Source organism: Microbispora sp. NPDC049125 (assembly GCF_040802045.1).
GTDB lineage: Bacteria > Actinomycetota > Actinomycetes > Streptosporangiales > Streptosporangiaceae > Microbispora.
In genome coordinates, this window is the sequence record NZ_JBEZDW010000034.1 from 54054 (window position 1) to 99788 (window position 45735).

The following is a 45735-nucleotide window of genomic DNA, read 5'->3' on the forward strand; positions in this document are numbered from 1 at the left end:
GACGTGGCGTGGCGCGTCTATCCGACCGGGCTCGACTCGCTCGGCCTGCGGGAGGCGCTCGCCGCCGTGACCGAGCGCGCCGGTGTCCCCGTCACCATGCGATACGGCCTGAGCCGGCGCCCGCCGACGGAGGCCGAGACGGCGGCGTACTTCGTCGTACGCGAGGCCGTGGCCAACGCGGCCAAGCACGCGGGGGCCGAGCGGGTCGCCGTCGACGTCCTGGAGGAGGAGGCGACGATCGTGGTGCGCGTCAGCGACGACGGACGCGGAGGGGCCGACCCGGCGGGAGGCGGGCTGTCCGGGCTCGCCCGCCGGGTCGCCGCCCTGGACGGCCGGTTCCGGGTCGACAGCCCGCAGGGCGGCCCCACCACCGTCAGCGCGGAGCTGCCATGCGAGTGATCATGGCCGACGACTCGATCCTGCTGCGCGAGGGCCTGATCCGGCTGCTCGTCGAGGAGGGCCACGAGGTCCCCGCGGCGGTGGGCGACGGCGTCGCATTGCTGGAGGCCGTGGCCGCCCACCGGCCCGACCTCGTGGTCGTCGACGTGCGCATGCCGCCGACCCACACCGACGAGGGGTTGCGGGCGGCCCTGGAGATCCGGCGCCGGTGGCCCGGCATTGGGGTCCTCGTGCTGTCGCAGTACGTCGAGAAGCGGTACGCGACCGAGCTGCTCACGGGGGACGTGGGAGGTGTGGGCTATCTGCTCAAGGACAGAGTGGCTCAAATCGGGGAGTTCCTCGACGCGCTCGACCGGGTCGGGGCGGGCGGCGCGGCGTTCGATCCGGAGGTGGTCCGCCAGCTCCTCGCGCGGACCACCCACACCGACCCGCTGAGCCTCCTCACTCCCCGCGAGGCGGAGGTCCTCGCCCACATGGCCCAGGGGCTCACGAACGCGTCGATCGCCGAGGCGCTGTACGTCTCCCAGAGCGCGGTGGAGAAGCACATCAACGCCATCTTCGACAAGCTGGAGCTGTCCCAGAGCGCGGGCTACAGCCGCCGGGTGCTCGCCGTCCTGCGCTATCTCGGCGGCTGATGCGTCGACGGCAGTACGGCGCTCCCCGGCTGTCGCTCCCCCGACCGACTCCTCCGACCGGCGCTCCCCCGGTCGGCGCCCTAAGGCGAACCGCCGATCCATCGGCCCCGGCGTGGCGAGGCGGTGTCAGCGAGGGCGGATACCGGGGGTGCTCTCCCGCAGGACCACCTCGCCCCGTACGCGCTGGGAGCGCGGGCCGTCCCCGGGCTCGGAAAGGACCATCTCCAGCGCCGCCTCTCCGATCTCGACCAGCGGCAGGCGGACGGTCGTCAGCGCCGGGGTCACGTCCCGCAGGGTGACGATGTCGTCGAAGCCCGCGACACCCACCGAGCGGTCGAGCCCCGCCGCCCGCAGAGCCGCCATCGCCCCGACCGCCATCACGTCGTTGACCGCGAACACGCACTCCAGGTCGCGGCCCCGGCCGAGGAGCTCCATCATGGCGGCGTGCCCTCCGTCCCGGGTGAACTCGCCGTGCACCACCGCGTCCGGCGACAGGGGTACGGCCTCACCGGCCAGCCCCTCCATGAACCCGCTGAGGCGGTCGGCCGCGGTGAGAAGGCCGCGCGGTCCCGCCAGCACGCCGAACGAGCGGTAACCCAGCCCGATGAGGTGCGCGGCCAGGTCGCGGGCGCCGGCGCGGTTGGCCACGACGACGGTGTCGACCGGGAGCCGCCGTTGGCTGACGAGCGCGACCCGCCCGCCCGACCGCTCGAACGCCGTCAGCTCGGCACCGAGCCGGTCCAGCGCCGCCCTTTCGTCCGTACGGGATCCCACGATGACGATGGCCGCGGCCCGCATGCCGCGCAGCGCGGCGACGTACTCGGCTTCCTTGTCCGGCCGCCGCTGGGTGCTCGCGATGCTGACGATCATCCGGTTGGCCTCGGCCACGCGCATGACCCCGGCCGCTATCGACGAGAAGTAGGGGTCCTCGATGTCCTGGACGATGAGGCCCACCAGGGTGGTCCGGCCCCGGGCCATCGCCTGGGCCTGCGCGTTCGGGGCGTACCGCAGCTCTCTGGCCGCCCGCTCCACGCGCTCGCGGATCTCCGGGCGTACTTTGCGGGTGCTGCCGTTGACAGCGCGCGACGCCGTGGCGAGGGACACTCCCGCCTCCCTGGCCACATCCTCCAGCGTGACCGCGTCGTTCGGCCGTCTCGTCATCGCCACCTCATCGCCCTGTCGCCTGCGCCGCACCCATGGTCCTCATCATGGCGTGGCCCACGGTCAGGGGGCTACAGCCGGTTGACGCCCCCGGCGGCGCGGCCGTACGGTCCCCAGGGTATGGAAAGCGCTTTCCAGCTGAGGGGGAGGCCGATGGAGGCACTCGGCGTCGTCATGAACGGAGTGACCGGGCGGATGGGCTACCGCCAGCACCTCGTCCGCTCGATCCTCGCGATCAACGAGGAGGGCGGGGTGGCGCTGTCCGGCGGCCGCCGGGTCCCTCTGAGGCCGGTGCTGGTGGGACGCGACGCCGCCAAGCTGAAGGGCATCGCGGGCCGGCACTCGATCGCCGACTGGACCACCGACCTCGACTCCGCGCTCGCCGACGACCGCGCCGCGATCTATTTCGACGCGCAGACCACCAACGCCAGGGTCGCGGCCGTCACCCTGGCGATCGACGCGGGCAAGCACGTCTACACCGAGAAGCCGACGGCGGAGACCGTGGACGAGGCCGTCGCCCTCGCGCGGGCGGCGCGCCGCGCCGGGGTGAAGAACGGCGTCGTCCAGGACAAGCTGTTCCTGCCGGGGCTGCTCAAGCTCGCGCGGCTGATCGAGGGCGGCTTCTTCGGCCGGATCCTCTCGGTGCGCGGCGAGTTCGGCTACTGGGTGTTCGAGGGCGACTGGCAGCCGGCCCAGCGGCCGTCGTGGAACTACCGGGCCGAGGACGGCGGCGGGATAGTCCTCGACATGTTCCCCCACTGGACGTACGTGCTGGAGAGCCTGTTCGGCCAGGTGGAGGCCGTGACCGCCCGCGCCGTCACCCACGTCGGCGAGCGGGTGGACGAGCAGGGCCGGGCCTACAAGGTCACGGCCGACGACGCCGCGTACGCCATCTTCGAGCTGGCCGGGGGGATCGTCGCGCAGATCAACTCCTCCTGGGCCACGCGGGTGCACCGGGACGAGCTGGTGGAGTTCCAGGTGGACGGCACCCACGGCAGCGCCGTGGCCGGGCTGCGCCGCTGCCGGGTGCAGCACCGGGGCATGACGCCGATGCCCGTGTGGAACCCCGACCTGCCCGCCACCGAGCCCTTCCGCGACCAGTGGCAGGAGGTTCCGGACAACGCGGACTTCGGCAACGGCTTCAAGGTCCAGTGGGAGCGGTTCGTCCGCCACGTCGTGGAGGACGCGCCCTTCCCCCACGATTTCACGGCGGGAGCGCGCGGAGTCCAGATCGCCGAGCTGGGGCTGCGCTCCTCCAGCGAGGGCGTGCGTGTCGAGGTGCCGGAGCTCGCGTCGTGACCGTGATCACGCTGCCCGGCCCGGACCGCCGCCTGGAGTCCCACCGGCTCGGCGAGCCCGCCGTCTGGACGCAGCCTCCAGGGCCGCCGAAGAGCAGGGTCGCCTACGCCGCCGCCCATGTGGTGGCCGACCCGCTCGCCGCCAACACGCCGGGCGCCCCCGCCGCCGTCGACTGGGACGCGACGCTGCGCTTCCGCCGGCACCTGTGGTCGTACGGCCTGCGCGTGGCGGACGCGATGGACACGGCCCAGCGCGGCGCCGGCCTCGACTGGGCGGCGACACGGGAGCTGATCCGCCGCAGCGCCGACGCGGCCCGCGACTTCGGCGACCCGGCCGACCTGGTCGCCTGCGGAGCAGGGACCGACCACGTCTCGCCGTCGGCCACGCTTGAGGAGGTGGTCACGGCCTATCTGGAGCAGATCGAGGTCGTCCAGGACGCGGGGGCCCGCGTCGTCGTGATGGCCAGCAGGCAGCTCGCCCACCTGGCACGCGGCCCGGAGGACTACCACGCCGTGTACGGCAGGCTGCTGCGCGAGGCCGGAGGGCCGGTGATCCTGCACTGGCTGGGCGAGATGTTCGATCCCCGGCTCGCGGGCTACTGGGGCTCGCGCGACGTCGCCGCCGCCACCGACGCGTTCCTCGCGCTGGTCCACGAGCACGCCGCCCGTGTGGACGGGGTGAAGGTCTCACTGCTCGACGCCGGTCACGAGGTGCGCCTGCGGGAGCGGCTGCCGGAGAACGTCCGCCTCTACACGGGCGACGACTTCAACTACCCCGGCCTCATCGGGAGCGGCAGCCACGCGCTGCTCGGGATCTTCGACCCGATCGCGCCCGCGGCGGCGGCCGCGCTGCGGGCGCTCGACGACGGGGACACCGAGCGCTTCGAGGACGTCCTCGCCCCGACGGTGCCGCTGGCCCGCAAGATCTTCGAGGCGCCGACGTACCACTACAAGACCGGGATCGTGCTGCTCGCCTGGCTCGCCGGGCACCAGGACGCGTTCGTGATGGTGAACGGGGCGCACAGCGCGCGGTCGATCGTCCACCTGGCGGAGGTGTTCCGCCTCGCCGACCGGGCCGGACTGCTGCCCGACCCCGAGCTCGCCGCCGCCCGCATGCGCTCCCTGCTGGCCACCGCGGGGGTGACCTCGTGAGCGCCGGCGACCCGCGCCTCGACCGGCTCTCGCTCAACCAATGGACGACCCGGCGCTGGACGGTGGCCCAGGCGGTGGACGGCTGCGTACGGCACGGCATCCCCGCGATCGGCCTGTGGCGGGAGGCCGTGGCCGAGCAGGGGCCGGCCGAGACGGCCGCCCTGGTGAAGGACGCGGGCCTGCGGGTCTCGTCGCTGTGCCGGGGCGGCTTCCTGACCGGCGCGGACCCACGCCTCGACGACAACCGGGCGGCGATCGACGAGGCCGCCGCGCTGGGCGCCGCCTGCCTTGTCCTGGTGGTCGGCGGCCTGCCGGGGGTCGTCCCGGGCGGCTCGCCGGGCCCCGGCTTCAGCCGGGACCTGCCCGGGGCCCGGGAGCGGGTGGCCGAGGCGCTGACCGTGCTCGCCCCTTACGCCGCCGGCCACGGCGTACGGCTCGCGCTTGAGCCGCTGCATCCGATGTACTGCGCCGACCGGGCCGTGCTGTCCACCCTCGGCCAGGCACTCGACCTCGCCGAGCCGTACGCGGCCGAGCACGTGGGCGTGGTCGTCGACGCCTTCCACATCTGGTGGGACCCCGAGCTGACGGCGCTGGTCGCGCGGGCCGGGGACCGGATCGCGAGCTATCAGGTGAGCGACTTCCTGGCGCCGCTGCCCGCGGACGTGCTGCTGGGCCGAGGCATGATGGGTGACGGCGTGATCGACTTCCGGCCGCTGACGGCCGCCGTGGAGGCCGCCGGCTACCGGGGTGACATCGAAGTCGAGATCTTCAACGCCGACGTCTGGGCCGCCGACCCGGACGAGGTGCTGGCCACCGTGAAGCGCCGCTTCGTCACCGAGGTCCTTCCCCCCGGATGACCGGGCCCGGGGTCCCGGCCCGGATCAGGGGCGGCGCCGGGGCCCTGTGCCCGGTCACGGGCTCCGGCCGGTCGCCGTCGAAGAGCGCCGGAGCGTCTGGAGGCTGACGGAAGCCCGGCCGGGTCAGGCTCCGGCCGCCCGCGCCTCCGACGCGAGGACCTCGACGAGGCGGGCGGCCGGCAGATCCCGGGAGCGCAGGTGGCCCCAGCCCGCCCACAACGCCATCGCCTCCGGGTCGCCCTGCTCCGCCGCCGCCCGGCGGAGCCCTGCGGTGAGGTGATGCACCTGGGGATAGCAGGCCGGCGCGGACGCCTCGTGCTCGGCCATGAACCGGTTGGCCAGCCCGCGTGCCGTACGGCCGGAGAACGCCTTCGTGAAGGAGGTCCGCGTGAACCGCGGGCCGGCCAGCGCCGCCTTGTGCAAGGGATGCGCCCCGCTCTCCGGCGTCCGCAGGAAGGCGGTGCCCAGCTGCGCGGCGGCGGCGCCCGCGGCGAGCACGGCGGCGATGTCCGCCCCGTCCATGATGCCGCCCGCCGCCAGGATCGGGAGGTCGACCGCCGCCGCCACCATCGCGACCAGCTCGGGCAGATCGTCCGGAGGCTCCCAGGAGACGGGCAGGAATCCCGCCTGGTGGCCGCCGGCCCCCGGCCCCTGGACGGACACCGCGTCAGCCCCGGCCTCCGCGGCCGCGACGGCCTCCTCAGGCGTGTTCACCGTGAGCACGATGGCGCTCCCCGCCTCGTGCAGGCGGTCGACGACGTCCCTCGGGGGGCAGCCGAAGGTGAACCCGGCCACCGGGACCCGCTCCGCCACCAGCACGTCGACCTTGGCGTCCCACTCGTCGTCGTCCCAGCGGGGCGACTCCGGGAGGGCGACGCCGTATCGCTCCGCCTCGGGCAGCAGCTCCTCACGGTAGCGCGCGACGGCCGCCTCGTCGGCATGTTCATGGCGTGGGACGAAGACGTTCACTCCGAAGGGCCGGTTGGTGATCTTGCGCGTCTCCTCGATCTCGTCGCGCAGCGCCGCCGCGGTGCGGTATCCGGCCGCGAGGAAGCCCAGGCCGCCCGCTTCGGACACGGCCGCGGCCAGGGCCGGGGTCGAGCCGCCGCCCGCCATCGGCGCCTGGACGATGGGACGGGGCACCTGTGGAAGATCGCGTCCGGACACGGGACCTCCTGCGTGGTCGGCTTCTGTCACCAGCGTAAAACCGTGGCCGGTGAGCCACGGTCCGGCCCTGGCGCGCGAACGCCGCGGCCCTCGCCCGCTCCCATGGCGAGAACCGCGGCGTACGGCTGCCGCGGGAAACGGCGGTGTCAGCTGAAGTCGAGCTCGCCCGTGCGGGTGCGCTTCAGCTCGAAGAAGTACGGGTAGCTGGCCAGCGCCAGAGCTCCGTCGAAGATCCGTACCGCCTCCTCGCCCCGAGGGATGCGGGTGAGCACCGGCCCGAAGAACGCCACGCCTTCGACGTGGATCGTGGGCGTGCCGACCTCCTCGCCGACCGGGTCCATCCCCTCGTGGTGGCTCTTGCGCAGCGCCTCGTCGTAGTCGGTGCTCGTGGCGGCATCGGCCAGCTCGGGAGGCAGGCCCAGCTCGTCCAGCGCCTCCTTGATAACGATGGCGAAGTCCTTGTTGCCCTGGTTGTGGATCCTGGTGCCGAGGGCGGTGTAGAGGTCACGCAGGACGTCCTCACCATGCTGCTGAGCCGCGGCGATGCAGACGCGCACCGGCTCCCACGCCTTCACCAGGCCGGCACGGTAGCTCTCGGAGAGCCCCTCTTTGTTCTCGTTGAGCACGGCCAGGCTCATCACCCGGAAGCGCAGATCGATCTCGCGATGCTTCTCCACTTCGAGGATCCAGCGAGAAGTGATCCACGCGAAGGGGCAGAGGGGGTCGAAGTAGAAATCGACGGTGGGACGGTGGCCTGTCCCGGCCTGCTCGACGTCGGTCATCGAATGTGTCTCCTCACTGTTCGCGGGGGAAGCTCGGGCCGATCGGCACCCGCGTGCAGCCATGTGCACGCCGGAAGGCGTACCCGACCGAATAACCTCCCGGCATTCCCGGTAATTCCCCTGATCACATCTCAATCCGAAGAAGTGTGAGCGGCCTTTCGCAGGGGGGAGCGCAACGGCTCTGGTGGGGCGTCTTTCTCCGGCATCGGCCAGACGGGCGTGCCACTTGGAGCCCCTGTCGGTGGTTGTCCACAGGAGAGGCGCGATGTTACGTCCGCCATAGCCGGGCGCCATTACGCTCACCGCATGCTGCGGGGGATCACATGGCGAGCGCGCCGGCCCCGCCCGGCCGCGGGCATGTCGTGGCCGGGCACCACGGGCACGGACACCACAGACATGGCCTCCATGGGCAGGAGCATCAGAGGCAGAGGTACCGAAGGCGCGGGCAGCGCGTACGCGCGTACCATGCGCGGTTCCCGTGGCCCGCTGCTCGGGCTGGCGGCGGTGGCGCTCGCGTACACCGCGATCCAGCTGGCCGTCACGGCCAGGATCGGGCTCGGCTGGGACGAGAGCATCTACGCCTCCCAGGTGGCCCACGGCGTCCCGGCCGCCGATTTCAGCGCGCCGCGCGCCCGGGGAGTTCCGCTGCTGCTGGCACCCGTGGCGCTTTTCACGCCGTCCGTGACGGCTCTGCGCGTCTACCTGAGCCTGCTGTCCGGCACCGGCCTGTTCATGGCGTACCTTCCCTGGCTGCGGCTGCGCCGCGGCTTCGCGGTGCCGCTGGCGGCGGCGATGTTCGCCGGGCTGTGGCTGTCCCTGCTCTACGGCAACCAGGCCATGCCCAACCTGTGGGTGGCCTTCTCGGCGGTGGCCGGGACGGGCCTGTTCTGTCTCGCCCGGGAGCGCCGTGGAGGGCCGCCCGTCCCAGCTCGCCGCGTCCCAGCTCGCCGCGTCCCAGCCGGCCTCGTGACGGCCGGCCTCGTGACGGCGTTCGCCGTGGCGTCGCTCCTGCGCCCGACCGACGCCTCCTGGCTGGCGCTCCCGCTGGTCGCCTACGGCCTGACCCGGCGAAAGCCACGCGCCGCGCCGGCCGTCGTCGCCGGTCTGGCCATCGGCTGGGCGGAGTGGTGCGCCGAGGCGTTCCAGCGGTACGGCGGACCCGTCGCCCGGCTCCGCGCCGCCGGAGCCGACAACGAGACGGGCCTCCACTTCACGCTCGGCGACCACCTGCGGGCGCTCGACGGCCCCCTGCTGTGCCGGTACGGCAGCCCATGCGGCGACTACCCCGCAGGGCACATCACGTGGTTCGCCGCGCTGCTCGTGCTGGCCGCGCTCGGCGTGTGGGCCGCCCGCCACCGGCCACCCGGCGGGCGGACGCCGTACAGGCGGGCCCTGGGTCTGGCCCTCGCCACCGGCCTGTGCCTGCTGGCCTCTTACGTGTTCACCGTGGGGTACTCGGCTCCCCGGTTCCTGCTGCCGGCCTACGCGCTGCTGACGCTGCCCGCCGTCGAGCCCCTGTGCCGCCTGGGCGGCCGCCGGGTGTGGATCCCCGTCATCACCCTCGCCCTGGCCGGTTACGCCACGCTCCAGGGGGTGACCCTGAACGGCTGGGCCACGTACGAGCGGACGGCCCGCGAGCGCGACGTCACCGCCGCCGGCGCCCTGCGGGATCTCGGCGTGCGCTCACCCTGTCTCATCTACGGTCACCACGGCGTCCAGGTCGGCTACCTCATGCGGTGCGCGTCGGTGGGGGTGGTCAGCCGGTACGGCGGTACCACGCCCCCGGTCGCGGTCAGCGACGCCCTGAACAGGCACCTGCGTGTGGCCGTGATCAGTTCCCACCGCAGGCCCCCGGCCGCCTACCTCGACAAATGGAAGCGGGTCCGCATCGCGGTCGGCGCGAGCTCGACGTGGTACGCCTTCCTGCCACACGGCCGCTGACCGTGGGAGGGCTCCGCACCGGCCGTCATCTCGCCATTTCCGGGCCGGGCGAGGAGAGCGCGCCCAACGAGACCGGAGCCGCGGGCTCACGGAGTGTGGCTCGCGGAGCCGAAGGGCGCAGGTCGGCTCGCAGGCAGGCGCCTTTGGCCGTGCCGTCCGGCTCGGCCACGATCAGCGTGCCGCCGTGGGCGTGCGCGATGTCCCTGGCGATGGCCAGGCCGAGGCCTGAGCCGCCCTCGTCCCGTGCCCGCCCCTCGTCGAGCCTGGTGAACCGGCCGAACACCGACTCCCGGCAGTCGGCCGGGATGCCGGGGCCGTCGTCGGACACCTCGACCGTCGCCGGCGCCGTCACCCGTACGGTCACGGTGGACTCGGCGTGCCGCACGGCGTTGTCGACGAGATTGGCGATCATCCGGCTGAGGTGGGGGCGGGAGCCGGACACGACCACGTCGGCGGCGACGTCCATGCGGATCTTGACGTCCTCGCGACGGGTGCGCAGCGCCTCCTCCGACGCCACCTGCCCCAGGTCCACCTCCTGCGTGCGCAGCGGCTCGCCGGCGTCGAGCCGTGCCAGCAGGAGCAGATCGGCGGAGAGCGCCTGGATCCGCCCGACGTCGGTCAGCGACTCCCGGACCAGCGCGGGGGCCTCCCGCGATCCGAGTTCGAGCCGCGTGCGCAGAATCGCCAGCGGGCTGCGCAGCTCGTGCGCCGCGTCGGCGACGAACCGCCGGTGCCGCTCGACGGCTCCCTCAAGCCGGTCGAGGGTCACGTTCATGGTCCGCGCCAGCAGGGCGACCTCGTCCCCGGTGGCCGGGACGGGCACCCGGCGGTGGAGATCGCTGGCGGTGATGTCGGAGAACTCCGCCCTGATGTCCGCCACGGGCGCCAGCGCCCGTCCAGCCAGCAACCAGGTCAGACCGGCGACCAGCGCGAGCAGCACGGGAACTCCCACGAGCAATATCGTCCGGATCGTGGTGAGAGCGTTGCGCGCCGGCAGCAGCGAGGTCCGCGCCTGCACGGTGACCGGCGTGCCCCCGACCTTCACCGTGCGCTCCGCCGTCGCGTACCCCTGGCCCCAGCCGAGCTCAGCCCGGCCCTTGATCTGCACGTCGGGATCGGCGGCGACCCCCGGCCCCGGCCCGGCGAAGCCGGTCAGGGGGCCCGCCTCACCGCTGGAGTCGCCGTCCTGGGTGAACGTCTTCACGACCTCGTCAGCCCGCCGCGAGGCCTCCTCGCCGGCGCTCGACAGCAGGCTGCTGTTCAGCGTCACGAGCAGCACGGCCGCGACCCCACCGAGGGCCAGCGCGACCGTCACGGTGGCGACGACCGTCGCGCGGAGCCGGACCGACCAGCGCATCACGACCCTCCGTCCAGCCGGTATCCGGCCCCGCGCACGGTGACCAGCGACGACCGTCCGAACGGCGCGTCGATCTTGCGGCGCAGGGCGCTGATGTAGACCTCCACGATGCTCGGATCGCCGTCGTAGGCGAAGTCCCACGCCTGCTGAAGCAGTTCGGCCTTGGACACCACCTCACCTGACCTCCGTACGAGTGCGTGCAGCACGGCGAACTCCTTCGGGGTGAGCGCGATCTCGGTGTCTCCGCGGCGGCAGCGCAGCCCGGCAGGGTCGACCACGAGGTCGCCCGCGCTCAGCGCCACCGGCCGTTCGCGCCCGCCGCGCCGTACGAGAGCGCGGATGCGGGCCAGGAGCACCACGTACGAGAACGGTTTGGACAGGAAGTCGTCGGCTCCCGTGTCCAGGGCCTCCGCCTCGTCATACTCGCCGTCCTTCGCGGTGAGCATCATGATGGGGGTCCAGTCGCCGGCGTCCCGGAGGCGGCGGCAGACGGTGTAGCCGTTGAGCATGGGCAGCATGACGTCGAGCACGATGGCGTCGTACTGGTTCTCGGTCGCCATCCACAGGCCCTCCCGCCCGTTGCGGGCGACGTCGACGGCGAAACCCTCCTCCCCCAGCCCGCTCCGAAGGAGCTCGGCCAGCCTTTCCTCGTCCTCGACGAGCAGCACACGCATGGCGTACAGCGTGCACGCAGCGACCTAAAGGGAACCTGAAGATCACTTCGGGCGTCTTCAGCTCCGCTTCAGGCGCCGCGCGGGAGTGTGCTCACGCACGCATCGACCGACGAAGGAGTTGTCTCATGCGAATGTCCAGTGTTCTCCTGATCGGCGGTCTCGCCCTCGGGCTGACCGGCTCCGTCACGACGGCCGCCGACGCGAGCGGCCCGCTCCCGAAGGACCGCGGGCCGTCCACGGTGGTGGCGTGCCAGGCGCCCGGCCCCGGCACCCCCGCCCACCGCTTCAAGACCTCGATCAAGGTCAAGGGCCGCAAGGTGTTCAAGAACGGCAAGCTGGTCGCGACGATCCCGCCGGGGGAGAAGGTGATCGTGGTCGACAAGAACGGCAAGATTTACGTGGGCAAGAAGGCCGAGGGCATGATGGGGGGATCGAAGCCGGGCGTCAAGGGCCGGCTCATAGGGGCGCACAAGTGCGGCGCCTCCAAGTGCGAGGACGACAAGCGCACCTTCGGCCCCAAGGGCATCGAGGACCCCAGCGCCCGTGACGCCAGGCCTGTCCACCCCGAAGTGACGCACTCCAAGGGCAGGGACGGCAGGGGCGAGGGCGCAGGGATGCCGGGGTGCGGTGACCCTGAGTGCGAGGACTTCAAGGTCACCGATGGCCCCAAGCCTGTCCCTCCCAAAGTCACGGACTCCAAGGGCGGGGGCTCCGCGGCCAAGGGCGAGAAGGGCTTGAAGTGCACAGGGGAAGCCGGAGTCGACGTCAAGCTCGACTAGGGCTACGGGACTGACCTGAAGCCCGCCGGCCGGGGTCAGTCCGCCGCGTTTTCCTCGTCCACCGTGCCCGGCGCGGCGTCGTCGCCTTCTCCACCGGCGTACGACCAGCCGGACCAGCGGTCTACCCGGACGAGGACGGCGGGCCCGGCCGGCGGGCGCCCGCGGTACTGGGCGTACTTCCCCACGAGCAGGGCGACGGCCCGCTCACGCTCGGCCCCGCCCTGCACGACCTCGGCCCGCCCGTCGGCCCGAGCCCACCACAGCCGCCGCCAGTCGTCCTCGTAGTGGTCGGCCAGCAGGCACACGCGCGGGTCGCGGGCGATGTCCCGCAACCGGCGCAGGTCCGTGGTCGCCTTGGGCTTGTGGTCGACGGCTGTCACGATCACGTCGCCCTCGACGGCGAACGTCACGGGGACCAGTCGCGGCGCGCCCTCGCTCCCCAACGTGGCGAGCCGGGCGACGGGAGCCGTCGCGAACAGGTCCCGGGCCCGTCCGGCGGGCAGTCTCACCTGGCCAGGCTAGGTCATGAATCGCCGGAGGGAGAGCGGGGCCCGGCGCCGCTTGATCACCGTCGGGGGACAACTTATGGTTGCCGCCATGGACGCATCTGACTTACTGGAGCGGGCCCGCTCGCGAGCGGGCGACCCCGCCGACCCCCTTGAGACGCTGACCGCCGCCATCGCCCTCGGCGGCGAGCTGAGCACCGATGCCGACGCCCTGCTCGACCTCGCCGTACGCCAGGCCCGTCAGGCCGGCGCCTCCTGGACCGCCATCGGCGAGCGGTTCGGGTTCTCCAAGCAGGCCGCGAGAAAGCGCTTCACGCCGCCCTTCGCCCACCGCCAGCTCGCCAACCGGCGCCGCAAGCTGGACATGGCGTGCTCCTTCTGCCGGCAGCCGCCCGGGGCCCGGGTGCACATGGTCCACGGCGAGGGCGGCCGGATCTGCGAGCAGTGCGTGGAGCTGGCCCACGAGATCGTCGCCGGCATGGCCAAGCGCCGCTGACCCCGCCCCACCCGCCGTACGACGCGACTCCCCGGACAGCACGGGACGAGGCGGACGACACGGGACGCGGACGACACGGGACGCGGACGACACGGGACGCGGACGACACGGGACGCGGACGACACCGCGTCCCTGTCGTGATCGCGCCACGCGTGGTGACGTCGCAGGGACGTGAGCACAGCGCGCCGCTTCAGGTGACGGTCAGCCGCCGGGCGTACTTCTCATCCCGCCACAGCTCCTTGGCGAGCACCTCCGCCAGCGCCGTCGCGGCGTCGTGGACGTCCACGTAGCGCAGGTAGAGCGGGGCGAAGCCGAACCTGATGAAGTCGGGCTCCCGGAAGTCGCCGACGACGCCGCGGTCCGCGAGCGCCCGGATCACCGGGTATCCGTCGGGATGGCGGTAGCTCACCTGGCTGCCCCGGCGACCCGGGTCGCGCGGCGTCGCGAGGGTCAGCCCCGGGTGCAGCTCGTCGAGCAGCTCGATGAACAGCGAGGTCAGCGCCTGGCTCTTGGCCCTGACCTCGCTCATGTCCACCCCCTCCCAGATGTCGAGGGAGGCGTTGAGCGCGGCGTACGACAGCACGGGCGGGCTGCCGCTGGCGAACCGCCGGACCCCGTCGGCGGGCCGGTAGTGGGACTCGAAGGCGAACGGCGCCGCGTGCCCGTGCCAGCCCGACAGCACGTTGCGGGCCGCTTCCTGGTGGCGCGGCGCCACATAGATGTACGCCGGGGCGCCGGGGCCGCCGTTGAGGTATTTGTAGGTGCAGCCGAGCGCGAAGTCCGCGTCGCCGACGTCCACGTTCAGGGCTCCGGTGCTGTGGCACAGGTCCCAGATCATGAGCGCTCCGGCCGCGTGGACCCGCGCCGTCACCGCCGCCATGTCCCGCGCCGCACCGGTGCGGTAGTCCACCTGCGACAGCAGGACCAGGGCCACGTCGTCGCCGAGCGCCTCGTCCAGCGACTCGTCCGGCGAGCCGATATCGCGGATCTCGTACGCGCCGAGCGCCTGGGCGGCGCCCTCGACGACGTAACGGTCCGTGGGGAAGTTGTCGAGATCGGAGATGATCACGTTGCGCCCCGGCCGCAGCGGAAGAGCGGCCGCCACCGCCTTGAAGATGCAGACCGACGTCGAGTCTCCCGCGAGAACCTGCCCCGGACCCGCGCCGATCAGCGGCGCGAGGCGGTCGCCGGTGGTCTGCGGCAGGTCCCACCAGCCGGCCGTGTTCCAGCTCGCTCCGAGGTGGACCCCCCACTCGGTCTCGACCGTGCGGGCCACCCGCTCCGGGGTCCGCCGGGGCAGGGCGCCCAGCGAGTTGCCGAGAAGGTAGACGATCCCCGGCGGGAGGGAGAACTCCTCCCTGAAGCTCCGCAACGGGTCCTGCGCGTCGAGGGCCTGGCATTCGGTACGGCTGGTCGCCACGGGCAGCTCCTTGTCACCACACTGATGTCCCCGGATATCACCGTATGTCGATACCCTTCCCCGGCCCACCGTCAGATGCCCGGAAAGCTCCCCGGCGCGCCGCGGCTGAAAAATGGACACTCCGGCCCTTACCACCGGGATAGTTCCCTGCATCCCCACCCGAGTCCGTTCGCCGTCCCCTCCTTGACCTGGGGCGGAAGCGTCGTGGCAGCGTATTCCCAGCGTCGATGACTCAGCGTGGAGGGCCGCACGAATACCGGATGGGACCGTTCCATCATTACGGCTGGCAATAACTCCCAAAGATCACCACACCGGCACGATCAGCTCAAAATAAGCACGGGACGCACCTGCGACTCTGTGCGATCGTGGACAAGACGGGGCAAGTTCTCTGTAGACGCCAATCCCCCGTTGGTGACAGAGGGTGATCAAACGTGACGGAATCCCCGGTGCATCACGAGTCCCCGATCTATCGGCGCATCGCCGACCGGCTGCGCGATCAGATCCTTTCCGGCGCACTCGGTGATGGGGATCGCTTACCGGGTGAGAACGCGCTCATGGCCGAGTACGGCATCGCACGGGCCACGGCGCGGCAGGCGCTGGCCGTATTGATCAATGAGGGCCTGGCCGTGCCACGACGAGGGTCGGGCGTGTACGTCCGCCTGTTTCGCCCGATCCGGCGGCACGGATCCCGGCGGCTCGCCCGCGAGCAGTGGGGACAGGGACTGGCCATCTGGGACGCGGACGCCCGTGGCCGGTCGTACGTCGTGGACGACTTCCAGATCCAGCGGGAGCAGGCGAGCGAGCACGCGGCGCGCCTGCTGGGCACGGCGGAGGTGTGGGTACGCCGCCGGCGCTACTCGGTCGACGGGCATCCCGTGCAACTCGCGGCCTCGCAATTCCCCGCCGATCTGGTCGAGGGCACGGCCGTCACGCTGCCCGACACCGGGCCGGGAGGCGTGTACGCCCGGTTGGGAGATCTCGGCCGCGCCCCGGTCCACTTCACCGAGGAGGTCCGGGCGCGGATGCCGTTGCCGAGGGAGGTCGAGTTGCTCAAACTGCCGGCCGGCACGCCGGTGATCGTGGTCAGCCGGATCGCGTACGCCGCGGAGGCGGTGCCGGTCGAGCTGAACGAGATGACCCTTGACGCCGCGTCGTACGTACTCCAGTACGACTTCGACGCCTAAGTCAAGGGCACAAGTCCGGCGATAGGTTGACCTGTCCCTCTCGATCATTGATTTCTCTAGAGATGTCCCGCACTTTGAGGAAGAGACGTCACGAGCACCCGTGCACGGCGAGGGAAGGTGTGAACGGATGTCCTTTGACCGACACCTCGCTGAGATTGCCCGGGAATTCCCAAAATGGACGATCTGGCGGAGTGACGCGGGCCGTTGGTGGGCCACCCGGCATCATCCGCTCAGCGAGATCCAGCGGGACGCGGGATGCGCGATGACGATCGACGCCGACGATCCCAGGGGGCTGCGGGAGCAGCTGCGCGAGCAAGAGGAACGTGCCACTGCCGCGGATCCGTGAGCGCGGAAGCCCCCGACCCGATCGGGGGCGGGGGCTTCCGCTTCCACCACCAGGCGGCTAGTTGGCGCGGAGGCGCTCCTGGCCGCCCGGCCGCCGGACGCGGCCGAGGTCGACGTCGGTGTCCTCCGCCGTCTCGGCCCCGCCGTGGTCCTGCTCGTGCTGCTGCTCGTGCCGGGGCTCCTCCACGATCACTCGCACGTCCCCCTCGTCACCGGCCTCCGCGGGGTGCGCGTCGTCGTGGACGTCGACGACGGGCTCGGCGTCCGCCGCCGTCTCCTGCTCCTCCTCCTGCCGGTGCCCGTTCTCGGAGGCGGGGGCGGGGGCGTCCGGCTCCTGCACGGCGTCTGGGGCGGGCGCCCGAGGAGGCAGCACGGTGGCCTCGTCGATCAGAGGGCCGGCGGCCGCCTCGCGGTGAAGCAGGTCACCGAGGACCGAGCCGATCTCGCCCAGCCTGCGCACGACCTCCGCGTGGGTGTCGGTGAGGTAGGAGACGCGACGGCCCGTGTGCTCGTCGAGCGCGCTCACCCGCTGCTGCGCCGCGGTGAGGATGGCCTCCGACTCGCTGCGCGCCTCGCTGAGCACCCGCTCCGCCTCCATCCGGGCGGCGGTGAGCTGGCGCTCGGCCTCGGCGCGGGCGCTGCGCAGGGTCTCGTCCGCTTCGGCCCGCGCCGCCCCCAGTGTCTCCTCCGCGTCCGACCCGGCCTGGGACAGCATCCGCTCGGCGGAGGTGGTGGCGTCGGCGACCCGGCGCTCGGCTTCCTCCTGGGCGGCGGTGCGGATCGCGTCGGCCTGCTCACGCGCCGACGTCACCAGCCGCTCCGACTCCGCCGCCGCGTTCTCGCGCAGGCGGAGCGCGTCGTTCTCGGACGCCTGCTTGTTGGCCGCCGCCTCCTCGTGCGCCAGCTTGAGGATCTGGCTCAGCCGCTCCCCCAGCTCATCGGGGTTCTGCGGGGACTCGGTCAGCTTGCGGCGCGCCTCGGCCAGCTCGATGCGGCTCTGCTCGGCCTGGTCGATGGTGCGGGCGAGCCGTTCCTCCAGGTCTCGGACCTGGTTGCGAGTCCGGATCATGTAGTCGTGGACCTGCCGGCGGCTGTACCCACGCATAACGACCTCGAAGGAGTCGTCACTCATGAGGTCGGGGAAGTTATCGGTCTGGTTCGTCATGAGAAGCCCCGGGGGTTTGGAGACAAACGACGGTAACGCGCGTCAGGACACGACTTTCCTGCTATCCGACGGACATCGCAACCCGAACGCCACAGCTGTCAGGGAAAATGCCCGCCCCAGAGCCCGGAAGCCGGGCTGATGGGGACGCCGGGCCGCCGCGAGCCCCATGGGATCATGGGGGCATGTCGTACATCGCGGGACTGGACGACGACGCCGTGCCGAGCATCCACCCTGAGGCCTGGGTGGCTCCGGGGGCGGTGGTCGTCGGGAGGGTGCTGCTCGGCCGCGCCGCGAACGTCTGGTACGGATCGGTCCTGCGCGGCGACGACGAGCGGATCGAGGTCGGCGCCGAGTGCAACGTGCAGGACCTGTGCTGCCTGCACGCCGACCCCGGTGAGCCGGCGATCCTGGAGGACCGGGTGAGCCTGGGCCACCGCGCCGTGGTCCACGGCGCGTACGTCGAGACCGGCGCGCTCGTCGGCATCGGCGCCGTCGTGCTGGGCGGCGCGGTCATCGGGGCCGGCTCGCTGGTGGCGGCCGGCGCCCTGGTGCCGCCCGGCAGGAAGATCCCGGCGGGCGTGCTGGTCGCGGGTGTGCCCGGGCGGATCGTCCGCGAGCTCACCGACGCCGACCGGGCCTCCTTCGCCCGGACTCCCGACAACTACCTCGCCAAGGCGCGGCGTCATTCCGCGGCCACGGCGCCGTCGCGATGAGCGTGCCCGCCAGGGCCAGGTGGTCGGAGAGCTCGGGACGCGTCTGGATCGCCTCGGCGCCCGCCGCCTGGTAGTCGGCCTCCGTCGCGAAGATGTAGTCGATCTTGCGGCCACCCCGCGTCGTCGGATCGCCGCCGCGCCTCGGCACCCCGCACGGCGCCGCGTCGGCCTCCGTGTAGCTCCCGCTGCCGACGCCCATGCCGTACAGCGAGGAGAGCTGTCCGTGGCCGGGCAGCCGGTTGAAGTCACCGGTGAGGATCACCGGCCTGCCGTCCGCGTAGCGGGCGACCAGGCCGGCCACCTGCGCGGGCGTCTCGGTGTCGGACAGGTGCGTCACACAGCAGACCGAGCGGCGGGGGCCGGCCATCCCGGTGGCGCACAGCAGGCCGCGCGGGTGGATCGTGGCGTCCGCGTCGGCCGGCGCGTGATCGACGCGGAGCCGCCGCCGCAACGGCGGGGCGTCGGTGCCCTCCTTCAGCGCGAGCGCCATGCCGAACGTCATGCCGTCCGGTGGCGTCGTGTCCGTGGTCAGGTCGCCCCAGATCCGGCGGCACGCGTCGCCGGCGCCCGGCTTGCCGGCGATGCCGTACCAGACGATCCGGTAGCCCGGCAGCTCCGGTTTGAGCAGGCTCACCTGGGCGTAGCACATCTCCGTGAACGAGGCCACGTCCACGTCGCGGCTCCTGATCAGGCCGGCGACCTGCCGCGCCCAGGTCCTGCGGCGCTCGGGGGTGAGGTCGGCGGCGCAGGTGTTCGCCCTGTTGTTGGAGCCGCACACGTTGTAGGTCAGCACGCTCACCCGGTACGACTCGGGCCCGGCCGCCCACGCCAGGCCGGCCGGGCCCACGATCACCGCCGCGAGGGCCGTCCCCATGAGAATGCCGCGCGACATCCCCGCCCGCAGCCTCCGCCGTGCTTGTCCGTTCCCGCCCGTCCGCCGATGCACGCGCCACAACCTCCCGCCTCCGGGAGCCCCTCACGGGGATCCGCCGTCAGCAGGGGATCAAGAACGACATATCCCCCTATAGCCGGAGGATCTTCCCGAAAGCGGATCAACCCACCCAGGCGCCGGTGGTGAAATTTCCTACATTGATTGCCATGACCGGCGCGGCGACCGCGAGATACGCCATGAAGACCCATGGCCGGCGGGCACCGGTGATGCCGACCGACAGGTAGAGCGGCCACCACAGCAGCGAGGCGCGCCCGACCGACATGTAGAACGAGGACATCGCGAGCAGCGCCACCGCCTGCGGCGCGAGGTAGGCCAGGTCGGCCCACCGGCGGCGCGCGAGCTGCCAGACGATGAGGATCACCAGCACGGCCGCCGCCAGCATCTCCTCGCGGTACGACGTCTGCAGGATGGGCTCGTTCATCGACCGGTCCCAGGTGTTGAGGAACACCTGCCACGGCTTCTCCGGGTAGCGGCCCCAGTAGTCGGCCTCCGCCTGCTTCCAGGCCATGAGCTGGCCGGTGCGGGTCCACAGGTACGCCATGTACGCCAGCACCGGCACCGCAGGCAGCGCCATCCAGGGCGCACGACGCCAGCCCGTCGAGCGCAGCCCGTTCTCCGCGACCAGGAACATCACCGCCAGGCCGGCCGCGAGGAACAGGCCCGAGATGCGGACGGACGAAGCGAACGCCGCGCAGACGGCGGCCGCCTCCCAGCGTCCCCTCCGGGCGAGCAGCCACGCGGGGATCGCCAGCGCCAGGAACGGCGCCTCGGAGTATCCCGCCAGCATGAACACGGCGAACGGGCTGAGGAAGAACGCCAGCACGGTCCAGGTGCCGGTGCCCTCGCGGTAGGAGTCGCTCAGCCGCGACAGCGCCACCGCGACGACCGCGCTCGCCACGACCGAGACGAGCACGATCGCCAGGCTCCAGTCCGACACCACCACGTGCAGGTAGCGCAGGAGGAACGGCAGGCCGGGGAAGAACGCGGTCAGCTTCGGCGCGTCCGGCATGCCCGGCGAGCCGTCGTAGCCGTACTGACCGATGATGATGAAGTTGTCCGAGTCCCACGGCGTCAGCCGGTCGAGGATCGGCGCCTCGGTCCGGCCGGGCGCGGCCAGCACCATGTAGATGTACGTGGCCACGTGCCAGAAGAACCAGATCAGCAGGGCCGTACGGTCTCCTGGGCGGGCGAGCAGGCGCGCCCCCCAGCCGGCGAGGCCCTTACCGGACAGCGCGGCGGCGTTCTCGCCGGGGAGGCCGTCCGCCGCCCCGGCATCCGGCTTGACGGCCTTGCCGGGGGCCTCGTCCGTGACCTCCTCCGTGGTCTCGTCCGTGACCTCGTCCGGGGTTCCGGTCACCGCTGCCCCGGCCGGTGCCGCCGTCTGCGCCTTGGCGGCGCCGGGCTCCCCGCCGGGCACTGCCTGCTGGATCTCCGTCACGAGCACCTATGGAATACGCCACCGGAGGCCATGCCAAGAGGATACGGGGGCCGTTTGTGGGGACTCACCGCATCAGCCGTGTTTCCGCAGGTCAGCATCGTACGGCGGAAGTGAAAGTTTCAGCCGTCTCATCGGCCCCGCCGCTGTCGCACTCCCAACTACCATGGCCGCGTGCACTGGGACGGGTTCACGGCGATCGAGCGCGACGTACGCGCCCTGGTCGGCGACGGACGCTGGGCCCTGCTGCCGCCGTACGTCCGGGCCGACGCGATCGCCCAGCGGGCGCTGGTCACGCCCGACGGCTGCTCGTGGCTGTTCGGCGCGCACGCCCGGTGGTACCGCCTCGACCGTGTCGACGGGCGGTGGCACCTGTCGGCTCCCCCGGTCCACCCGGCCGTCCGGTCGGCCGCCCTGCCGCGGCCGCCGGGGGTCGCCGTCCCGCATCTGCTCGTCCCGAAGGGCCCCGACTTCGTCCGGGCCCCGGGCTCGCCCCAGGGGTTCGTGGGGCCCGACGTGCCGCGCGACGTCACCGAGCGGATCAGAGCGCTGCTGCTGGCCCACCGCGGCCTGCGGCGTGAGGACTTCCCGCTGGTCACGAGCCCGTTCCAGGACCTGTTCGCCCGCGACGTCGCGGGCACGGTGGCCGCCGTCTGGGGCACGATCATGTGGTGCGCCTACGCGCCGGCCTTCGACGGCAACGAGGTGCTGCTGTCGATGTTCGGCGAGTTCCTGGCCAGGCCGCTGCCGGGGGACGAGTGGGTCCGCTGGCTGCCCGCCGGATCGCTCGGCGCGCTCATCGCCCTCTACTCCGAGCGGATGGCCTCCGGCGCGCCGCAGGCCGCCCGGCGGCTGATCGGCCTGATGACCGAGACCGCCATGGTGCTGCGCGCCGACCCCCGCTTCCAGCCGAGGGCCGACGCCCTGCTCGCGATGGCCGGGCCTTCCCACACTCCCCCCTGGGCCGACCACAGCCCTTCGTCGGCGGCCGCCGCACGGCAGGCGTGGCTGGCGCGCTGCCCGCCCCATCTCGTGACGGCCGCGCTGGCCGAGACGTCCGCGGGCGAGCACTTCAGGCACACCCTGTACGACCTGGTGGAGGCGCTGTCCTACACGGCCTCCCGCGGGCTCGACCCCAGGCCGGTCGCCGCCTCGCTGCTGGCGGCCGACGTGGCGGAGCTCTGCGGCATGTCCGAGCCGGCCTGGGCTCCCGGCAGCTCGGCCACGGCCGCCGTGGTCACCGCCATCTACCCGTGGATCGACGACGAGCTGCGGGAGGCGTTCTACCTGGCGCTCGCCGAGCCCGCGCACCCCCTGCGCCGCTGCTGGCCCCGGGAGGGGGCGCTGCCGCCGGGGCTCGTCCCCCCGGACCGCGGCACGGCCGCCGCCCTGCTCGGATCGGCGTACGCGACGGGCCTGGCCTGGTGCGGGCTCACGGGGACCGCGCCGCCGCCCAGAGGCTTCGCCACCTGCTCGGCCGTGGTCCAGTGCCTGATCCACCAGCGGGACGACCCGCTGCCGCGGCCGGAGATGCCCAAGCACGTGCCCCACCACGCCACGGACTCCGGCTGGCTCTTCGAAACTACTAATTCGGATATTTCTCCCTTACCTCCGCTTTAGCAATCCCTTCCCTACATCACCGCCCTTTTCATCGAATCGTGATCTCGGTATCAGGGAAATGGTCAGAGGGGTACGAGAGGTACCGGGCGGAATGGTCCCGATGGGCCATGTCGCGCCAACGTACCCGGACGTAACCTCATGGTGGGTGTGGGCTGCGGAAGGAAGGACGACGCGGTGGGGCACGACGACCTGGACTCTCGGGTCCACGACCGTGTCGCGTTGGACGAGATCGCGCTCTACGCCGAGGTGCTGGAGGCCGTGAACTTCACGGATGACCGACTGACCTTGGAAGAGCTCGACAACGCGCTCGGATTGCGGACTTCGGCGAGCCGCTGAAGCCAGTGAGAGCAACGATCCCGGGCTCCCGGTGGGGGTCCGGGATGGTTTTTTCTGACTAGTGCAGCCCCTCACGAGCTCCCCACCGCTCCCGACCCGGGTTGCCGGTTACCGACGGCACTCGGCGAGGTGGGTGATGGCGGCGACGGCGAAGGCCCGCTACCTCGAACGCCACCCCCAGGCCGAACCACAGACCGCCCTCCCCGAAGCTAGGGAGCGAGAACAGCAAGCGCTGCTTCCGCGCATTCGTCGTCTTGCCCAGGCACCATTCCGCCGCTTACCGCCAGGGCACCGAGGACGGTGTCTCCCCGCAGGATGAGCGCCGCGCCGGCGCCCGCCAGGATGGGCACCCGCACGGCCCGATCCAGCTGGGCGAAGAAGCCGGGTGAGGCCTCCTGCATCTGGCGCAGTGCGGCGCCGTCGCGGCGGAAGAGAGCGACGCTGGCCGCTTTGGTCTCCGCGATCTGGGCCGAGAGCGGCGCTGCGCCGTTCATGCGGCCGAGAGCCTGCAGGTGTCCGCCTTCGTCGACGACCGCGACCGTGACCGATGCGGCCATCTTGGCGGCGCGCTCGTGTGCGCCGGCGATGACTGTCTGAGCCTCTTGGAGCGTTAGCGGCATTGCGATCCTTAAGTTATGTGGACAACCGTCCTTGCATGAACAAGCGTATTGTCAAGGGCGGCCGCAGCGCAAGGACGCGCAGCTAGAATGATCCGACGATGGACGACACCACCTCGGCAGGTCCGTCTGCCGGCCCTCGCCGCCCCAACGCGCGTGGGCAGGGGGAGCGGCTGCGGGAGGAGATCATTGCCGCCGCCGTGCGGATGCTCGGCGAGCTGGCCGACGACGAGGCCTTGTCGCTGCGCGCGGTCGCACGTGAGGTGTCGATATCCCCCAACTCTGTTTATCTGTACTTCCCAGATCGCGACGCGCTCGTCGCGGCGGCCATGCAACGCTGCCATGCGGAGATGCTCCAGGCCACGGATGAGGCCGAGGCCGCACATCAGGACCCCGCTCTCCGCCTGCGCGCACGCATCCTGGCGCAGGCGGCCTGGGTGCAGGAGCATCCCGGCATCCACAAGGTGATGCACGAGAGCAAGGTAGGCATGCCTTTCAAGGAGGTCCTGTTCAGGCGCACCACGGCCGCGGTGCAGCGCTGCATGGACGCCGGGGTCGCCTCGCCAGGGGACGCCGCCGCCGTCGCACTCGATCTCCGGACGGCCGTCGTCGGCATGCTGTCTCTGCGGATCAATGAGCCTGACCTGCCCTGGCCGCCCTTCCCCGAGCAAGCCGATCGATTCCTCTCCAAGCTCGTCGGACTCGCGCCGCCGGCAGGGGAGACGACAGTTTCGCAGGCCAAGTAGCGCCGCGGCGACTTCCGGGACCCAGTCAGGAACGGGTGAGGGGCCGCACCAGGCGATCCGCCGGATTACGACCGGACGAGGCGGGCGATGGCGGCGGACGCCTCCTTGACCTTCGCGTCGGCGTCCGGACCGCCCCCCTCCACCGCCTCCTTGACGCAGTGGCCGATGTGGTCCTCCAGGAGGCCGAGCGCCACGGCCTGCAGTGCCCGGGTCGCCGCCGACACCTGGGTGAGGATGTCGATGCAGTACGTGTCCTCGTCGACCATCCGCTGCAGCCCCCGGATCTGTCCCTCGATCCGCCGCAAGCGGGTGAGGTAGGCCTGCTTGTCCGCGCTGTAGCCATGCATGCCCCCACGATACCCGCGACAGGTATTCGGCACCCCGGCCGCGAGCCGGGGGGTATTTCCGCACGACCGGGGGAAGGATCCATGGACTGGCACGCAGCCGGCGAGGGAGCCTCGATGAGAGCGCAGACCATCCTCCGCTCGCTGCCCTTCGCCGTCATGGCGACTGTGGCCCTGCTCGACCTGCTGGCCGGGCCGGCGGTGGTCTTCGTGCCGCTGCTGACGCTGGGCCCCGCGTTCGCCTCGATGTCGGGCGGCGTCCGGTACACCACTGCCGTCGGCGTGATAGCGGTCGCCGTCTGCCTGCCGCTGGGTGCCCACGGCGGGCTCGGGAGGCAGCAGACTCTGATCGTCCTCGGCACGATCGGCGGGGTCACCGCGGCCGGCATGCTGGCGAGCAGGCTGCGCGTACGCCGGGAACGGGAGCTCGCGTCCGTCCGGCAGGTGGCGGAGGTGGCCCAGCGCGTCCTGCTGCGCCCCGTGCCCCGCCGGGCCGGGGATCTGCGGATCGCCCTGTCCTACACCTCCGCCGTGGCCGACGCGCAGATCGGCGGGGACCTGTACGAGGTCGTGACCACGCCCGGCGGAGTCCGGCTGCTCGTCGGCGACGTGCAGGGCAAGGGCCTGGACGCCGTCGAGACGGCGGCCTGGGTTCTCGGCGCCTTCCGGGAGGCGGCGTACGACGAGGCCGGGCTGTCGGGCGTCGGCGAGCGGCTGGAGACGAGCCTCGGGCGGCACCTCGGCGGGGAGAAGTTCGTGACCGCCGTGCTCGCCGAGGTGCACGACAAGGAGATCTCACTGCTCAACTACGGCCACCCCGCGCCCCTCCTGCTGTACGGGGACGGCGGGACGTACCTGGCCGAGCCGCAGGAGGTGGCGCCGCCCCTCGGGCTGGCCGACCTCGGCACGCGGGTGCCCGAGCCGTACCGGATCGCCTTCGGCGAGGGCGACCAGATCCTCTTCTACACGGACGGGGTCATCGAGGCGCGGGACGGGCGCGGGCGCTTCTACCCGCTGGAGGAACGGACCCACCTGCTCGCAGCGGCCGATCCGCAGGTGGCGCTGGACGCCCTCCGGGCCGACCTGCTGGCCCACGTCGGCGGCCCGTTGCCGGACGACGCGGCGATGCTGCTCCTGCGGCGGCAGCGCACCTGACCCGCGAATCACCCGGCGCCGCCTGACCCGGGGAACCACCCGGCGCCGCCTGACCCGGCGAACCACCCGGCGGCGGCGCCTGGCCCGCGAAGGCGATCAGTCCCGCGAGCGCAGGCCGTACATCAGCTCCTGCCAGCGGGCCGCGATCGCGGGGGCGGCGTACCCGGAAGCGGTCTCCAGCGCCCCGGCGGCGAGCGACATGCGGCGCCGCTCGTCGTCGACGAGCGAGAGCAGGGCCCCCGCGTACGACTCGACGTCGCCCTCCCCCTCGGCCACCAGGACGCTGTCCAGGCCCGGCCGCAGGAACTGCCCCGGGCCGCGCGCCCCCTCGAAGCCGACGATCGGGACCCCGCAGCTCAGCGCCTCGATGACGGCCATGCCGAGCACCTCGTGCTGGGACGGCACCGCGACGATCGAGGCCTTGGCGAACTCGCCGGGCAGATCCGGGGTCGTGCCCATGAAGTACACGTGGTTGTGCAGGTCGAGATCGCGGACCAGGGCGCGCAGCCGCCGCTCCTCCGGGCCGCTCCCGTACAGCCGCAGCCGCCAGTCGGGCCGCTTGTCGGCGACGATCCCGAACGCCCGGACGAGCCGGTCGTACGCCTTGCCGGGCACGAGCCGGCCCCCGGCGCTGACGATCCGGTTGTCCATCCGCGACCGGGGCCACGGCACGGCAGGCAGCGAGTCGGGGATGGCGTGGACGGACAGGTCGTCGTCGAGGAGGCCCGCCCACTCGTCCCGGCCGCTCTCGGTGCTCGCGACCACGGCGTCGAGCCGGGGATAGAAGCGGCGGACCGGCCCGGGGACCGTCGGCCTGCCCCACTCCCTGGCGATCCGGACGACATGGCGAGGGGCGTATCTGGCCGACTGGACGCTGAGCGACGGCCTGGCGGTGACCAGCACGTCGGCCGACAGCCCGCGCAGCATCCGCCACAGCGCCACCTCGGTGCGCACCTGGCCGCGGGGCAGCAGGTGCGGCACGCCGGGACGGGAGTCCACCAGCCACCGCAGCGCCACCCGCCGGTCGATCGAGAAGAACGGCGTCTCCCTGGTCCGCCGGACGCTGACGACCTCCACCTCGTGCCGTCCCGCCAGCTCCCCCGCCAGGTTCAGCACCGCCCGCACGTCGCCGCGCATGCCGTACGCCGAGGGGACCAGGAAGGTGATCTTCACACGCCCACCTCAAGCAGAAGCTGATCGTCGGACGTGAAGCTGGGCCTGATCGGGACGCCGTCCACGAGGGCCCGGGGATAGTGCACCCGGCGGCGCTTGCCCTCGACGTCGTCGAGCCGCGCGCCCAGCGGGAGGCTCCGGTCGACGCCGTCGACCTCCAGCGACGGCTCCCACACGCCGTGGGCGTCCGGGGTGGCGGCGACCACGTCGCACAGCGACAGCGCCGCGTGGAAACGGACGCCCTGGACGGTGGCGGAGAAGGTCACGGTGGCCGCCGCGCCGCCTGGGGATTCCGGAGAGTCCGTGGACTCCCGCGATTCCGGGGATTCCGGGGAGGCGGCCGTCGCCGGGGCGCCGTACCGGAGGGCGAGCCGGGCCTCCCGCTGCTGGTCGTCGTCGTCCAGGCCGGTGTAGGCCAGCAGACCGGTGACCTCGAAGCGTCCCTCCCGGAACCACACGGCCCGGACGTCGGCGACCGGCCGCGCCTGGTCGATCTTTATGGCGAGGTAGCCGGTGCGGGTGCGGTAGGCCCGGTAGGCCATGGTCCGCCGGCCCAGCGCGTACGCGTCGAGACGGTCGAGCGAGAAGCCGGGGTCCACGCTCTGGATACGCGTGCGCGGGCCGTCCTGCTGCAGGTAGGCGTCCCAGCGCCCGGGAACGAGCGCGAGCGGCGCCAGCGAGACCGCGACACTGGCGTCCCTCGACCGCCCGCGCGCCGCGCCCAGCAGCACGTGCCGTTCCGCGCCGCTGCCCCGGTGCCGCAGGACGAGCCGGGTGCCGTCCCCCAGCGGCTCCTCGATCGCGATGCGGAGGGACAGGACGTCGGCCAGTGTGACCTCCGCGTCGGTGACGACAACGCCCACCGTCCAGCCCCCTCCCCGTTGATTGAGCCAACGTTGAGGTTACCGTGATTTTCCTGTTATGTGGAGAAAGGCTTTGCCGTTACTTGGCCCCCAGGCACCTTTTTCTACCGCATTGACATGCGGAATCCACAGATAGTTCGAACGCACTGCAAAGAATGGTCTACGACTGCTTGACCGATTTAATGAGGAGCTGGGCGACGTCCACCACCTCAAGGGTCCCCTTCGCCTCGCCCGCGTTCTTCTTCTCGTTGATCGCGTCACCGAGCATCACGAGGCAGAACGGGCAGGCGGTGGAGACGGCGTCCGGATCGGTGGTGAGCGCCTCGTCCACCCGCTCGGTGTTGATGCGCTTCCCGATCCGCTCCTCCATCCACATCCGCGCGCCGCCCGCGCCGCAGCAGAACCCCCGCTCCTTGCAGCGGTGCATCTCCTGGGTCCGTACGCCAGGCACCTTGGCCATGATGTCGCGCGGCTGGGCGTACACCTTGTTGTGGCGGCCGAGGAAGCACGGGTCGTGGTAGGTGATCTTCTGGTCGATGGGGGTGATCGGGGTGAGCCTGCCCTCCTCGACCAGGTGGGCCAGCAGCTGGGTGTGGTGCACGACCTCGTAGTGGCCGCCCAGCTGCGGATACTCGTTGGCCAGGGTGTTGAAGCAGTGCGGGCAGGTCGCCACGATCTTCTTGACCCCGGCCTCGTTGAGCGTCTCGATGTTCTGCTGGGCGAGCATCGTGAACAGGAACTCCATGCCGAGGCGCCGGGCCGGGTCGCCCGAGCACGCCTCCATCGGGCCGAGCACGCCGAACTTCACGCCCGCGATGTGCAGCAGCTCCGCCACGGCCTTGGTGGTCTTCTTGGCCCGGTCCTCCAGCGCACCGGCGCAGCCGACCCAGAACAGGTACTCGACGTCCTCGGGCATCTTGTCGTCGATGAGCTGGACCTCGAAATCAAGCTCCTCGATCCAGTCGGCCCGCTTCATCTCGGACATGCCCCACGGGTTGCCCTTGTTCTCCAGGTTCTTGAGCATCACGCCCGCCTCGGAGGGGAAGGACGACTCGATCATCACCTGGTAGCGGCGCATGTCGATGATGTGATCGATGTGCTCGATGTCCACCGGGCACTGCTCCACGCAGGCGCCGCAGTTGGTGCAGGACCACAGCACGTCGGGGTGGATGACGCCGTCCTCGCCGACCAGGGGCTTTTCAAGCAGGGCCAGGACGTCCTCGGAGAAGCCGGCGCGCTCCTGCTCGCTCGCCAGCAGGTACGGCGCGACGGCGAAGGCGTGGTCGCGCTGGTCGAGGATGAGCATCTTCGGCGACAGCGGCTTGTCGGTGTTCCACGCCGGGCACTGCGACTGGCAGCGGCCGCACTCGGTGCAGGTGTAGAAGTCGAGGAAGCCCTTCCAGGAGGTGTCCTGGATCTTCCCCCGGCCGAAGACGTCGACGTCGGGGTCGGCCTCCTCGAAGTCCAGCACCGCGCCGTTGCTGCGCATCGGCGGCACCGGGCCGAGGCCGTCCGGGCGGCGGGAGAACAGCACGTTGAGCGGCGCGCTGAAGATGTGCAGGTGCTTGGAGTTCACCACGATGACCAGGAACACCAGCATGACGCCGATGTGCAGCAGCAGGCCGACGGCCTCCAGCGCCTCGCTGCCCGGCAGGATCCGGGCCACCAGGTGCGAGGCGAAGGCGGCCGGGCCGTACGGGAAGTTGGCGGTGCCGACGGCCGCGCCCCGGAACAGGAACATCGTCCAGATCACATTGAAGATCATGAAAAGGATGAGCCAGGCGCCGCCCAGATGTGAGCCGGAGAAACGCGACCCGCGGCCGAGCTTCTTCGGCGAGTTCTTGATCCGGATCGCCGCGAAGGCGATCAGGCCGAGCAGTGCCGCGACCGCGATGAAATCCTGCAGAAAACCGAGAATGGCCCAGGTGCCGATGAGCGGGATGTGGAAATCGGGCTTACCGGTGACGGCTCCCTGGATCAGCGAGCCGTACGCCTCCAGATAGACGGTGGCGAGGATGAAGAACGCCCACATGACGAAGAAGTGGGCCGTGCCCGACGGCGTCCACTTCAGCAGCTTGCGCTGACCGAAGACCTCGACGAGCTGTGCCTTGATCTCCGCGCCCGCGTTCGCCCTGGCGTACTCCACGCGCTCGGGGGCGGGCTGGCCGCTGGTGGCCAGCCGGTACAGGAACAGCACCCGGCGGCTCGCCAGGGCGACCGCCACCGCGGTCGCGACGAGCCCGATTATCGCTACCCAGAGCACGGGTCCTCCCCTATCCGTCTCGGCCGCCGGCGCAGGGACGCCGGTCGTCCACAGTGACCACGGGGTCACACCGAATGGTACCGGTCGGTAACTTGCGCTCCGCCACCGCCCCCGCGCGCCATGTCACCGCGCCGCTCGATGCTAGAACAAAGCTCTGTCCACGATAAGGGGTGGCCGCTACTCCCCGAGATATCGCTGGAGCGTCGGGCCGAGCAGATCGACCAGCTCCTCGGTCTCCACCGAGGCCAGCGGCTCCAGCTCGAGGATGTAGCGCATCACCACGACGCCGAACATCTGCGAGAAGGCCGCCTGCATCCGCAACGGCGGCACCCCGAGCGCCTCCCCCACGCGGCCGAGGACGGCCGTGGTGAAGAACTCGCGGATCATGGCCACCGCCTGGTCGTGGACCATGGCGGTGCGCAGCACTCCGAGGACTTGCTCCCGCGCCTTCGGATCGGCCGTCATCGTGAGGATGAAACGGACGATCCGCTCGCCGATCTCCTCCCTGGGGCCAGAGATGATCATGGGGATCACCACCGAGGGGTCGACGGGCAACTGCATGGCCGCGACGAACGTCCCCTCCTTGGTGTCGAAGTAGTGATGGACGAGCGCCGGGTCCACGCCCGCCTCCCGGGCGATGCCCCGGATCGTCGCCTTGTCGAAGCCCTTCTCCGCGAACACCTTCCGCGCCGCCGTGAGGATCTCGCCGCGCGTGTCGGCCGTGCCGGGCCGCCGCCCCGGACGGCGCCGCCCGCTCGTCCCGTTCGCACCGCGACCGGTCAGACCTCCGGCGGCGTCACCCGCCCGGCTCTCCACAGCGCCGCCTCCCGTCGCGCCGTCGGTCACGTCACCCTCCCCCGGGTCGGCTCTTGCGGCCCGTCGCGAGGTAGACCCGCATGGGGACGGTCAGGCGGCCGTCGGCGAAGACCCGGCCGATCTCCGCGCGCTCACGGTTCACCAGCTCCTCCACCTCGTGGCCGTTCAGCCTCGCCACGTACGAGCGCGAGCGCAGGTCGGTGAGGAAGTCGTCGAGCCGCACCGACCTCGTCCACCCGATCCAGGTCTCTCGTACGGCGAGCCCCGCGGCCGCCATGACGCCGGCGATCGGCGGCATGCTCCAGCCGGGCAGCGCCGGGCCGACGTATCCGGAGCACGACTCCGCCAGCCGCACCTGGTAGGCCGCCAGCCAGTCGGCCTTGCCCGCGTCCACCGTGTTCCACCAGGCGGCCACCGCGCCCTCCGGCCCCGTCACCCGTACGGCCTCGGCGACCGACAGCGCGGGGTCGAGCCAGTGCCACGACTGGGCATAGGTCACCAGGTCGGCGGCGCCGTCCCGGAAGGGCAGGTCGTTCCCGTCGGCCAGAAGGGCGCCGCACGCCGTACGGGCCCGCAGGCGGGAGAGCATGCGGTCGCTGCGGTCCACGGCGGCGACCCGGGCGCCGCGGTCGAGCAGGCCCCTCGTCGAGATGCCCGTCCCCGCGCCCACGTCCACGACGCGCGCACCGGCCAGCCGCATCCCGGACTGCTCCTCCAAGGCGACGTACAGCGCCTCCGGGTAGCGCGGCCGGGCCGCGTCGTACTCCTCGGCGACCCGGCCGAAGAGCTGGTGGCTCTCCTCGAGACCTTCGCTCATCACCGGCTCCGCCGCGCCCCGGAGCGGCCGGCCCGGCCGTTCACGAGGCCGTCGAGGAGGCGGCGAAGTGGAGCCTGGCGAACGCGAGCGCCTCCGCCAGGTCGTCGATCCGCTCGGTCCGGCTGATCGCCTTGCGCGTGTTGATCTCCAGGACGACCAGCCCGGCGTACCCGTTGCCGGCCAGGCGTTCAAGGAGCGGCGCGCACGGCTGCGACCCGCGCCCGGGGACGAGGTGCTCGTCCTTGTTGGTCGTGCCGAGACCGTCGGCGAGGTGGAGGTGCGCGAGCCGGTCGCCGAGCTTGGTGGCCATCTCCATCGCGTCGGAGCCGGACACCGCCGTGTGCGACAGGTCCAGCGTCACGTGCGGGAAGTCGTAGTCGATCGGGTTCCAGTCGGGCGCGTACGGCACGACCTCGTTGCCCCGGGCGCGGAGCGGGAACATGTTCTCCACGGCGAACAGGACGCCGGTCTCCTCCCGCATCCTGGCCAGCCCCGCCTCGAACTCCCTGGCGTAGTCGCGCTGCCAGCGGAACGGCGGATGGACCACGACGGTCTGCGCGCCCAGCCGCTCGGCGGCCTCACGGGCCCGCTGCAGCTTCACCCACGGGTCGCGGCCCCACACCCGCTGGGTCACCAGCAGGCAGGGCGCGTGCACGGCGAGGATGGGCATCTCGTAGTGGTCCCTCAGCCGCTCCAGGACCTCCACGTCCTGGCTGACCGGATCCTGCCCGACCATGATCTCGACGCCGTCGTAACCCAGCCGCGCGGCGAGCTCGAACGCGTCCGGCGTGCGCTCGGGGTACACCGAAGCGGTGGACAACGCCACCTTCGCGTTGGGCACGCGGATGTCACTCATGAGGCCCGCCTTCCCCTGGCGGCTCGACGGGCACGTTCAGTCCCATAGCCGTGGCCGTCCGTTCGCTCCATGCGCCCCTTCACGGATCCAGCCTAAGCCGGACCGGCCCCATGTGACGCTTCGCCACAATGATGGAACCAAGATCACGAACTATCGTTGACGCATGGCACGGATCGCGAGCGGGGCCGTACCCAGCCCGAACATCTGGAACTCCCCCCACGTCTACGAGCTGGAGAACCGCGCGGTGGACCCCGACGGCGCGGTGGAGGCCGCCATGCGGGCCGTCCGCCCCTGGGACGGCGGCACCGTGCTCGACATCGGCTGCGGCACCGGGTTCCACCTGCCGGCGGCGGCCGCGACGGCGGCCCGCGTCGTCGGCGTGGAGCCGCACGCCGGCCTGGCCGCCACCGCCGCCGCGCGCTGCGCCGCCCTGCCGAACGCCGAGGTCCGTACGGGCACCGCCCAGGCGCTGCCGCTGACCGGGGCGTCGGTCGACGTGGCGGTCGCCCGCTGGGCGTACTTCTTCGGCCCCGGCTGCGAGCCCGGCCTGCGGGAGCTGGCACGAGTGGTCAGGCGGGGCGGGGCGGCGTTCGTCGTGGACGTGGACGCCTCCCGGGGGGCCTTCGGGCGCTGGTTCCGCCGGTCGCTGCCGTCGTACTCGCCGCAGGACGGGGAGAGGTTCTGGTCGCGGCAGGGCTGGGAGCGGCGGGAGCTGGATCTGCGCATGGTGTTCGCCTCCAGGGCCGACCTGGAGGCGGTGCTGCGCATCGAGTTCACGCCCTCTGTGGCCGAGGCCGCCATCGAGGAGACCGAGGGCCTGGAGATCTTCTACCCGAATGTCTTGCGATGGCGGCATTTCTAGGCGTGCCTGAGCCTTGACATTGACACCGGCGTCAACGCTTACGGTCGCGGATGAGGAGGGCCGATGCGGATCGGAGAGCTGGCGCGGCGGGCGGGGGTGAGCCCGAGAGCGCTGCGCTACTACGAGCAGCAGGGGCTCATCAGAGCCCGGCGCTCGCCGAACGGGTACCGGGACTACGACGAGTCCGACGTCCGGATCGTCGCCGAGATCCGCGCGCTGATGGCGGTGGGCTTCACGCTCGACGACACCCGGCCGTTCGTGGACTGCCTGAGGTCCGGGCACCCGAGCGGGGGCTCGTGCCCGGAGTCCGTCGCCGTCTACCAGCGCAAGCTGGCGGAGATCGACACCGAGATCCGCGCATTGCTGGCCCGCCGATCCGATGTGGCCGCCCAGCTGGCCGACGCCTGCCCGGGCTGCCTGGTTTCACGACGAGGAGAACCATGATCACGTTGACGGCGGAGAACTTCGACGAGCTGGTGCTGCGCAGCGGCAAGCCCGTGCTCGTGGACTTCTGGACCGAGTGGTGCCCCCCGTGCAAGATGATCGCGCCCATCCTGGAGCAGATCGCCGACGAGTACGGCGAGCGCCTCACGGTGGCCAAGATCGACGCGGATGCGCACCCGGAGATCGCCCAGCGGTACGGCGTCATGGGGTTCCCCACGCTGAACCTCTACCGGGACGGCGAGGTCGTCCAGCAGATCAGGGGCGCCAAGCCGAAGCGGCTGCTGCTCGCCGACCTGGAGGGGCACTTCTGATCCGGGCGGGGGCGTAGGGGACTTCCTCCATGCGGCGAGGGCAGCGGAAAAACCATTGGAGCTACCAATGACTTCCGCACTACCGTTGGCCCTTTCGATGATCCGGAGGTGTCCATGCGGCGAGTCCGCTTCTATGAGTACGGCGGCCCGGAAGTGCTCCGCGTCGAGGAGGCGGAGGCTCCGGAGCCCGGGCCCGGCGAGGTCCTGGTCCGGACCGAGGCCATCGGCGTGAGCCTGCCCTCGGTACGCAGGGTGCGCGGGGAAGGCGGCGGTGTCGCCCTCCCAGGGGTGCTGGGGGGCGAGGTCGCCGGACGGGTGGAGGCGCTCGGTCCCGACGTCACGGATTTCCGGGTCGGCGACCGGATCACCGCCCTCAGCTTCACCGGCTCGTACGCGGAGCTCGCCGTGGTGCCCGCCTTCCTCGCGAGCCGGATCCCGGACGGAGCCGATGCCGTACAGGCCGTCGCGCTCGTGCGCGGCGGGCACGTCGCCCTGGCCGCGCTCGCGACCGCCCGTCCCGCCGCGAGCGAGTCGGTCCTGGTCACCGGGGCCGCGAGCGGCGTGGGGCACCTCGCGGTCCAGCTGGCCAGGATTCAGGGGGTGCGGCGGGTCGTCGCGGCCGTCGGCTCTCCCGCCAAGGCGGGCTTCCTGCGGGCGCTGGGCGCGGACGAGGTGGTGACCTACGACAGCGCGGTGTGGGGGGACCCGGTCGACGTCGTCCTCGACGGCGTCGGCGGAAGTCTCCTTCCGCGTGCGGTCGCCGCCCTCGCGCCCGGCGGCCGCATGGTCTTCTTCGCCTCCGGTGGCGGCACCGTCCCCGCCTTCGACCTGCTGTCCGGGGCGAAGACCGTCACGGGCCTCACCATGGCGTGGTTCTCCACCGCTCACCGCGAGCTCTACGACCGGCACGGCGACGAGCTCTGGGAGCTCGCCTCGTCCGGGAGGCTGAGGCCCGCCGTGCATGCCGAGATCCCGCTGGCCGAGGCCGCGAGAGCGCACGAGATCATCGAGGCCCGTGCCAACCTCGGCAAGGTCGTCCTGCGGCCCTGACCCCCGGCGCGCCCACCCGCCGTCCCCATCGGGGCCGGGATTGTCGCCCCGGCCGGATAATCTCCGGACGTGAGCGAGCGAAGCGAGCGAGCCGGGAACACAGCAGCGTCGCGAACCGGCCGACGAAGGAGGCCCGGTGAGCGAGCGAAGCGAGCGAGCCAGGGAACACAGCAGCGTCGCGAACCGGCTGTGGAGGAGGACCGGTGAGTAAGACGGCGAAGGCGACGTACCGGTGCGGTGAGTGCGGCTGGACCACCGTCAAGTGGGTGGGCCGGTGCGGGGAGTGCCAGGCGTGGGGGACGGTCGACGAGGCCGGCGCACGGCAGGGCGTGCACGCGGTCAAGGCGGGGGCGGTCTCCGCGCCCGCCGTCCCGATCGGCCAGGTACGGGCCGAAGACGTGCAGGCACGCCCCACCGGGGTCTCGGAGCTCGACCGCGTCCTCGGCGGCGGCCTCGTCCCTGGAGGGGTCGTGCTGCTGGCGGGCGAGCCGGGCATCGGGAAGTCCACACTGCTGCTGCAGGCCGCGGCCTGCATGGCCCGCGGCGAGACCGTGCTGTACGTGACGGGCGAGGAGTCCGCGGCCCAGGTCCGGATGCGGGCCGACCGCATCGGCGCCATCGAGGACCGGCTCTACCTGGCCGCGGAGACCGACCTGTCCGCCCTGGTCACCCACGTCGAGAAGGTACGGCCCAGCCTGCTGATCGTCGACTCGATCCAGACGATCGGCTCCGCCGAGGCCACCGGCGTGCCGGGCGGCGTCACGCAGGTCCGCGAGGTCGCGGGCAACCTGGTGCGCCTGGCCAAGGAGAACGCGATGGCCACGGTGCTCGTCGGCCACGTCACGAAGGACGGCACGATCGCCGGCCCCCGCGTGCTGGAGCACCTGGTCGACGTCGTGCTGAACTTCGAAGGGGACCGCAACTCCCGCCTGCGCATGGTGCGCGCAATCAAGAACCGGTTCGGCCCGATCGAGGAGGTCGGCTGCTTCGACCTGCATGAGCGCGGGATCACCGGGATCACCGACCCGAGCGGGCTGTTCATCTCCCGGCACCCCGAGCCGGTGCCCGGCACGTGCGTGACGGTCACCATCGAGGGCACCCGGCCGATACCCGCCGAGTTGCAGGCCCTGGTGGGGCCGACGGAGGCCCCGCAGCCGCGGCGCACGTCCTCGGGCCTCGACTCCTACCGTGTGGCGATGGTCCTGGCCGTCATGGAGCGGCGCCTGAACGCCAAGATCGGCAGGTGCGACGTGTTCACCGCCACGGTGGGCGGGATCCGGCTGACCGACCCGGCGGTGGACCTGGCGCTCATGCTGTCGGTGGTCAGCGCGGCGGGGGACCAGGCGCTGCCGCCCGGGCTGGTCGCGCTGGGCGAGGTCGGCCTCGCGGGTGAGCTGCGGGCGGTCCGCGACGTGCGGCGGCGGCTGGCGGAGGCCTCCCGGCTCGGCTTCACCCGCGCGCTGGTCCCGGCCGGCTCCCTCGACGACGACGCGGCACGCAAGGACGCCCCGCCCGGCGGTGGCCGCGTCGTCGCCCTGCGCTCCACCGCCCGGATCAGCGCCCTCACCCCCGGCTTCCAGGTGACCGAGGTGGAGAACGTGTGGGACGCCCTCACACACATCAGGTAATGGCGCGGTAACGCCGGTAAACTACACGGGTGATTGAGCCCGCAGGGGCCGTCTACGACGGAGTCGCCGTCCGACCGCGGGGGTCATGTGCAGGACAACGACAAGGGACCTGACGAGCGCAGGAGGGCCGTGCTCGCCGCGCTCGCGCCGGGCACCGCCCTGCGCGACGGGCTGGAGCGCATCCTCCGCGGCCACACCGGCGGTCTCATCGTGCTCGGGTACGACCGGATGGTCGAGCGGATCTGCACCGGCGGATTCGAGCTCGACGTGGAGTTCTCCGCGACCCGGCTGCGGGAGCTGGCGAAGATGGACGGCGCGATCGTGCTCGACAGCGCCGACCTCCGCATCGTCCGGGCGGCCGTCCACCTCGTGCCCGACTCGGCCATCCCGACCGACGAGTCGGGCACCCGCCATCGGACCGCCCAGCGGGTGGCCAAGCAGACGTCGCTCCCCGTCATCGCGATCAGCAAGTCGATGCGGATCATCGCGCTCTACCTCGACGGCATCCGCTACGTCCTGGAGGAGTCGGCCGCGATCCTGTCGAAGGCCAACCAGGCGCTCGCGACACTCGAGCGCTACAAGATGCGGCTCGACGAGGTCGCCGGCACGCTGTCGGCACTGGAGATCGAGGATCTCGTCACAGTCCGGGACGTCGCCGTGGTCGTCCAGCGGCTGGAGATGGTGCGCCGCATCGCACGGGAGATCGAGGGGTACGTCGTCGAGCTCGGCACTGACGGGCGGCTGCTGTCGCTCCAGCTCGAGGAACTGGTGGCCGGGGTGGAGCCGGACCGCGAGCAGATCGTCCGCGACTACGTGCCCGGCCCGCTGGGGCGGCTTCCCGGCCGTCACCCCGAGGCCATGCGAGAGCTGGACGAGCTGTCGTCCACCGACCTGCTCGACCTGGCGAAGGTCGCCCACGTCCTCGGGCACACGGGGGCCGGCGCGCTCGACACCCACGTGAGCCCGCGCGGCTTCCGGCTGCTCGCCAAGGTCCCGCGGCTGCCCGGCACGATCGTGGACCGGCTCGTCGACCACTTCGGCGGCCTGCAGAAGCTGCTGGCGGCCAGCACAGACGACCTCCAGACCGTCGGCGGCGTCGGCGAGACGAGGGCGCGCAGCGTCCGCGAAGGGCTGTCCAGGCTCGCCGAGTCGTCGATCCTCGAGCGGTACCTCTAGGAGTGTCCCGGTAAGCGGGTCCCGGCTCCGGCAACCTGTCACGCGATCACAGAACACGCCCTGATACGCCGGGCGGCGTCCGGAGCCTGTCTGACTCCGGCCTGATACGCGGGCCCCCACATGGCGCGATCGTTGACGTCCGGTCCGAAGGCCTCGATCGCCTCGGCATCCGGGACCAGCCGTACGACCACTCCTTCACCCGCCGTGACACCGTTCGTACCGGACATGTGCGCCATCGGCTCAGCGACGATCACGACGCGCGCGTCACCGGCCAGATCGGCGTTGGTCCCGGCCCTGAGAGCACCATCGATGTAGCGACGCCCGTCGACGGTGATCGGCGGCGCGGTCGCGGGGAAGGCGATGCCGGCGGCCACGGCCTGAGGCAGTGACGCGGAGCCGTGCCGGTCCCATATCACCGCCACGCCGGTCTCGGCGTCCACCGCGGGAATCAGGAGCGGCCGGTCCGGCCATTCCGCTGTGCCGATCAAGGATCGCATCCGGGCGATGGCGGCGTCCTCGTCGCCGGTCGACGCGGTGACGGCGAGCCGGCCGATCCGGCGCAGGACCTCGGCCCGCTCAAGCTCGGTGTCGCGGAGCGTCGCGAACACCTCCGCGAGTCTCTGCGGATCAATGCGCACGCCGCCGGGCTTGGCCGGCGGGGGCAGCACGGCGAGCCGGCCGAGGTCTCCGCCACTGGCCAGGATCGCTCCCACGATCGCCCCCGCCGACGTGCCGACGATCAGATCGGCCGCGCCGAGGTCGGCCCCCTCGCGGCGGAGCCCCGCCGCGAGCCCGGCCAGCCACGCCGTACCGACCGGGCCGCCGGGGCCCAGAACGACCGCCGTCTCCACCATCACCGGCCTGCTTCATCACGGGTGATGTCCCTGCCGTAGAAACCCGGCCGGTCCGGATCGATGTTGTAGGCGACGACCCGGCGCGGGTGGATGCGGATGAAGCGGGTGCTCATGTGCTCGGCCGGAGGTGCTGCCAGCGACGCCGCCTCCGCCCGGCCCCGGATCTCCAGGAGTCTGACACCGGACGCCCCCTCGCCCACCACGTCGTCGACCACGAAGGAGACATCCGGGCGGAGCCGGATGTTGCGGAATTTGGCCGACGACTCCATCCCGAAGCCGTAGATGTCGATCGTGCCGAGCTCGGCGTTGTGGCTGAATCCGACGGGCTTGTTCTGCGGTGTGCCGTCAGGCGCGATGGTCGCCAGCCGTCCGTGTCGCTGACCGGCCAAATACGCCGCTTCGACTGGAGTGAAAGCCATGGCTCGACCCTAAAACGCAGCCACCGCCCCCACATCGGCCAAAAGCCCCGGCCGCCTTCTGGACGATCGGCCTAGGCCTTCTCCCATCACATGATCATGGGACACGCTCAGACGCAGGCGGAGGCCTGAGCCGGCCCGGCCCGCGCAGCGCAGGCAGGCCGCCGCTCAGCGCAGATGGAAGACGATCTTCGAGCTCTTGATCGGCCCCGCGTGCGCCGTGGCGACGTACGTGCCGGCGTCGGCCGCCGGACGCCTCCCGTCGCAGTCGGTGCCGGAGCGGTGGCGGTCCCACCGGATCGTGCGGACGTAGGGGATGCCCCGCTCCAGGAGCTGCCTGTCCACCCCGTCGCCCGCCACGCAGTCGGCGGTCGACCAGATCCGCTCCCCGCCCGACAGGACGCGCATCTCCAGCGTGCGCGGCCCCACGTCCACCGTGCACTCCATCCGGCCCGTGCTGACGACGGTCAGCACGAAGGTCGGCGCGGCGTCCTTGCCGTACACGTCCTGGCCGCTCTGCAGCGCCAGCACCAGGTCGCCGGAGTCGCAAGGGTCGCCGGGACGGCGGGGCTTGGAGGGCGACGGCGGCGGCGAGCCGGACGGAGACGGCGACGCGAGCGCCCCCGGTCTGCCAGGCATGCCGGGGACGGCCGGCCCGCTCGGCGACGGGGCCTTCGAGGCGACCCCCGACGGCAGCGACACCACCATGGTGTCCCCGACGCCCGGCGTCGCCTTGACCGCCTCCGAGCTGTCCGGCCTCCCCGACGCGCTGCTGCACGCCCACGCCACTATCGCCACGACGACGAGCATTCCCGTGAGCACCGACACGCGGCGTCGCCAGTAGACGTCCGCGCCCTCGACACCGACATCACCACGGAACGTGTCCGGATCCATACGCACAGTATGAAGAGCCGTGGCGCGCCAGGGGAAACGGCTCGCCGCGCCATACCGCACCCTGACGGACCACCGGGCGCGGCCTTTTCCGAAATGAAGGGGCAAGCACGGCGATAGGGTCGGACGGTGGCCGCGTCACTGCGTGAACCGATCCTCGACTGGTACGCCGAGCACAACCGGGACCTGCCGTGGCGGCGCCCGGACGCGACGCCGTGGGGGATCCTGGTCAGCGAGATCATGCTCCAGCAGACACCGGTGACGCGGGTGCTGCCCGTCTGGGTGGACTGGATGGCCCGCTGGCCGACGCCCGAGGCGCTCGCCAAGGAGCCGCCGGGCGAGGCCGTACGTCACTGGGGACGGCTCGGCTACCCCCGCCGCGCCCTCAACCTCCACGCCTGCGCTCGCGCCATCACGGCCGAGCACGGAGGCCGCGTGCCGTCGGAGTACGAGGCCCTCCGCGCCCTGCCCGGCATCGGCGACTACACCGCGGCCGCGGTCGCCAGCTTCGCGTACGGCGGCAGCCACGCGGTGCTCGACACCAACGTCCGACGGGTGCTCGTGCGCGCCGTACGCGGCGAGGAGTACCCGCCCAAGGCGCCCACGTCCGCGGAGCGGCGGCTGGCCGAGTCGCTGGTGCCGCCGGTGGGCGCCGCCCGCTGGGCGGTCGCCGTGATGGAGCTGGGCGCTCTCGTCTGCACCGCCCGCGCGCCGCGGTGCGAGCGCTGCCCGGTCGCCTCCCAGTGCGCCTGGCGCCTCGCCGGGTGTCCCGCCCACGACGGCCCCGTACGGCAGGGGCAGACCTACGCGGGGACCGACCGGCAGTGCCGGGGGCGCCTGCTCGCCGTCCTGCGCGAGGCGCACAGGCCCGTCCCCAAGGAGGCGCTGGACGCCGTGTGGGCCGACCACGCGCAGCGCGAGCGGTCCCTCGACGGCCTGCTCGACGACGGCCTCGCCGAAGTGCTCCCCGACGGCACCTACCAGCTCCCCGGCTGACCGTCCTCGGTCAGGCGGCCAGCTTCAGGCCCAGGGCGGTCAGATTGTCGCGGGTCCAGTCGAGCTCGTCGGCGAGCCTGGCCACCAGCGCGGCCGGGCCCTTCGCCTTCGCCGTCCCCTCGTGCGCCTCCACCTCGATGTGGGCGGAACCGTTCACGGCCCCCGACAGGATCGCGTTGAGCGTGTCCTTGATCACGGGCTGGGTGCTCGGGATCTCCTGGCTGTGGTGATGCACGTGGCTCAGCTTCACCACCGGCGCGCCCGCGAGCGCGAGCCCGCGCAGCGCCGCGTCCGGCCGCTCGGTACCACAGGACAGGTGACAGGCGTCCAGGCACACCCCGAGATGCTCCGAGTCGATGTCGCCGACCCGCTCCAGCGCCTGCTCGGTCGTCTCCAGTACGCAACCCGGCCACGGCTCGAAGCCGACCCGGATCGTCTTCCCCGTGACGCCGTAGAGACCGCGCAGCTCCCGCGACAGCCGCTCCAGCCGGCGGGAGGCGATGGCGTGCAGGTCGGCCGGCCAGTCGCGGCGCCAGCCTATCGGGATCGTCGAGATGCTCCCGAACCGGACGTCCTCCGGCAGCAGGAACGCGAGGATCCGCGCCAGCGCCATCGTGTACCGGTAACGCTCGGGCTTCGCCCAGTCGGGGCCGGGCACCTCCTGGTTGCGGCCGCCCGTGCCGTTGAGGCTGACGACCTCCAGACCGCGCTCCTCCAGCGAACGGCGCAGCCGTACGAGCTCGATGCGGTCGGCCATGAGATGGTCGGCGACGGCCGGCGCCAGCCACAGGCCGATCCCCAGCCGGTCGACACCCAGCCTCCTGCGCACCGGGACCGCGTAGCGGGTGAGATGGGCGATCAGGTTCTCCAGGTCGTCCGCGGGGTGGACCCCCGCGTTGTAGGCCAGGTGAACGAGCGTCCCGTCGTCGTGCAACAGGCGCATCAGGTGCCTCCCAGGCGTTTGAGCACTTCAGACCTCATTGGCCACCACGGCCCGTCCCGGCCGCATGGACGACGGTCCTTTGCCGCCGGACCCGCCCCGGGGCGTACCGAGCTTCCCGCGAGGGCCCGGGTCCGCGCGTCCCCCCCTCAGCGGATCGCGCAGTACGCCGCGGGGATGACAGCGAGCGAGTCGTACAGCCATGGATGTGGCAGACCACTTCGGCACAGCCGACTCTACAGAGTGTAGTACTACGTTTAGTGGTAATGAGACCGGTTCTCACGGAAGTACCCGCGCCCTGTGAAGGACGGCCAGGCAGGCGGCGTGACAACGGGAGGCGGCCGCTCGTTCCCGCCTCCGGCAGCGGCGGGAAAGACGAAGGGCGCCCCGTGGGGCGCCCTTCGAATGAGCCTGTTCAACCGGCCCGGCCCGGTTGTGAGCCGGCTCGGTTGTGGTTCGGTCGGATCTGACCCCGACCGGATGGGTCAGTTCTGGATCGGCTCGGCGATGCTCGCCGCCGAGTCGGGAACCTCAGGGCTCCTGGCCTCGCCGACGAAGGAGAACGTCGCCGCGTCACCCTCGCCCTCGACGTCGACCTTGACGACCTGACCCGGACGCAGATCCCCATAGAGGATCTTCTCCGACAGGCTGTCCTCCAGCTCCCGCTGGATCGTCCTGCGCAGCGGCCGGGCGCCCATGACCGGGTCGTAGCCACGGTCGGCGAGCAGCTGCTTGGCCGCCTGGCTCAGCTCCAGGCCCATGTCGCGGTCCTTCAGGCGCTCGCCCACCTGGGCGAGCATCAGGTCCACGATCTGGATGATCTCCTTCGGCGTGAGCTGGTGGAAGACCACGATGTCGTCGACACGGTTGAGGAACTCCGGCCGGAAGTGCTGCTTGAGCTCCTCCTGCACCTTCGACTTCATCCGGTCGTAGTTGCTCTCGACGTCGTTGGACTTCGCGAAGCCCACCCCGATGCCCTTGGAGATGTCCCGGGTGCCGAGGTTGGTGGTCATGATGATGACCGTGTTCTTGAAGTCGACCACGCGGCCCTGGGCGTCGGTCAGGCGACCGTCCTCCAGGATCTGCAGCAGCGAGTTGAAGATGTCCGGGTGGGCCTTCTCGATCTCGTCGAACAGGACCACGGAGAACGGCTTGCGCCGCACCTTCTCGGTGAGCTGGCCGCCCTCCTCGTACCCGACGTAGCCGGGCGGGGAGCCGAACAGCCGCGAGACGGTGTGCTTCTCCATGAACTCGGACATGTCCAGCATGATCAGCGCGTCCTCGTCCCCGAAGAGGAACTCGGCGAGCGCCTTGGACAGCTCCGTCTTACCGACACCGGACGGGCCGGCGAAGATGAACGAACCGCCGGGACGCCTCGGGTCCTTCAGACCGGCGCGCGTCCTGCGGATCGAGCGGGACAGGCCCTTGATCGCGTCGTCCTGGCCGATGATCCGCTTGTGGAGCTCGTCCTCCATGCGGAGCAGCCGCTGGGACTCCTCCTCGGTCAGCTTGAAGACCGGGATGCCGGTGGCCGTCGCGAGGACCTCGGCGATGAGCTCCTCGGTGACCTCGGCGACGACGTCCATGTCGCCGGCCTTCCACTCCTTCTCACGGCGTTCCCGCTTGAGCTGGAGCTGCTTCTCCTGGTCGCGCAGCGCCGCGGCCTTCTCGAAGTCCTGCGCGTCGATCGCGGACTCCTTCTCGCGCCGGACGTTCGCGATCTTCTCGTCGTACTCGCGCAGGTCCGGCGGGGCGGTCATCCGGCGGATGCGCATCCGGGACCCGGCCTCGTCGATGAGGTCGATGGCCTTGTCCGGCAGGAACCGGTCGCTGATGTACCGGTCGGCGAGCTGGGCCGCGGCGACCAGGGCGCCGTCGGTGATGGAGACCCGGTGGTGCGCCTCGTAGCGGTCGCGCAGGCCCTTGAGGATCTCGATCGTGTGGCTGAGGCTGGGCTCGGCCACCTGGATCGGCTGGAAGCGCCGCTCCAGAGCGGCGTCCTTCTCCAGGTGCTTGCGGTACTCGTCGAGCGTCGTCGCGCCGATGGTCTGCAGCTCGCCGCGGGCCAGCATCGGCTTGAGGATGCTCGCCGCGTCGATCGCGCCCTCGGCGGCGCCCGCACCGACCAGCGTGTGCAGCTCGTCGATGAACAAGATGATGTCGCCGCGCGTGCGGATCTCCTTGAGCACCTTCTTCAGGCGCTCCTCGAAGTCACCGCGGTAGCGGGAGCCCGCGACGAGGGCACCGAGGTCGAGGGTGTAGAGCTGCTTGTCCTTGAGCGTCTCAGGGACCTCGCCCTTGACGATCTTCTGGGACAGGCCCTCGACGACGGCCGTCTTGCCGACGCCCGGCTCACCCACGAGCACCGGGTTGTTCTTGGTCCTCCGGGAGAGGACCTGCATGACCCGCTCGATCTCCTTCTCCCGGCCGATGACCGGGTCGAGCTTGCCCTCACGGGCGGCCTGCGTCAGGTTGCGGCCGAACTGGTCGAGCACAAGTGAGGTCGAGGGGGCGGACTCCTGAGGCCCGCCGGCCGCCGCGGGCTCCTTGCCCTGGTAGCCGTGGAGCAACTGGATGACCTGCTGCCGCACCCTGTTGAGGTCGGCCCCCAGCTTCACCAGCACCTGAGCCGCAACGCCCTCGCCCTCGCGGATGAGGCCGAGCAGGATGTGCTCAGTACCGATGTAGTTGTGGCCGAGCTGCAGGGCTTCGCGGAGCGACAGCTCAAGGACCTTCTTGGCACGAGGGGTGAAGGGAATGTGCCCCGAAGGCGCCGATTGGCCCTGGCCGATGATCTCCTCGACCTGCTGGCGCACACCTTCAAGACTGATGCCGAGGCTCTCCAGAGCCTTGGCGGCAACGCCTTCACCCTCATGGATCAAGCCAAGAAGAATGTGCTCAGTACCGATGTAGTTGTGGTTGAGCATCCGGGCCTCTTCCTGGGCCAGGACGACAACCCGCCGCGCACGGTCGGTGAACCTTTCGAACATCTCGTCGCTCCTCACAGAGCGGTCAGGCGAACCAGGGAGATCCGGCTCGTCGTTCCGCATGGTAGCCCCGACCCAGCGACCGCTCCTATGGCAGAAGGGTTCCCCGAGAGCGGGGCGTTCACGCTCTATCCAACCCCCTGCTGGGGCCGACATGTTCCCGATACGCCGCAAGCGAACGAGGTTTTAAGGGAGCGCAAACAACATCGCGCGGTTATGCGATCGTCAGAACGTCCGACGACCGGCATAACCGCACGATCAAGGCCGAGTTAGTGTGCCGCCTCGTACGCCTCGACGATCGACGCGGCAATGCGGCCGCGCTCGCTCACGGGGTGCCCGTGAGACTTCGCCCAGGCGCGGATCTCGGCGCTCTTCTCGCGGGTCATGGCGCGCTGGCCCCCGCCTCCGCCACCGGCACCGCGACGACGTCCACGGGCCTGCCCGCTTTCGGCGCGCCGGGCGCTGCTGACGAAAGGCGACAGAGCCTCACGAAGCCGCTTCGCGTTGCCGTCGCTCAGGTCAATCTCATATGAGGTGCCGTCAACCGCGAAGGTGACCGTCTCATTGGCCTCGCCGCCATCGAGATCGTCGATGAGAATCACCTGCGTGTGCTTGGCCATCCGGCAATCCTTTCGCAGAGCATAGTTTGATTCGTCAGCCAAACATATACCCGGTTTCCCCTTGTTGACAATTCAGGATTGCGGATTCTCAGGAACCTGTGTGTCCGCTGACTTCTCGCGTGGCTGCCGTGCCGGTCGCAGGCCCGCGGCTTCGGAACGTACCAACTTTACGATGCCGTAGACCACCGCTGCCGCGGCCACCACGGAAGGTATCAAGGCGGACAATACCTCTGTCATTGTGCCTCGCTCGCGCCGGGGGCGTGTTTGGGAGCCGTCCTGGCCAATTCCGGGGCGGCATGGCCCCGCCGGTAGTCGGCGGGATGCCCCAGATACGACCATAGCGCCGCGAGGGACCAGATGCGTCTTCCGGGGTGGCTCTGGCGACGGAACGTAATGCCTGTCTCTCCAGCGGCCTTACCGGATGCCGGGTAAATCGTACCCATAAGCCAAGTGGGGGGGGGGGGCCGCGCCGCGCCCCCCCCCACGTTTCGGCCCCCCGCGCGGCGGCCCGGCCCCGCCAGAAGGCGGCGGGGGAT

General features: G+C 71.5%; 46 protein-coding genes (1 of these 46 cut by a window edge). 22 read left to right on the plus strand and 24 right to left on the minus strand.

What is annotated here, in order from left to right:
* Window positions 1-399 carry the 3' end of a sensor histidine kinase gene (locus tag AB0B72_RS30770; RefSeq protein WP_367742738.1) on the plus strand. Its footprint begins 915 nt before the window's first position, so the window shows 399 of its 1314 coding nt (coding positions 916-1314); its start codon lies off the left edge, out of view; it ends in the stop codon at window positions 397-399.
* Window positions 390-1034, plus strand: coding sequence for a response regulator (locus tag AB0B72_RS30775; protein WP_367742739.1), 645 nt, complete (start codon window positions 390-392; stop codon window positions 1032-1034). The genes AB0B72_RS30770 and AB0B72_RS30775 overlap by 10 nt, the downstream gene beginning before the upstream one ends.
* A gap of 126 nt (window positions 1035-1160) precedes the next feature.
* Here the strand turns inward: AB0B72_RS30775 and AB0B72_RS30780 are convergent, their stop codons facing one another.
* Window positions 1161-2195: a LacI family DNA-binding transcriptional regulator gene (locus tag AB0B72_RS30780; protein WP_367742740.1), complete on the minus strand. Its 1035-nt coding sequence runs from the start codon at window positions 2193-2195 to the stop codon at window positions 1161-1163.
* A 153-nt stretch (window positions 2196-2348) separates the two neighbouring features.
* Between AB0B72_RS30780 and AB0B72_RS30785 the strand changes: the two genes are divergently transcribed.
* The 3 genes from AB0B72_RS30785 to AB0B72_RS30795 are packed head-to-tail and all read left to right on the plus strand — an operon-like array spanning window position 2349 to window position 5502.
* A complete protein-coding gene (locus AB0B72_RS30785; protein WP_367742741.1) occupies window positions 2349-3494 on the plus strand; it encodes a Gfo/Idh/MocA family protein in 1146 nt (381 codons plus the stop codon).
* A gap of 32 nt (window positions 3495-3526) precedes the next feature.
* Window positions 3527-4645 (plus strand): dihydrodipicolinate synthase family protein, encoded by a 1119-nt coding sequence (locus AB0B72_RS30790; protein ID WP_367742789.1) that lies wholly within the window; start codon window positions 3527-3529, stop codon window positions 4643-4645.
* Window positions 4642-5502, plus strand: a complete 861-nt coding sequence (locus tag AB0B72_RS30795; protein WP_367742742.1) for a sugar phosphate isomerase/epimerase family protein — start codon at window positions 4642-4644, stop codon at window positions 5500-5502. The genes AB0B72_RS30790 and AB0B72_RS30795 overlap by 4 nt, the downstream gene beginning before the upstream one ends.
* Window positions 5503-5625: 123 nt before the next feature.
* Here the strand turns inward: AB0B72_RS30795 and AB0B72_RS30800 are convergent, their stop codons facing one another.
* A complete protein-coding gene (locus tag AB0B72_RS30800; RefSeq protein ID WP_367742743.1) occupies window positions 5626-6669 on the minus strand; it encodes a nitronate monooxygenase in 1044 nt (347 codons plus the stop codon).
* A 146-nt stretch (window positions 6670-6815) separates the two neighbouring features.
* Window positions 6816-7451, minus strand: coding sequence for a DsbA family protein (locus AB0B72_RS30805; protein ID WP_367742744.1), 636 nt, complete (start codon window positions 7449-7451; stop codon window positions 6816-6818).
* A gap of 465 nt (window positions 7452-7916) precedes the next feature.
* On the opposite strand from AB0B72_RS30805, the gene AB0B72_RS30810 reads away from it, so the two are divergent.
* Entirely contained in the window at window positions 7917-9392 is a 1476-nt protein-coding gene (locus AB0B72_RS30810) for a hypothetical protein (protein ID WP_367742745.1), read from the plus strand.
* Between the two features lie 25 nt (window positions 9393-9417).
* Here the strand turns inward: AB0B72_RS30810 and AB0B72_RS30815 are convergent, their stop codons facing one another.
* Together AB0B72_RS30815 and AB0B72_RS30820 are read right to left on the minus strand one after the other, a co-directional pair.
* Complete coding sequence (locus AB0B72_RS30815) at window positions 9418-10749, minus strand: sensor histidine kinase (protein WP_367742746.1); 1332 nt, start codon at window positions 10747-10749, stop codon at window positions 9418-9420.
* The gene (locus AB0B72_RS30820; protein ID WP_367742747.1) at window positions 10749-11423 is read right to left on the minus strand and encodes a response regulator transcription factor; all 675 of its coding nucleotides are present in this window, start codon (window positions 11421-11423) and stop codon (window positions 10749-10751) included. The genes AB0B72_RS30815 and AB0B72_RS30820 overlap by 1 nt, the downstream gene beginning before the upstream one ends.
* A gap of 131 nt (window positions 11424-11554) precedes the next feature.
* Between AB0B72_RS30820 and AB0B72_RS30825 the strand changes: the two genes are divergently transcribed.
* A complete protein-coding gene (locus AB0B72_RS30825; protein WP_367742748.1) occupies window positions 11555-12202 on the plus strand; it encodes a hypothetical protein in 648 nt (215 codons plus the stop codon).
* A 35-nt stretch (window positions 12203-12237) separates the two neighbouring features.
* On the opposite strand, the gene AB0B72_RS30830 is transcribed toward AB0B72_RS30825, so the two are convergent.
* Window positions 12238-12711, minus strand: a complete 474-nt coding sequence (locus tag AB0B72_RS30830; protein ID WP_367742749.1) for a TIGR03668 family PPOX class F420-dependent oxidoreductase — start codon at window positions 12709-12711, stop codon at window positions 12238-12240.
* Between the two features lie 88 nt (window positions 12712-12799).
* On the opposite strand from AB0B72_RS30830, the gene AB0B72_RS30835 reads away from it, so the two are divergent.
* Window positions 12800-13204 (plus strand): ClpX C4-type zinc finger protein, encoded by a 405-nt coding sequence (locus AB0B72_RS30835; protein WP_367742750.1) that lies wholly within the window; start codon window positions 12800-12802, stop codon window positions 13202-13204.
* 190 nt (window positions 13205-13394) lie between these two features.
* On the opposite strand, the gene kynU is transcribed toward AB0B72_RS30835, so the two are convergent.
* The gene (gene kynU / locus AB0B72_RS30840; protein WP_367742751.1) at window positions 13395-14624 is read right to left on the minus strand and encodes a kynureninase; all 1230 of its coding nucleotides are present in this window, start codon (window positions 14622-14624) and stop codon (window positions 13395-13397) included.
* Window positions 14625-15055: 431 nt separating this feature from the next.
* Between kynU and AB0B72_RS30845 the strand changes: the two genes are divergently transcribed.
* The gene (locus tag AB0B72_RS30845) at window positions 15056-15808 is read left to right on the plus strand and encodes a GntR family transcriptional regulator (protein ID WP_367742752.1); all 753 of its coding nucleotides are present in this window, start codon (window positions 15056-15058) and stop codon (window positions 15806-15808) included.
* Window positions 15809-15935: 127 nt separating this feature from the next.
* Window positions 15936-16154, plus strand: a complete 219-nt coding sequence (locus AB0B72_RS30850; protein WP_367742753.1) for a hypothetical protein — start codon at window positions 15936-15938, stop codon at window positions 16152-16154.
* Between the two features lie 57 nt (window positions 16155-16211).
* On the opposite strand, the gene AB0B72_RS30855 is transcribed toward AB0B72_RS30850, so the two are convergent.
* Window positions 16212-17318 (minus strand): hypothetical protein, encoded by a 1107-nt coding sequence (locus AB0B72_RS30855; protein WP_367742754.1) that lies wholly within the window; start codon window positions 17316-17318, stop codon window positions 16212-16214.
* 182 nt (window positions 17319-17500) lie between these two features.
* Here AB0B72_RS30855 and AB0B72_RS30860 point away from each other — a divergent pair, with 182 nt between their 5' ends.
* Entirely contained in the window at window positions 17501-18031 is a 531-nt protein-coding gene (locus tag AB0B72_RS30860; protein WP_367742755.1) for a gamma carbonic anhydrase family protein, read from the plus strand.
* Here the strand turns inward: AB0B72_RS30860 and AB0B72_RS30865 are convergent.
* Both AB0B72_RS30865 and AB0B72_RS30870 read right to left on the minus strand, forming a co-directional pair.
* Window positions 17937-18923 (minus strand): endonuclease/exonuclease/phosphatase family protein, encoded by a 987-nt coding sequence (locus AB0B72_RS30865; protein WP_367742756.1) that lies wholly within the window; start codon window positions 18921-18923, stop codon window positions 17937-17939. The two genes, AB0B72_RS30860 and AB0B72_RS30865, sit on opposite strands and share 95 nt — an antisense overlap.
* A gap of 160 nt (window positions 18924-19083) precedes the next feature.
* On the minus strand, window positions 19084-20421 hold the full coding sequence (locus AB0B72_RS30870) for a mannosyltransferase family protein (RefSeq protein ID WP_367742757.1): 1338 nt from the start codon (window positions 20419-20421) through the stop codon (window positions 19084-19086).
* 171 nt (window positions 20422-20592) lie between these two features.
* Here AB0B72_RS30870 and AB0B72_RS30875 point away from each other — a divergent pair, with 171 nt between their 5' ends.
* Together AB0B72_RS30875 and AB0B72_RS30880 are read left to right on the plus strand one after the other, a co-directional pair.
* Entirely contained in the window at window positions 20593-22038 is a 1446-nt protein-coding gene (locus tag AB0B72_RS30875) for a hypothetical protein (RefSeq protein ID WP_367742758.1), read from the plus strand.
* Window positions 22039-22212: 174 nt separating this feature from the next.
* Window positions 22213-22374, plus strand: coding sequence for a hypothetical protein (locus tag AB0B72_RS30880; RefSeq protein WP_169806330.1), 162 nt, complete (start codon window positions 22213-22215; stop codon window positions 22372-22374).
* Between the two features lie 209 nt (window positions 22375-22583).
* Here the strand turns inward: AB0B72_RS30880 and AB0B72_RS30885 are convergent, their stop codons facing one another.
* Window positions 22584-22994 carry a heme-binding protein gene (locus AB0B72_RS30885; RefSeq protein WP_367742759.1) on the minus strand — a complete coding sequence of 137 codons (411 nt, stop codon included), beginning with the start codon at window positions 22992-22994 and terminating at the stop codon, window positions 22584-22586.
* A gap of 98 nt (window positions 22995-23092) precedes the next feature.
* Between AB0B72_RS30885 and AB0B72_RS30890 the strand changes: the two genes are divergently transcribed.
* The gene (locus tag AB0B72_RS30890) at window positions 23093-23737 is read left to right on the plus strand and encodes a TetR/AcrR family transcriptional regulator (protein WP_367742760.1); all 645 of its coding nucleotides are present in this window, start codon (window positions 23093-23095) and stop codon (window positions 23735-23737) included.
* Between the two features lie 65 nt (window positions 23738-23802).
* On the opposite strand, the gene AB0B72_RS30895 is transcribed toward AB0B72_RS30890, so the two are convergent.
* Window positions 23803-24084, minus strand: coding sequence for a metal-sensitive transcriptional regulator (locus AB0B72_RS30895; RefSeq protein WP_367742761.1), 282 nt, complete (start codon window positions 24082-24084; stop codon window positions 23803-23805).
* Window positions 24085-24198: 114 nt separating this feature from the next.
* Here AB0B72_RS30895 and AB0B72_RS30900 point away from each other — a divergent pair, with 114 nt between their 5' ends.
* Entirely contained in the window at window positions 24199-25236 is a 1038-nt protein-coding gene (locus AB0B72_RS30900) for a PP2C family protein-serine/threonine phosphatase (protein ID WP_367742762.1), read from the plus strand.
* 96 nt (window positions 25237-25332) lie between these two features.
* On the opposite strand, the gene AB0B72_RS30905 is transcribed toward AB0B72_RS30900, so the two are convergent.
* The 6 genes from AB0B72_RS30905 to AB0B72_RS30930 form a co-directional block, all read right to left on the minus strand.
* A complete protein-coding gene (locus tag AB0B72_RS30905) occupies window positions 25333-26409 on the minus strand; it encodes a glycosyltransferase (RefSeq protein WP_367742763.1) in 1077 nt (358 codons plus the stop codon).
* Entirely contained in the window at window positions 26406-27272 is an 867-nt protein-coding gene (locus AB0B72_RS30910; RefSeq protein ID WP_367742764.1) for a hypothetical protein, read from the minus strand. The genes AB0B72_RS30905 and AB0B72_RS30910 overlap by 4 nt, the downstream gene beginning before the upstream one ends.
* A 160-nt stretch (window positions 27273-27432) precedes the next feature.
* Window positions 27433-29535, minus strand: coding sequence for a (Fe-S)-binding protein (locus AB0B72_RS30915; protein WP_367742766.1), 2103 nt, complete (start codon window positions 29533-29535; stop codon window positions 27433-27435).
* 177 nt (window positions 29536-29712) lie between these two features.
* Window positions 29713-30381 carry a TetR family transcriptional regulator gene (locus AB0B72_RS30920; RefSeq protein ID WP_367742767.1) on the minus strand — a complete coding sequence of 223 codons (669 nt, stop codon included), beginning with the start codon at window positions 30379-30381 and terminating at the stop codon, window positions 29713-29715.
* A gap of 1 nt (window position 30382) precedes the next feature.
* Complete coding sequence (locus tag AB0B72_RS30925; RefSeq protein ID WP_367742769.1) at window positions 30383-31168, minus strand: class I SAM-dependent methyltransferase; 786 nt, start codon at window positions 31166-31168, stop codon at window positions 30383-30385.
* Window positions 31169-31208: 40 nt separating this feature from the next.
* On the minus strand, window positions 31209-32024 hold the full coding sequence (locus AB0B72_RS30930) for a sugar phosphate isomerase/epimerase family protein (protein ID WP_367742770.1): 816 nt from the start codon (window positions 32022-32024) through the stop codon (window positions 31209-31211).
* A gap of 163 nt (window positions 32025-32187) precedes the next feature.
* Here AB0B72_RS30930 and AB0B72_RS30935 point away from each other — a divergent pair, with 163 nt between their 5' ends.
* From AB0B72_RS30935 to disA, 6 genes are all read left to right on the plus strand, one after another.
* A complete protein-coding gene (locus AB0B72_RS30935; RefSeq protein WP_367742771.1) occupies window positions 32188-32886 on the plus strand; it encodes a class I SAM-dependent methyltransferase in 699 nt (232 codons plus the stop codon).
* Window positions 32887-32949: 63 nt separating this feature from the next.
* A complete protein-coding gene (locus AB0B72_RS30940; protein ID WP_367742773.1) occupies window positions 32950-33330 on the plus strand; it encodes a MerR family transcriptional regulator in 381 nt (126 codons plus the stop codon).
* The gene (trxA, locus tag AB0B72_RS30945) at window positions 33327-33641 is read left to right on the plus strand and encodes a thioredoxin (protein ID WP_367742774.1); all 315 of its coding nucleotides are present in this window, start codon (window positions 33327-33329) and stop codon (window positions 33639-33641) included. The genes AB0B72_RS30940 and trxA overlap by 4 nt, the downstream gene beginning before the upstream one ends.
* Window positions 33642-33755: 114 nt before the next feature.
* Window positions 33756-34691, plus strand: a complete 936-nt coding sequence (locus AB0B72_RS30950; RefSeq protein ID WP_367742790.1) for a zinc-binding alcohol dehydrogenase family protein — start codon at window positions 33756-33758, stop codon at window positions 34689-34691.
* A 203-nt stretch (window positions 34692-34894) separates the two neighbouring features.
* Entirely contained in the window at window positions 34895-36319 is a 1425-nt protein-coding gene (gene radA / locus AB0B72_RS30955) for a DNA repair protein RadA (RefSeq protein WP_367742775.1), read from the plus strand.
* 87 nt (window positions 36320-36406) lie between these two features.
* The gene (gene disA, locus AB0B72_RS30960) at window positions 36407-37495 is read left to right on the plus strand and encodes a DNA integrity scanning diadenylate cyclase DisA (protein WP_367742776.1); all 1089 of its coding nucleotides are present in this window, start codon (window positions 36407-36409) and stop codon (window positions 37493-37495) included.
* A gap of 38 nt (window positions 37496-37533) precedes the next feature.
* Here the strand turns inward: disA and AB0B72_RS30965 are convergent, their stop codons facing one another.
* From AB0B72_RS30965 to AB0B72_RS30975, 3 genes are all read right to left on the minus strand, one after another.
* Complete coding sequence (locus tag AB0B72_RS30965) at window positions 37534-38349, minus strand: patatin-like phospholipase family protein (RefSeq protein ID WP_367742777.1); 816 nt, start codon at window positions 38347-38349, stop codon at window positions 37534-37536.
* A complete protein-coding gene (locus AB0B72_RS30970) occupies window positions 38349-38768 on the minus strand; it encodes a PPOX class F420-dependent oxidoreductase (RefSeq protein WP_367742778.1) in 420 nt (139 codons plus the stop codon). The genes AB0B72_RS30965 and AB0B72_RS30970 overlap by 1 nt, the downstream gene beginning before the upstream one ends.
* Window positions 38769-38933: 165 nt before the next feature.
* A complete protein-coding gene (locus AB0B72_RS30975) occupies window positions 38934-39659 on the minus strand; it encodes a hypothetical protein (protein ID WP_367742779.1) in 726 nt (241 codons plus the stop codon).
* A gap of 126 nt (window positions 39660-39785) precedes the next feature.
* Between AB0B72_RS30975 and AB0B72_RS30980 the strand changes: the two genes are divergently transcribed.
* Window positions 39786-40652, plus strand: coding sequence for an A/G-specific adenine glycosylase (locus AB0B72_RS30980; protein WP_367742780.1), 867 nt, complete (start codon window positions 39786-39788; stop codon window positions 40650-40652).
* Between the two features lie 10 nt (window positions 40653-40662).
* Here AB0B72_RS30980 and AB0B72_RS30985 read toward each other — a convergent pair whose 3' ends face one another.
* The 3 genes from AB0B72_RS30985 to AB0B72_RS30995 form a co-directional block, all read right to left on the minus strand.
* The gene (locus tag AB0B72_RS30985; protein ID WP_367742781.1) at window positions 40663-41595 is read right to left on the minus strand and encodes a sugar phosphate isomerase/epimerase family protein; all 933 of its coding nucleotides are present in this window, start codon (window positions 41593-41595) and stop codon (window positions 40663-40665) included.
* A 482-nt stretch (window positions 41596-42077) separates the two neighbouring features.
* Window positions 42078-44582, minus strand: a complete 2505-nt coding sequence (locus tag AB0B72_RS30990; RefSeq protein WP_367742782.1) for an ATP-dependent Clp protease ATP-binding subunit — start codon at window positions 44580-44582, stop codon at window positions 42078-42080.
* Between the two features lie 266 nt (window positions 44583-44848).
* A complete protein-coding gene (locus AB0B72_RS30995) occupies window positions 44849-45199 on the minus strand; it encodes an Lsr2 family protein (protein ID WP_367742784.1) in 351 nt (116 codons plus the stop codon).
* Between the last annotated feature and the right edge of the window lie 536 nt (window positions 45200-45735).

Excerpts from the sequence above, each read along its gene's own strand:
- AB0B72_RS30850 (WP_367742753.1), top strand. The coding sequence starts at position 15,936 with ATGTCCTTTGACCGACACCTCGCTGAGATTGCCCGGGAATTCCCAAAA.
- AB0B72_RS30860 (WP_367742755.1), top strand. The coding sequence starts at position 17,501 with ATGTCGTACATCGCGGGACTGGACGACGACGCCGTGCCGAGCATCCAC.
- AB0B72_RS30925 (WP_367742769.1), bottom strand. The coding sequence starts at position 31,168 with ATGAGCGAAGGTCTCGAGGAGAGCCACCAGCTCTTCGGCCGGGTCGCC.
- AB0B72_RS30970 (WP_367742778.1), bottom strand. The coding sequence starts at position 38,768 with ATGGCTTTCACTCCAGTCGAAGCGGCGTATTTGGCCGGTCAGCGACAC.
- AB0B72_RS30985 (WP_367742781.1), bottom strand. The coding sequence starts at position 41,595 with ATGCGCCTGTTGCACGACGACGGGACGCTCGTTCACCTGGCCTACAAC.
- AB0B72_RS30820 (WP_367742747.1), bottom strand. The coding sequence starts at position 11,423 with ATGCGTGTGCTGCTCGTCGAGGACGAGGAAAGGCTGGCCGAGCTCCTT.
- AB0B72_RS30805 (WP_367742744.1), bottom strand. The coding sequence starts at position 7,451 with ATGACCGACGTCGAGCAGGCCGGGACAGGCCACCGTCCCACCGTCGAT.
- AB0B72_RS30900 (WP_367742762.1), top strand. The coding sequence starts at position 24,199 with ATGAGAGCGCAGACCATCCTCCGCTCGCTGCCCTTCGCCGTCATGGCG.
- AB0B72_RS30950 (WP_367742790.1), top strand. The coding sequence starts at position 33,756 with ATGCGGCGAGTCCGCTTCTATGAGTACGGCGGCCCGGAAGTGCTCCGC.
- AB0B72_RS30815 (WP_367742746.1), bottom strand. The coding sequence starts at position 10,749 with ATGCGCTGGTCGGTCCGGCTCCGCGCGACGGTCGTCGCCACCGTGACG.
- AB0B72_RS30865 (WP_367742756.1), bottom strand. The coding sequence starts at position 18,923 with ATGTCGCGCGGCATTCTCATGGGGACGGCCCTCGCGGCGGTGATCGTG.
- trxA (WP_367742774.1), top strand. The coding sequence starts at position 33,327 with ATGATCACGTTGACGGCGGAGAACTTCGACGAGCTGGTGCTGCGCAGC.
- AB0B72_RS30975 (WP_367742779.1), bottom strand. The coding sequence starts at position 39,659 with ATGGATCCGGACACGTTCCGTGGTGATGTCGGTGTCGAGGGCGCGGAC.
- AB0B72_RS30785 (WP_367742741.1), top strand. The coding sequence starts at position 2,349 with ATGGAGGCACTCGGCGTCGTCATGAACGGAGTGACCGGGCGGATGGGC.
- AB0B72_RS30780 (WP_367742740.1), bottom strand. The coding sequence starts at position 2,195 with ATGACGAGACGGCCGAACGACGCGGTCACGCTGGAGGATGTGGCCAGG.
- AB0B72_RS30930 (WP_367742770.1), bottom strand. The coding sequence starts at position 32,024 with ATGAGTGACATCCGCGTGCCCAACGCGAAGGTGGCGTTGTCCACCGCT.
- AB0B72_RS30965 (WP_367742777.1), bottom strand. The coding sequence starts at position 38,349 with ATGGTGGAGACGGCGGTCGTTCTGGGCCCCGGCGGCCCGGTCGGTACG.
- AB0B72_RS30890 (WP_367742760.1), top strand. The coding sequence starts at position 23,093 with ATGGACGACACCACCTCGGCAGGTCCGTCTGCCGGCCCTCGCCGCCCC.
- AB0B72_RS30995 (WP_367742784.1), bottom strand. The coding sequence starts at position 45,199 with ATGGCCAAGCACACGCAGGTGATTCTCATCGACGATCTCGATGGCGGC.
- AB0B72_RS30855 (WP_367742754.1), bottom strand. The coding sequence starts at position 17,318 with ATGACGAACCAGACCGATAACTTCCCCGACCTCATGAGTGACGACTCC.
- AB0B72_RS30810 (WP_367742745.1), top strand. The coding sequence starts at position 7,917 with ATGCGCGGTTCCCGTGGCCCGCTGCTCGGGCTGGCGGCGGTGGCGCTC.
- AB0B72_RS30935 (WP_367742771.1), top strand. The coding sequence starts at position 32,188 with ATGGCACGGATCGCGAGCGGGGCCGTACCCAGCCCGAACATCTGGAAC.
- AB0B72_RS30835 (WP_367742750.1), top strand. The coding sequence starts at position 12,800 with ATGGACGCATCTGACTTACTGGAGCGGGCCCGCTCGCGAGCGGGCGAC.
- AB0B72_RS30775 (WP_367742739.1), top strand. The coding sequence starts at position 390 with ATGCGAGTGATCATGGCCGACGACTCGATCCTGCTGCGCGAGGGCCTG.
- AB0B72_RS30825 (WP_367742748.1), top strand. The coding sequence starts at position 11,555 with ATGTCCAGTGTTCTCCTGATCGGCGGTCTCGCCCTCGGGCTGACCGGC.
- AB0B72_RS30895 (WP_367742761.1), bottom strand. The coding sequence starts at position 24,084 with ATGCATGGCTACAGCGCGGACAAGCAGGCCTACCTCACCCGCTTGCGG.
- AB0B72_RS30990 (WP_367742782.1), bottom strand. The coding sequence starts at position 44,582 with ATGTTCGAAAGGTTCACCGACCGTGCGCGGCGGGTTGTCGTCCTGGCC.
- AB0B72_RS30940 (WP_367742773.1), top strand. The coding sequence starts at position 32,950 with ATGCGGATCGGAGAGCTGGCGCGGCGGGCGGGGGTGAGCCCGAGAGCG.
- AB0B72_RS30885 (WP_367742759.1), bottom strand. The coding sequence starts at position 22,994 with ATGCCGCTAACGCTCCAAGAGGCTCAGACAGTCATCGCCGGCGCACAC.